We start from the raw sequence: 57,671 nt of genomic DNA, 5'->3' as shown, positions 1-57,671 counted from the left end.
TACTGCTTGGGCGTGACCTACCAATTCTTCGAGTGCATTTAAGGCCTCCTCGGGTTTAACTAACTGCACCAATTCTACTTTTTCAAATTGGTGTTGTCGAATCATGCCGCGTACATCTCGGCCATGGCTACCTGCTTCTGATCTAAAACAGGGTGTGTGTGCCACAAATTTCTGAGGTAATTGATCTTCGCTAAAAATTGCGTCACGCGCCATGTTTGTAACAGGAACTTCCGCCGTAGGGATAAGATAGAAATTCTCAATGCGCGCTTCGCCCGCTTCACCCTCTTCAACGCCACCCATTTTGCGGGGAACTTTAAACAAATCTTCCTCAAATTTTGGCAATTGCCCAGTACCTCGCATACTCTCTGCATTGACAATAAATGGAACATTAATCTCTTCATAGTGATGTTGTTCGGTATGCAAATCCAACATAAATTGTGCCAATGCACGATGCAGTTTTGCAATTCGACCTCTTAAAACAACAAAGCGTGAACCCGTAATTTTGGTGGCAGATTCAAAATCAAGTCCATACAAAGAACCCAAGTCAACATGGTCTTTTACTGGGAAATCGAAGTTTGGCACAGCACCCCAACGTGCCACTTCAAGGTTATTGCTCTCATCTTTTCCAATTGGCACACTCTCATCGGGTAAATTCGGAATACCCATTACAAACTGTTGAATTTGAGTTTGCAATAGCTCTAATTGTTCGGAACTTGTTTTTAAGTCATCATTAATCTGATTAGATTGGGCCAGTTCACTAGAAGCATCTTCGCCTTTACCCTTTTTCATACCAATTGCTTTTGCTAATTGATTGCGTTTGGCTTGCAACTCTTCGGTTGCAGCTTGCAATTGTTTACGCGAATTTTCTAACTGTGAGAATTTTTCAGTATCTAGAACAAATTTACGCCCTGCTAAACGCGAGGCAACAAGTTCTATATCTTTACGAAGTAATTGTGGATCAATCATGTATATTTTTTAAATTAAAAATTGGTAAGAAACTATTTTAAGTTGAGGATTTCTGCATTCGGTGGCACTTTAAAACTAAACTCTTCATTATTCATTGCTTGATTCGTTTTTACTTGAGAGAAGGTCAGCAAGACCGTATTGTCCAAAGCATCTCTTAACTCCATTGCTAAGGGTAAATTATCTTTCATCCCAATCCCAATTTTATTAAATGGTAAATCATCACCACCTTTTTTTTGGCTCTTTGGAATTAATTCAACCCAAAATATGCCATTTTTTTCACCCACACTGATGAGCTCAAAGTATTCTTCTAACTGAGTGTTACCAAACAAAATTGCCACGGGGGTGGCTGCTAAGGCTTTATTTGAAGGACGATAGGTAACTTGATTTAAATCCTTATCCCACATAATTAATTGCTTACCATCAGAAATTAATTTTTGCTCAAACGGTTTCAGAGTAGTCCAAGTGAACTTACCTGGTCGTACAAAACTAAATTGGCCTGAAAATTGTCGCAATATCTTGGGCTTATTATCGGCACCTGCCTGATTCCCAATTTGTTGCTGTAAAAACTCACCGCGTGCAGACTGAACGTTTTTAGTAAATAGCTTGAGCTGATCAACTCCATCTAGCGCATAGGCAGAATTCATGAGTAGCAAAGTACAGAAATAGAAGATTGTAGTTTTAAGGTAATTTTTCATAAAAGTAGATTTTTGCACTTTAGATTTAAAGGTGCTCTGATCTCGGTGCCAAAATTTCTCTAGTACCCGATCCGGACATTTTAGAAACGAGCCCTGATCGCTCCATATCTTCTAGTAACCTTGCGGCGCGGTTATAGCCAATTCTTAAATGTCGTTGAACTAGTGAAATAGAGGCACGTTTATTTTCTAGCACAATCGCAACGGCTTGATCATATAAAGGATCAGATTCTCCACCACTCTCGCCATTGGCACCCTCAACACCTTCTTCACTACTACCATCGATGATCTCATCAATATAGTTAGCGGCACCTCTTTCCTTCAGCCAATTGACAACTCGTTGTACTTCATCATCTGACACAAAAGCACCATGCATACGTTGTGGATGGCCACTACCAGGTGGCATAAACAACATATCACCCATTCCCAACAGAGCTTCTGCACCTTGTTGATCAAGGATAGTTCGGCTATCGATACGACTACTTACTTGAAAAGAGAGTCTAGTTGGCACATTCGCTTTAATTAGACCGGTAATGACATCAACGCTGGGGCGTTGAGTGGCGAGAATTAGGTGGATACCGGCAGCTCTCGCTTTTTGTGCAATCCTAGCAATCTGCTCTTCTAACTTTTTACCAACCACCATCATTAGGTCCGCTAATTCATCAATAATGATGACAATGGTGGGGGCTTTTTGTAAGGGTTCAGGATCGTCCGGCGTTAAGCTAAAAGGATTAAATAAATGAGTACCTGCTGCCTGGGCGTCGGCAATCTTCTTATTAAAACCAGCTAGATTTCTGACACCAAATTTACTCATCAACTTATAACGGCGATCCATTTCTTTAACCGCCCATTGCAAGGCATTAGAAGCCTGCTTCATATCCGTTACCACTGGCGTTAACAGGTGGGGGATATCTTCATACATTGCCATTTCTAGCATTTTTGGGTCAATCAAAATCAGACGCACTTCGTCCGGCTTGGCTTTAAATAGCAAAGAAAGAATCATGGCATTAATGCCTACCGATTTACCAGAGCCGGTGGTACCAGCTACCAGACAATGAGGCATTTTGGCTAAATCAGCGACCATAGGCTGACCCGAAATGTCTTTTCCGAGTGCTAAGGTTAAGAGCGAAGCACTACCGTTATAAACTTGTGAACTGAGGATTTCAGACAAGCTAATCATCTGGCGCTTTGGATTGGGTACTTCAAGTCCCATACAAGTTTTACCCGCAATTGTTTCTACTACGCGCAAGGCTTGAGTACCTAAAGCCCGGTTGAGATCTTTGCTCAGATTCACAATCTGACTACCTTTTACACCTACTGCAGGCTCAATCTCATACCGAGTAATGACTGGACCAGGGTATGCAGCAATCACTTTCACCTCAACCCCAAAGTCTTTTAATTTTCGCTCGATTAAGCGTGAGGTAAATTCCAAGGTATCGGCTGAAATCATTTCCTGCTTACCGGGTGCATCATCTAACAATTCTAGGGGTGGTAACTCAGAATCAGGGAGCTCCTCAAACAGATTTTTTTGCTTTTCCCTTACAACTCGGTCACTGATTTCAATCTTGGTTGTTTGTCGAACAATTTGGATAGGTTCTTCCTCAACATACTTCTCAAGTTCATCCTCTACAAACTCTCCCCTTTCCACTGCTGCAACTTCACCAATTTTTCGATCTTCAACATCTTGACGCTTATTTTTCAGTCCTAAAAAGGAAACTTCCAGAAACCGGCCTACCTTTTCTGAAAAAGATAACCAGGAAAAATGTAAAAATAAAGATAATCCAGAAAAAAAGATCAATAGTAAGAAAAGTGTTGAGCCAGTGAAGCCAAGTAGACTCTGCATTGGATCACCAATCATTTCGCCCAATACCCCACCAGGATGATCATTTGGGAGAGGAATTTTTAAGCTATGCATCCGAATCGACTCTAATGTAACGCTCGAAAGAAGGGTCATTAAAAACCCTAACCATCGCACTACTATCGAATCTTGAAGGTTTTTTTGGTTCTGTGCTTGAGATTTTTCCTGTTCTTCCTGTAACCACTCAGGATTAGCAATCTTAGTCCAACCTTGGGTAACTCTTCGAGCAAACAAAACTACCCACCAATAGGCAGATGCGCCAAAAACAAACAACATCAAGTCGGCAATAAATGCGCCCACTTTGCCACCGATATTTTTAATATCTCCGCCCGAGTTATTAGACCAGCCTGGATCGTGCTGATTATAGGTAACCAAAACTAGTAATAAGGCAATACAGACAGCTAAGGATAGAAACCATTTAATCTCTACCAGCAACTTGGAGAACTTATCTTGACTTTCCGAGGGCGAAGAGTGTGACCCCTCACTCAGAGTGGATTTCTTATTAAAATTTGGTCTTTGAACAGAGTTTTGTCCCATTTTGTCATTGTAAACTGCATCAAGCTCTAAAAGCAGAATTTACCATTGTTCAAAAAAATGGGTATTTTAAATTTGATTAATTAGAATTGAGAAAATTATCAATAATTCTTATAAAATAGATCTATGACAGATAAAACAATGAAACACGTAAAGCTCCTTATATTAGGTTCAGGTCCTGCAGGTTACACTGCAGCTGTTTATGCAGCTAGAGCAAATTTAAATCCCGTCTTAATCACGGGTATGGCTCAGGGTGGTCAACTTATGACCACAACGGATGTCGAAAATTGGCCGGCTGACCCACTGGGTGTGCAAGGGCCAGAACTCATGCAACGCTTTCTAGAACATGCTGAGCGCTTCAATACGGAAATCATTTTTGATCATATTCATACGGCAAAACTGACAGATAAACCTATTCGTTTGGAAGGTGACTCAGGGGTATATACCTGTGACTCGCTCATCATCTCAACTGGCGCTTCCGCCCAGTATTTAGGCCTTCCATCCGAAGAACTATTTATGGGTAGGGGTGTTTCAGCTTGTGCTACTTGCGATGGTTTCTTCTATAAAAATCAAGAAGTTTGTGTCATTGGTGGGGGTAATACTGCCGTCGAAGAAGCGCTATATTTAACCAGTATTGCTAAAAAAGTAACCGTCATTCATCGCCGCGACAAATTCCGTGCCGAACCAATCTTGATTGATCGTTTAATGGCTAAAGTCGCAGAAGGTAAAGCCGAAATTAAATGGCATAGTCAACTTGATGAAGTGCTTGGTGATCAGTCCGGTGTTACTGGTATTAGGATTCTTAAATCAGATGGCTCCAAAGAAGAGATCTCCTTACACGGTATTTTCGTTGCGATTGGTCATAAGCCGAATACAGATATTTTTGCTGGGCAACTTGAGATGGAAAATGGCTATATCAAAACTGTAAGTGGCACTTCTGGCAATGCTACAGCGACTAATATCCCCGGTGTTTTTGCTGCTGGTGATGTCCAAGACCACATTTACCGTCAAGCAATTACTAGTGCAGGTACAGGCTGTATGGCGGCACTTGATGCTCAACGGTATTTAGAGTCGATTGCCTAAGCTGTTTTAGGCCTCTCGCCTTCATCGCCACAACACCAATCAGTTAAAATAAATACCTCAATTATCAACACCTTAGCCATTCGGAGAATTCATGAGTTTAAATTTAGTTGCAGCAGGTAAGAACGTTCCAGAGAAATTTAACGTAATTATCGAAATCAGCATGAACGCTGATCCCATCAAATATGAAGTTGATAAAGAAACTGGTGCTATTTTTGTAGACCGTTTTATGGGTACTGCTATGTTTTACCCTTGCAACTATGGTTATATTCCGCAAACAATTGGCTTAGATGGAGATCCAGTTGATGTGCTCGTCATGTCTCCTTATTCTTTACCTCCAGGAGTTGTGGTTAGCTGTAGAACAATCGGTGTATTGAATATGGAAGATGACGGTGGAGTTGATGCGAAGTTATTAGCTGTACCAGATACAAAATTACTGCCAGTTTATGCTCACATTAACAGTTTGGAAGACGTTAGTCCGCGCACCTTAAATCAAATCAAGCACTTTTTTGAACATTACAAAGATCTTGAAGAAGGCAAGTGGGTTAAAATTCAAGGTTGGGATAACGCCGATGCAGCTAAAAAAGAAATTTTGGCGGGTATTGAGCGTTATCAGTCTTCAATTAAGAGTTAATTATCTAAAAGGGGTATTAGTCATTAGTACCCCTTAGACTAATTAAATCATTTACTATTGCCTTAGCGAATGCCACATCTACCCATAAAAATTGCATTAGCTCAAATGAATTGTGTTGTAGGTGATTTGACTGGCAATGCTTTAAAAATCGTTGAGCAAGCACGAATTGCCCATCAGCAAGGTGCAAAGTTACTGATCACGCCAGAACTATCTATTACTGGCTATCCTCCTGAAGATTTACTATTTCGTGATGCCTTTATAAAAGATGTTGATAAAGCACTCCAAAAGCTGTGTAAAGATCTCGCAGAATTTTCAGATTTATATGTGATTGTCGGGCATCCCTCTAAAGGACACACCAAGAACACCAAAGATTTACTATTTAATCAGGCTAGTGTTTTAAAAAATGGTACCAATATCGCTTCATACCATAAACACATGCTACCTAATAATGAAGTATTTGATGAAGTCAGGTATTTCAACCCTGGCACAGAAGCCTGTGTATTTGATATTGAGGGTCTCAAAGTTGGCATCCTCATTTGCGAAGATGTTTGGCATTCAGGTCCCGCACAAAAAGCAAAACAGGCTGGTGCACAAATATTGGCTATCCCCAATGCATCTCCATTTCACATGGATAAATTAAGTCTCAGAAGTGAAGTGACAAGGCAGCAAGTTTTAGCTACTGGATTACCCGCACTCTATGTTAATTTAGTCGGTGGTCAGGATGAACTGGTGTTTGACGGTGCCTCCTTTGCTCTAAATCGTGATGGTCAAACGGTTTATACCGCTACCCAATTTAAAGAAGAACTTGGCCTCATTGAGATTCGTAATGGTGAACCCCAAAAAGTCCCTTTAGTCAGACCTTACTCCGAAGTTCGACAAGTTTATGAAGCTTTGGTTTTAGGTGTGAAAGATTATTTAGGAAAAAATGGCTTCCCAGGAGCGATTATTGGTTTATCTGGAGGGGTTGATTCCGCATTAGTTTTAGCCATTGCAGTGGATGCCTTAGGTGCCGATAAAGTCCGAACGGTAATGATGCCTTCAAAATATACCGCTGAAATTTCTTGGATTGATGCAAAAGAAATGGCGGATAAATTAGGAGTGCAGTACGACGAAGTGCCCATTGCAAACATGGTGGACAGTTATGAGTTTGCACTAAGTAAAGAATTTGCCGGCCTACCATTAGACGCTACCGAAGAGAATATTCAAGCGCGGATTAGAGGCACTTTGCTGATGGCCTTGTCCAATAAATCAGGGCGCATCGTCCTAACGACTGGCAACAAGAGTGAAATGGCAGTAGGTTATTGCACTCTATACGGTGATATGGCCGGCGGTTTTGCCGTGATTAAAGACGTTTCAAAAACACTCGTTTATCAACTTTGTCGCTATAGAAACACCGTTTCTCAAGTGATACCAGAACGCATTATTACTCGAGCACCGTCTGCTGAACTGCGGCCAGATCAAAAGGATCAGGACAGTTTGCCATCCTATGATATTCTTGACGGTATCGTAGAGCATTACATGGAAAATGACATTCCTATTGAATCTCTACCCGCTTTAGGCTACAACAAAGAAGACGTTGAATTCGTAACACGACTGATTAAAATCAATGAATACAAACGTCGACAGTCCCCAATTGGGGTGCGTATTACTCGCAGAGCGTTTGGCAGAGACTGGCGATATCCAATTACCTCAAAATATCGAGGGTAGTTTGAAAATAATTGATTGGGGTGACCCAACTAAAGCACTATAGTTTTAATTATAAAAAATCCAACATTCGGAGAGTAAAAAATGAAATTAATTACAGCAATCATCAAGCCCTTTAAATTAGACGAAGTACGTGAAGCACTATCTGATATTGGGTCAAGTGGTCTGACAGTTACTGAAGTAAAAGGCTTCGGTCGTCAAAAAGGCCATACTGAGTTGTACCGTGGCGCTGAATACGTCGTTGATTTTTTACCTAAAGTCAAAATCGAGGTAGTGGTTGAAACAAGTCAAGTTGATCAGGTTATTGACGTCATTGTAAAAGCCGCTAAAACAGGCAAGATTGGTGACGGAAAGATTTTCGTTACTGCTGTGGAGCAAGTTGTTCGAATTAGAACGGGCGAGACAAACGAAAACGCAGTTTAGTTGCAAACTTTTTTCAACAAAAAAGCCAAAGTTTAATTCTTTGGCTTTTTTGTTTGATTGAGCGTTTTATTTAAGCAATATTCAATTCTTCACTGTTAATTTATTATTACTCTTTAAAAAAATCATCTAGTGGTTTTTTTAGCTGCAGGGGCTGTTTTCTTCACAGCAGTTGAGGCGGTCTTCGCTACAGTAGCCTTTTTTGCAGCTACTTTCGTTTTTTCAGTGATCTCGTCCAATTGTTTATCTGCTGCTTCTAGTGCATGATCAATAGTGCGCCGACCTTCTTTATAAACCTTATTACTGGCTTCAGAAACCTCCTTCACCATTTTAGAAAATTCAACGCCACCCACTGGAATTTTTTTACCAGCATCGTCAAGCCAATCCTCTAAGGCTGTTTTAGCTTTATCGTAATGTTTTTCAGCTTCATCTGCAGTGTCCTTACCCATTTGTTTGAGTAAAACTTTCACTTTCTTCTGATAACCTTCCATGCGGTCCACAGCTTCTTGGGCTGCTTTTTCTTGGAACTCTTTCAATTTATTTAAATCGTTTTTAGCAGTGAGCTTTGCAAACTCCAAAGCTTGTGTCATATTCGTTTGTAATTCAGCGGCGTGGTGTTCGCTAAGTTGCTTAGCGACATCCATTAATTTGTGAGAAAGTGCAAATAACTCCTGGGCTTTTTCTGCAGACCAAGGCTGGAAATCTTTTTGACTCATAATAACTCCTTCGCTTGATTGAACCATTTTAATAAGTGCTTACTACTCTTATCCTACACCAGTTTTGTACAGTGATGAACACTTGGTTACAATTATTTACTTACCATGTCTACTAACCTACCCTCTCAACGCATCATTGGCATCCTCATTGCCTCCATAGCTACCATCTTTTTTGCGATTTTAGATACCAGTGGCAAATGGCTAGTGCAATCCTTCCCCGTGATCGAGGTAGTTTGGGTGCGATTCGCTGTTCATATGCTTTTAGCGTTTATCTGGCTAATTTTTGCTGAAGGGTTTAAAAAACTACTGATTGAGGATGGTTGGTTACATGCTCTTCGGTCAACCATGTTGTGTGCCATGACGGCGTTAAATTTCTTTGCCTTACAGTATTTACAACTAGCGCAAACGGCTGCCATTCTCTTTTCAGCCCCCATTATCATTGCACTAATTAGCTCATTTTTGCACCATGAAAAACTAACACCAATTAAATGGTTCGCCATTATTACGGGCTTTGTGGGCGTCTTAGTAATCTTAGACCCCTTCGGTTATCACTTCCATCCAGCAATGTTGTTAGTTCTAGCACACGCTACGATTTATGCCCTGTTTAATTTTTTATCTAAACGAATAGCCGCCAAAAGTAGTCCTTTAGTAACCCAGTTTTATTCAGCACTTGGACCTACGGTTGTGCTTCTGCCTTTTCTATTTCAATCATGGCAATCCCCTAGCTTTGCGATTGAATATGGCGTCTTTTTTTGTGCAGGACTATTTGGTTTTCTAAGCCATAACTTCATCAGTATTGCCTACCGCTACGCAAATCCATCTACTATTTCACCATTTTTCTATCAACAAATGATCTGGATGGTTTTATTGGGTTGGTTGATCTTTGATCAAGTACCGACCTGGAATGTTTACGCCGGAACCATACTGGTAATTGGTTCTGGGTTATATTTAGTTTTACACGAATTAAAACAAGGAAAAAAATGAAGATAAACTCTCCTATCGCACTCGTTACTGGCGCTGGTACTGGCATTGGGAAGGCCTGTGCACAAGCCTTAGTTCAGCAGGGTTACCATGTCATTTTTACGGGTCGCCGAATCGATGTGTTAAATCAAGCGATTGAAGAATTAGGCGAGAAGTCGAGTCATGCTACACCCTATGCCCTAGACATTGGCATGGTTGAGCAAGTGCAAGGCTTATTTCAAATGATCACTGAGCGCTTTGGTCGCTTGGATGTACTTTTTAATAACGCGGGTCGTGGCACACCTATTATGGACTTTGATGAAATCCCAAATGCGTTATGGCAAGAAACAGTAGGGACGAATTTAATGGGGGCTATCTATTGCTCTCAAGGCGCTTTTAAGATCATGAAAACTCAAACGCCACAAGGTGGTCGAATCATTAATAATGGTTCTATTTCTGCCCACACCCCGCGCCCTTACTCTGCCCCTTATACCAGTACTAAGCATGCCATTACTGGTCTGACGAAGTCCATCGCTCTGGATGGTCGCAAATACAATATTGCCTGCGGTCAAATTGACATTGGTAATGCTGCTACAGAAATGACGGATCGGATGGCTGCTGGGATCATTCAAGCAGATGGTAGTATCGCAGCTGAGGACCGAATGGACGTCCAGCATGTGGCCCAAGCGGTTGTTCAAATGGCTAATCTTCCTTTGGAGTCTAATATTTTATTTATGACTATTATGGCCACTAAGATGCCCTTTGTCGGCAGAGGTTGACCGTTTAACTTTTTCTTTTAACAAATAATCACAAGACTTACATTAAAATATTGGATAATAGCCTCACACAATTAATTTTCAAGGATTTAACATGAACGAATGGCACAATGAACCTAAAGGCGAAGTTAACAAGAAAATGATTACCCTCATTTCTATGTTGGCAGGCGCAACTTGCTTAGCAATCTTATTTGCAATTACTGCAGCTCATATTGGTTACGTTTTTGGCTGATCCTAAATGCAACAAACAATAAAAAAGCAGCTTCGGCTGCTTTTTTAATGATTCAATTTTAGGACTTTGGCATGTTTTGGCTAAATTATTTCACTTACAAACATGCCCAATCTGTTTAATTTAATAAAAAGGATTATCCTATAAAATTGATACAAACTATTGCTACGGAGTAGCAGTTCTAGCTTTAATTAAAGGAAACTGATTATGCTTTACAAACGTCTCGCAAATGATCGTGGCTATGGTGACCACGGTTGGCTTAAATCTTTTCACAGTTTTTCTTTCGCTGATTATCATGACGCTAACTTTATGGGCTTTGGACCGCTTAGAGTCATTAATGAAGATTGGATTGCCTCTGGTCAGGGTTTTGGTACGCATGGTCACCGCGACATGGAGATTATCACTTATGTTCTAGAGGGCGAGCTGGCTCACAAGGACAATATGGGTAATGGCCGTGCTATTTTGCCACACGAAGTTCAAAGAATGAGTGCTGGTAAGGGCGTAATGCATAGTGAGTTTAATCATGCTGAAGGGCAAACAACCCATATTTTACAAATTTGGATTCAGCCTGATGTGTTGGGTGTACCCCCTAGTTATGAACAAACTTATTTTGCTCCGGCTGAAAAAAGAGGCAAATTACGCTTGGTAGCTTCACCTAATGGCCAAGATGGATCGGTGACCATTCACTCAAACACTAAGTTGTATGCCGGTTTATTTGACGGTACTGAAACCACTACCCATGACTTAGAAAAAGGTCGAATTGCCTACCTGCACTTAGCAAGGGGTAAAGCAAGAATCAATGGAGAGGATTTAGTAGCAGGCGATGCATTGATGTTAGTTGAAGAAACTCAAGTAAATATCTCACATGGTGTCGATTCTGAGGTGTTGTTATTTGACTTACCCGTTGCTGCATTAGCGAAGTAAAAGCGCGTTTGCGGATTCATTGACCACATCATCTAAAGGTAAAAATGCTACCAAGTTGGTTCTATCAACTCCTTATTGACGCACCGCCACTTATTTTGGCAATTACTTTGCACGAAGCTGCGCATGGTTATGCTGCTAAACATTTTGGTGATTACACCGCTTATTCGATGGGGCGGGTGACCTTGAATCCAATCAAACACATTGATCCAATTGGAACTTTTTTAATTCCATTAATTCTCAAACTTTCCGGCGCGCCTTTTTTATTTGGCTATGCCAAGCCAGTTCCAGTCAATTTTGCTGCCTTGAGGAACCCGAAGCAAAATATGATTTGGGTAGCTCTCGCTGGTCCTGCATCAAATTTCATACAAGCTATTTTATGGACATTTGTCTTTAGTTTTATGCAAATGTCTAATGCCTCAGACCTCTTACTGCAAATGGCAAAAGCAGGTATTTACTGGAATATTGTGCTGGCAGCCTTTAATCTATTTCCCTTGCCACCCTTAGATGGGGGCAGAATTATGGTGGGACTATTACCAAGGTCTTACGCCATCAAGTTTGCCAAACTTGAACCCATAGGAATCTTTGTAGTCATTGGACTCGCAATGATTGGTTTACTCAGTCAATTTTGGATGGATCCATTAATTAGCCTTTCTTACTCTATTGTCAAACTATTTGTTTTTTAATCGAAAATCGTTTTTACCATTGTTGGGAGTTTGCTTCTAACCAATATTTACCAAGTCCAGAGAAGTGTCGATCTAAATGCAGATTGGCATCTTGCAACAACAACTCCCCTTCCTCTAATTGAAGTAAAGAATGACTCAAAGGCAGTGCTTTACCGACTTCATTTCTTCTAATAACTGAATCTGCAGTGAGTTCACTGGTGTGTTGATATCCAGCTGCACTTAATAGCTCACTAAGGGCATTCAGGGTGTTTTGGTGATAATGAAACACACGATGGGCTTTATCTTCAGGGTCAAGAGCTTTCTGACGCATTTCATCTTGTGTTGCTACTCCTGTCGGACATAAATCGGTATGACAACTTCTAGCTTGAATACAACCTACGGCAAACATAAAGCCGCGGGCAGAGTTACACCAATCAGCGCCAATCGCGCAGGCCCGAGTAATATCAAATGCTGAGATGATCTTCCCTGAGGCTCCCAATTTAATTTGATAGCGCAAACCGGCACCAATTAAAGTCGTGTGAACTAAACGTAAGCCATCCCGCATTGGTGTGCCAACATGGTCGATGAATTCAACCGGTGCAGCTCCCGTGCCACCCTCACTACCATCAATCACAATAAAATCAGGCGTAATACCTGTTTCAATCATCGCTTTTAACATCGCAAACCATTCGCGAAGTTTGCCGATACATAATTTCATCCCAACGGGTTTGCCATTCGAAAGTTGCCTTAATTCACGAATAAAGTACATCAACTCCAGAGGAGTACTAAATGCAGAGTGGGCAGCTGGGGACACGCAATCCTGCCCCATCGGTATCCCTCTGGTAAGAGAGATTTCTGGGGTAATTTTAGCAGCCGGTAAAACGCCACCATGGCCAGGCTTAGCACCTTGAGATAGCTTAATTTCTATCATTTTAATCTGTGGCTCGTTGGCAACCTTAGCAAACAAATCTGGATCAAAAGAACCATCCGACTTTCTGCAGCCAAAGTATCCAGAACCTAATTCCCAAATCAAATCACCGCCGTACTCACGATGATATTTAGAAACTGAGCCCTCACCAGTATCATGGGCAAAGCCGCCCATCTTTGCACCTTTATTTAAGGCCATAATGGCGTTAGCCGATAATGAGCCAAAGCTCATTGCTGATACATTAAATATGGACATTGAATAGGGTTGAGTGCAGTCTTTACCCCCTACCATCGTCCGTAAAGAATCTGAAGTTATATGCTTTGAGGGATTGGCAGTATGGCTTAACCACTCGGTACCACTTTTGTAAACATCTTCAATCGTTCCTAACGGACGTTTATCAGAGGCCCCCTTTGCGCGTTGATAAACAAGGGCGCGTTGATTTCTTGAAAATGGTAATTTTTCAGTATCAGACTCAAGCAGATATTGTCTTATCTCAGGTCTAAAGGTTTCAAACAAGAATCGAATATGGCCAGAAACGGGGTAATTTCTTAAAATGGCATGGTTTTTTTGGAGGATATCGGATAAACCTAAAAAACTCGCGCCAATAAAAATCAACGCAAAAAACCATGTCAAAAGCGAAGATACGGGCGTCAATTGCGAAATAATAAAGAAAGCACTCAAGATACACAGCATCCATGGCGTATATCTTGAGTAGGTTCGTAATTTAGAGATTGCCATGACTAAATTACCATCATCAAACGATTAACTACCAACAGAATCCTTCACACATTTTTTAATGTGGGCTTCTTTAGCAGCGCCACTCGTTTTTTTACTAATGTCGTCCACTTCACATGCTGCGCGAGCATCTTTTTCACATTTTTTCAAAAAGCTTGTCTTAGCGGCTCCAGCTAATTTTTTTTCGGTTGCCCGAGCATTACAGGTCTCTTCAGCTTGTGCGAGAGAGAATGAGACTAAAAATAAAGTAACAATTAAAAATTTCATGAGAATCTCCTAATTTAGTAATCAATTTAAATATCAAAATAACACAATCAAATGAACAACTTCTACTTTACTACATGTTTTTTATAACAAATTTAGTGCGACTTGTCATTAAGTTACTGTTAATTAAGTAAAAAAAATTTGACCCTGAATTATTGAGAGCCTTTCTTAATTTGCTCTTGATCACTTCCAAACTAAGCTTAGATAGTGCCGGATACCTAAAGTATGCTCATTGGTCAAGATACAATAAGAATTAGCGAAAATTGTCTCCTATTTGATTGATTTAAGTTGTTCAATTTTTCTGTCACGATCAGATAGTTTATAAAAGGACTTTACATTGATTTTTTTTACCAGCCTTACCTTCCGTAATATTTTTCTTGCAGTGTGCTGTGTGGCATTTTCTACTCCCCTTTTGGCAGTAGAAAAAAAAGCCGAGTCAAAAACACCAACTACAAAAAAAGAGGTAACTCAATCAGGGAAAAAATCAAAGAGCACGTCCCCAAAATCAAAAAATCCAAATGCTTCAGTTGCTCAATTAAAGCCTAGAGGAAGTTCTGGTTCCGGTTTTCTAAGGTCGTATGATCGTCTGAGTTACCCCAATATAGTCAGTGTCGACGGCGAGCCATTGCCAACACCGAACATTTTGGAAAATATCCTGCAAATGCCTACCCCTGAAGTGGTAAAGCCTATATCAAAATTTGATTCCGCGTTTAATCTTCGTCAAGGATGTGGCAGTAATACAAATAGTATCAGGGGATTTTTAGCCTCTTTAAATATTGAAGATAGCAATTTTGAAAGTAACTTTAATTACCAGTTACCCAACTTTTTTAAAACCACTTCAGGGAAATGTTTACCGTTTGCCATTTCTTTGGATAACGCAAGAAAAATTCAGTCTCTATCAATCGTCAATAATGATAAGAGAGACTCTAGCTCGACGATGACGACCATTCACCGATCCGAGACTTCTTTTGTGTATTTGGTGGAATCACAAAATTTAAATAGTGGCTTTGAAAACTATTTAGAAGTTGTTTTAGATTTAAACGATTTAATCGTTTACAAATCGAATCAAGCAAATTCCTCAATCCCTCCCGAACTCATTTGGGAAATTAGCTCATTGGTTAAGGAGCTCTATTCAAAGGTCAACAATAACGAACGTTACTTTGCTCGAATTATTTACAATGCTGGTGACAAAAATAACTGGGCGCAAGTTGTTAGCCTAGAAATCTTAGATGCCTCGCAGAAAAATGTCATAGCTGATGCCTTTTGGGTGGAAAGAGACGGCTTACCAGGTGGCTTTTTCACATCCACAGGGGCAGAATTAGAGCAAAACTTTTGGATCAGTCCCCTAAATTACACCAGAATCTCGAGAGGTGTTGGCTATTCCTCGATACGCCTTTCAAAGTCTAAAACCAGCAAGAAAGGAAATACAAAAGCGATAGTGAATCAGACCTATACCTATTCCGCTAGTCATCAAGGGATTGACTTTGCAGCGCCCATTGGGACGCCTATTTATGCTGTAGCAAATGGGAAGTTGATTCATTATGGCCCCTACCCTGCCTATGGTAATTTAGTGATTGTTGAGCATGAAGGCAACTATAAGACCTATTATGCGCATCTTAGTGCCTATAATCCAGAATTAGTCGTAGGTAGTGAAGTTAGACGTGGTTTAGAGATTGGATATGTAGGCTCAACTGGCCGTTCTACTGGACCACATTTACATTTTGAGCTCAGGAAAAATAATGTCTACTTAAATCCTTTAGCTAGTCGATTAGAGTTAGACTTGTGGACGCTTCGGAATGACGATCAGTACCACTTAACCCGAAATATGGTTTTATTTTCAAGCCAAGTTCTGCCAAAATAAATGAATTAACCAAATAAAAAAATGAAAAATTTATTCAAACTAGTACTATTAAGTTACTTATTTGCAAGCCACATGATGGCGGGTGCTCAAAGTAATAACAATGCCTATCCGATTAAGCCCATTAAAATTATTGTTCCATTTGGACCAGGGGGGATTGCAGATTTAACAGCACGTGTGGTTGGCCAAAAATTAAGTCTTAAATTAGGTCAGTCAGTCGTGATTGAAAATCGTCCCAGTGCGGGCGGGATTGTTGCTGGAGAAACGGTCGCTAAAGCGGATCCGGATGGATACACCTTATTACTGATGTCCAACGGTACTGCTGTGAGTTCAGCTCTATTTCAAAAACTACCATTTGATCCACTCAAAGATTTTGAGCCAGTCTCGACTCTGGGATATTTTGATATTGGTTTGTTTGTTAACCAAAACTCCCCATATAAAAACTTACCAGAATTGATTGCTTTTGCAAGGGCCAATCCAGGTAAGCTCAATTTTGCTTCAATCAATATTGGAAGCACCCAACATCTTTCCACAGAGCTCTTCAAAAACTTAGGTAATTTAGATATTCAAGTAGTGCCATTTAATGGCACTCCAGCTGTCATCACAGCCCTTCGGGGTGGTCAAGTAGACGCTGCACTGGAAATTTTAGGACCAATGGTACCGCAGGTGAAATCCAATGCAGTCAAGCTATTAGCCGTCTCTGGCAAAAAGCGTTCAGCCTTTTTCCCAGATATTTCAACGATTGAACAGTCAGGTATTAAAGATTATTCGGCATCCTCGTGGAACGCAATTGCAGCTCCTGCTAAAACTCCAGAAAAAGTGATTGCCTTGCTCAATCAAGCGATTAATGAAGTGGTGAAGGATCCCGAAGTCAAAAACAAACTAGATGAAATTTATGTAGAATCGCAGGGTTCAACGCCAAAAGAACTAAAAAATCTATTAGAAAGTGATATCAAAAGATGGTCAATGGTGATTGAAAAAGCACATATTCCGAAACAATAGTTGACTAAAATTCTAAATACAACATCAAACTCTCTGATAATCATTTTCAAACTTACTTGATAGTTCCGAAAGAAAAAAATTAATGCAAAAATCAATACCTACCCTTTTTATGCGCGGGGGCACTTCGAGAGGCCCTTTTTTCTTAGCCGAGGACTTACCTCAAGACACGGCTAGTCGAGATCAAGTTCTTTTAGCCGTCATGGGATCGCCTGATCGCCGTCAAATTGACGGGATGGGGGGCGCTAATCCTTTGACGAGTAAAGTTGGGATTGTGAGTAAAGGAACTTTACCCGGGGTTGATTTAAACTTTTTATTTGCACAGGTAGTGATTGACAAAGCGCTGGTCGATACCACTCCCAATTGTGGCAATATGTTGGCCGCCGTGGTCCCTTTTGCAATTGAAAGAGGACTCATTCCGGCGCAAGCTGGAACAACGACTGTGCGTGTGCTGACGCTCAACACCGATATGCAATGCGACGTGACGGTGCAAACCCCTAATGGTGTAATTGAATATGAAGGTAATGCCAATATTGACGGCGTTCCTGGCACCTCTGCCCCAATCAAAATCAATTTTCTAGATACCGCTGGATCTGTCTGTAGTAGTCTTTTACCTACGGGCAAAGTATTGGATGTGATTGATGGTTTAGAGATTACTTGCATTGATAACGGTATGCCGATGGTCTTGTTTAAAGCACAGGATGTTGGGCGCACTGGTTCCGAAACTGTCGCCCAAATGAATGCGGATACCGAGTTAAAAGCACGGATTGAAGTGCTTAGGATTAAAGCAGGTCATTTAATGGGTTTAGGGGATGTAACCAATAATACTTTTCCTAAAATGTGTCTCGTAGCCCAACCTAACGCGGGTGGTAGTATCAATACCAGATGTTTTATTCCGCACGTTTGTCATGATGCCATTGGCGTCCTCGCAGCGGTCACAGTTGCTACCGCTTGTGTGATGCCCGGTTCAGTTTGCGAAGGGATTTCTAAGTTGAATGACGGCTTGACCAAAACGGTTTCAGTTGAACATCCGACGGGTGAATTTAGTGTCGAACTCGAATTAGACCCGAGTAACCCCCAAAATGTAACGCAGGCAGCACTGCTTAGAACTGCTCGGTTAATTATGCGTGGCGAGGTGATGGTGCCTTCACACTTAGCTAAACTATTTTAATATTTATCATTCCAATAAAATCTCAGGAAAAAACATGATTATTGATTGTCACGGCCATTACACAACAGCTCCGAAAGCTCTAGAGGACTGGCGTAACCAGCAAATTGCGAACCTTAAAACACCAGAGTTAGGTCCTAAAGTGAGCGATTTAAATATTTCAGATGACGAGTTAATTGAGTCGATTGAAAAAAATCAATTAGCCAAAATGAAAGAGCGTGGTAGTGATCTAACGATTTTTTCACCGCGAGCTAGTTTTATGGCGCACCATATTGGCGACTTCAATACTTCGGCTACTTGGGCTGCTATTTGTAATGAACTGTGCGCTAGGGTTGCTAAGCTTTTTCCAGACAACTTTATTGCGGCGGCCATGCTACCTCAATCGCCTGGAGTTGATCCTAAGACCAGTATTGCCGAATTAGAAAAGTGCGTAAATGAATTTGGTATGGTCGGCATTAACCTTAATCCAGATCCCTCTGGTGGACATTGGCGTGAACCTCCCTTATCAGATAAGCACTGGTATCCGATTTATGAAAAGATGGTGGAATATGAAATTCCTGCCATGATTCATGTCAGTACAAGTTGTAATGCTTGTTTTCATACTACTGGCGCGCATTATTTAAATGCAGATACGACCGCTTTTATGCAATGTCTGACTTCTGATTTATTCAAGGATTTCCCCACTTTGAAATTTCTCATTCCTCATGGTGGTGGAGCAGTTCCTTATCACTGGGGAAGATTTAGAGGTTTAGCTCAAGAGTTAAAGAAGCCCCTCTTAGATGAACATTTATTAAATAATATTTTCTTTGACACCTGTGTTTATCACCAACCAGGGATTGATTTACTCACTAAGGTGATTCCGGTCAAGAACATTTTATTTGCCTCTGAAATGATTGGTGCTGTGCGCGGTATTGATCCAGAGACAGGTCATTATTTTGACGATACGAAACGTTACATTGAGTCGAGTACTATTCTTACTGAACCTGAACGGATTCAAATCTACGAAAAAAATGCGCGTCATGTCTTCCCAAGATTAGACCGAGTTCTCACCAACATAGGTTTGTAAAATACAAAAGATAAGGAATTTACTATGCAAGCATTCGGAATTGTTAACCGTAAAGTCAATCGTGCAGACTCTGTTCAAGTTGAACGCCTGAGCCATTTTGGTGTCGCTACGATTCACGAAGCCATGGGACGAGTTGGTCTCATGCAACCCTATATGCGCCCGATCTATACTGGCGCTCATCTCTGTGGAACTGCGGTAACTGTGTTACTTCACCCAGGTGATAATTGGATGATGCATGTGGTAGCAGAACAAATTCAACCAGGTGACATCGTCGTTGCAGCCTGTACGGCAGATAATACAGACGGTTTTTTTGGTGATTTATTAGCAACCTCTTTCAAAGCAAGAGGCGCTAGAGGGTTAATTATTGATGCTGGTGTGCGCGATGTGAAGGATTTAACGGCGATGCAATTTCCAGTGTTTAGTAAAGCAATTAGCGCCAAGGGAACTGTCAAAGAAACTATCGGCTCTGTTAACGTCCCCGTGGTATGTGCCGGCACAATGGTTAATCCTGGAGATGTCATTATTGCGGATGATGATGGTATCGTCGTTGTTCCTGCGCATTTAGCGCAAGAAGCTGCTGACGCCTCAGCCAAGCGCGAAAGTAATGAGGCTGAAAAGCGTCAACGTTTAGCTAGTGGTGAATTAGGTCTAGATATGTATAACATGCGTGAAAAACTAGCAAAAGCTGGTTTACGCTACGTGGATTAATTTAATGACAACTTTTGAAAAAACCCCAGGCTGGCTTGATTGGTACACGGGCCCTAGCAAACCAAAATTCCAATTACCTGCAGGCAGCGTAGACTCCCATTGCCACGTGTTTGGTCCAGGCCATTTATTTCCCTATGCGCCTGAGAGAAAATACACACCCTGTGATGCGAGCAAAGATCAGCTATTTGCCCTCAGAGATCATTTGGGATTTAGTAAAAATGTGATTGTGCAAGCCACCTGTCATGGTGCTGATAATAGTGCATTGGTTGATGCGTTATTACATAGTGCCGATAAAGCTAGAGGCGTTGCGACAGTAAAACGCAATGTGACAGATGAGCAACTGCAAGCTTTGCACGATGCAGGGGTGAGAGGTGTTCGATTTAATTTTGTGAAGCGCTTAGTGGACTTCACCCCGAAAGAAGAATTACTTGAAATTGCTAATCGGATTAAAGCGCTAGGTTGGCATATTGTGATTTACTTTGAGGCTGTTGATTTACCTGAACTGTGGGATTTTTTTACAGCCTTACCAACGATCGTAGTCGTTGATCACATGGGTAGACCCGATGTGAGTCAACCGGTGGATGGTCCTGAATTTTCTCTATTTATCAAACTCATGACCGAACACAGCAACATTTGGAGTAAGGTAACTTGCCCTGAGCGACTTTCGGTAAAGGGACCAAAAGCATTAAATGGCGAGCCACATCCTTATCAAGATGTCATTCCTTTCGCTAAAAAGATTGTTGAGTTATTTCCAGACCGAGTTTTAACTGGCACGGACTGGCCACATCCTAATTTAAAAGACCATATGCCTGATGACGGCTTACTAGTAGATTGGATTCCGAATATTGCACCAACCCAAGAACTACAGCAAAAATTATTAGTTGATAATCCTAATCGACTGTACTGGGGAATCTGATGGAAAATTATTACGAAGAGTTCAAAAAAATACCTGGCACAGTCATCTTTGATGCTACCCAGTCCAGGATTGGCTACCACCTTAATATGTTTGCGATGTCGCTCATGAAAGATGAGAATCGGCAAAAGTTTAAAGCCGATCAGGATGGGTATCTCAATACATTTCCCATGTCGGCGGTTCAACATCAAGCGGTCTTAGACAGAGATTACAATCAGATGATTGCGCTTGGCGGTAATATTTATTTTCTGGCAAAAATTGGTGCGACAGATGGTCACTCCTTTCAAAAGCTTGCATCACTCATGACCGGTATGCCGGAGGAGGATTATCGAAATATGATGATTCGTGGTGGCCGCAACCCAAGTATGCCTGTTGGCCCAGTGGAGAAATAATATGGCAAAAATTATTGCAGGCGTAGCTACTTCGCATATTCCAGCTGTGGGAGCAGCGCTTGATCTTGGTAAAACCCAGGAGCCCTATTGGCAACCGGTTTTTCAAGGCTACGAAAAAGCCAAAGAATGGTTTAAAGAAACTAAACCTGACGCTATCATTTTGATTTATAACGATCACGCTTCCGCCTTTTCTTTAGAAATGATTCCGACCTTTGCACTTGGTTGTGCAGACCAGTTCGCTCCGGCAGATGAAGGTTGGGGACCAAGACCGGTACCGGTCGTCAAAGGTTATCCAGAGCTAGCTTGGCATATTGCCCAAAGTACAATTTTGGATGAATTTGATATGACCATCATCAATAAGATGGATGTTGACCATGGTTTAACCGTCCCCCTCTCTTTGATGTTTGGTCAACCAACAGAATGGCCTTGTCGGGTGATTCCTTTGGCTGTGAACGTCGTGCAATATCCACCACCAACTGGTAACCGTTGCTATAACTTAGGTAAAGCGATTCGGCGAGCTGTCGAATCTTTTGGGCCAGATGAGAGAATTGTCATCATGGGCACAGGTGGCATGTCCCACCAGTTACAAGGCCCTCGCGCAGGCTTTATCAATTCTGAATTTGATAAGGCTTTTTTAGATGGCTTAACTAAGGATCCCGAAGCCCTCGCAAAAATATCCCACTTAACTTATGTGCAAGAAGCAGGTTCCGAGGGAATTGAGCTAGTTATGTGGTTGATCATGCGCGGCGCTCTGAGTCAAGAATTAAAAGAAGTTCATCGTCACTATCACGTCCCAGCTTCGAATACAGCTGTTGGTCATATTATTTTGGAGGAGCTATGAAAGTTGCATTAGCTGGAGCAGGTGCTTTTGGTAATAAACACTTAGACGCCATGAAGTTAATTGATGGCGTAGAGGTGGTATCTTTGGTAGGTCGCGAACTAGGTAAGACGCAAGAGATTGCTGATAAGTACAAAATTCCTCATGTTACGACCAATTTAGCCGATAGCCTGGCAATCAAAGAAGTGGATGCAGTGATTCTGTGTACCCCTACGCAAATGCACGCTGCCCAGGCAATGGCTTGTCTTAAAGCTGGTAAGCATGTTGAAGTCGAAATACCGATGGCAGACTCTTTAGCTGATGCAAAGGAACTAGTTCGCTTGCAAAAAGAAACAGGGAAGGTAGCGATGGTAGGTCACACGAGGCGTTTCAATCCGAGTCATCAGTATATTCACCGTAAGATCGTCGCCCAAGAATTCAATATCCAACAAATGGATGTGCAGACATTTTTCTTCCGTCGCACCAACATGAATGCTCTTGGACAACCAAGAAGTTGGACGGATCATTTACTCTGGCATCACGCCGCTCACACGATTGATTTATTTGCTTATCAATGTGGTAGTCCCATTGTGAAGGCGAATGCAATCCAAGGTCCGATTCACCCTACTCTGGGTATTGCGATGGATATGTCAATTCAGCTCAAAGCAGCAAACGGCGCCATTTGTACTTTGAGTCTTTCTTTTAATAATGATGGTCCTCTTGGTACCTACTTTAGATATATTGGTGATAACGCCACCTATATTGCACGTTATGATGACCTGTTTGATGGCAAAGAACAAGCAATCGATGTCAGTAAAGTAGATGTGTCGATGAACGGTATTGAGATTCAAGATCGTGAATTCTTTGCGGCCATTCGTGAAGGACGCGAACCCAATGCTAGCGTGGCGCAAGTACTGCCATGCTATGAAGTGATGCACGAACTTGAATTACAACTTAAATAAATTAGAAAGACTATTTTTATGAGCTCACCTCTTTCTCAACGTAAAATTGGCCCCTTTTCTGTCACATCGATCGGACTAGGTTGTATGAATCTGAGTCACGCGTATGGTAAGCCGCCGACTGATGCAGAAGGTACCAAATTACTTTATGAAGCATTTGACCGAGGGATTAATTTTTTTGATACGGCGGCCCTATATGGCTTAGGTCACAATGAAACCCTGATGGGTGGCGATTTTCTTAAAACCCATCGCAATCATATCGTATTAGCCAGTAAAGGCGGCGTTGGTCCTGCAGATGGTAAAAGAGTCATTGATAGTCGTCCTGCGTCCATTCGTAGAGATTGTGAAGGTAGTTTAAAAAGACTCAAAACGGATGTGATTGATTTATATTATTTACACCGTTGGGATAAAAAAGTACCGATTGAGGATGCGGTTGGCACTCTAAGTGACCTAGTCAAAGAAGGTAAAGTACAAAAAATTGGCTTATCAGAGGTGTCAGGACCAACTATCAGAAAGGCCCATGCAGTTCATCCGTTGAGTGCTGTTCAAACCGAATACTCTTTGTGGACGCGTAATCCTGAAATTGCGGTCTTACCCACTTGCCGTGAACTAGATATTGCTTTTATTGCGTTTAGTCCCTTGGGAAGAGGTTATTTCAACACCTCACCGATTGATATTACGAAATTTGTAGAAAAAGATATTCGTCGTGGAATGCCCCGTTTTCATCCAGAAAACTTCTCAAGAAATTTAGTGTTCTTCGAAGCTTTGCAAGAAATCGCCCAGCAGCAAGGTTGTACGATGGCACAACTTGGTTTGGCTTGGTTATTGCAATTAGGACAAGACATTATTCCGATTCCTGGTACCACTCGAATTGATCACTTACAAGAGGATATTGATGCTGATCAGATTCAGTTAAGGCCTGAAGTTCTAGAAAAGATCAACTACGTGCTGAGTTCAGTCCCAATTTACGGCAATCGTTACAACGAAGTAAGCCAAGCCGAGGTGGATACAGAGCAATATTAATTCGAAAGTGCAGTGAGTCTAATGCTCTTTCTATTTCAACCGTATTTTGTTTCCTAGTACTTTCCCTAAAAGCACATTGTTTAGTAGTTTTATCGGTGTGCTTCAAGGATAATGAACTTTTCCTATTTTTATATGACAACTTCAAATTCATTCATACACCAGGTCATAGGTCGACTATGTCAGATTAGTGCCTCGATTGGCGGGCTAGTGCTAGTTGCCCTTGCTCTCATGACACTCGCGAGTGTCATTGGTCGAGCCTTTTTTTCATCCCCTATCCAAGGGGATATCGAACTCGTTCAACTCGGTTGCGCAGTGTGTGTTGCCTGCTTTTTACCTTACACCCAATTTCAACGCGCCAACATTATTGTGGACTTTTTCACCGATAAATGTTCAGACAAGACCAAGCAATTTCTTGATGGCTTTGGCGCCTTATTAATTGGGCTTTGTTTTAGCGTACTAGCTTGGCGTTTAGCTGTCGGTGGTTTAATTAATAAAGAAAATGGCGAAACATCAATGTTAATGAGTATCCCGGTTTGGATTCCTTACCTTTTAATGGTCCCAGGATTCGTACTCACTGCGATTGTTAGTTTTGTTCAGTCGATTGATTTATTATTCAATCGTAGTCAGGAGTCGGCATGAGTAACTTAAATATTGGCATTGGCGTCTTTGTTATGATGCTCGCCCTCATGGCAATTCGTATACCGATTGACTTATCCATGTTTATTCCAGGTGCCCTTGGTTATATGCTGATTGCCAGCGATACGGCATTACTAAACCATTTAAAAGGTGCAGTTTATGCAAGGCTATCGGTATATGACTTATCGGTTATTCCTCTCTTTATGTTGATGGGTGCTTTTGCCATGCACGGTGGACTATCTAAAGCACTCTTCGAATTCTCGAATGCGATCTTAGGAAGATTTAAGGGCGGGATGGCGATGGCAGGTGTTTTAGCCTGTGCCGCTTTTGGCTCGATTTCAGGCTCTTCTGTCGCAACCACGGCAACGATTGCTCAGGTTGCTTATCCTGAAATGCGTAAACTCAATTATTCGGGACGCTTGGCGACTGCTGCACTAGCTACCGGCGGGACGATGGGAATCTTATTACCACCCTCTGTTACGTTGATGATTTATGCCATCATCACGGAACAAAACATCACCAAAATGTTTTTAGCTGCCTACGCCCCCGCACTTTTGGCTGCGATTGGTTACCTTTTGGCAATTGCGATTTATGTTCGACTCTATCCAGAGCATGCACCTGAACCATCAAAGCCAACCCGTCAAGAGTTTTTAAGAGCAGCTAAAAATGTTTGGCCAATTGGTCTTATTTTCACCCTCGTGTTCGGGGGTATCTACGGCGGCATCTTTACTCCGACTGAAGGTGCTTCAATTGGTACTGCGATGACTTTTTTAATTGCCACTTTAAGAGGCAATATGAGTTTGCCGATTTTGCAGAAAAGTCTTTTATCGACAGCGCAAACGAGCGGGATGATTTTCATGATTTTTATTGGCGCAGACATGATGAACGCTTGTCTGGCTTTATCTCAACTACCGAATGAGTTAGCTGGTTCAGTTGCGAGTGCGCAAGTATCACCCGTATTAGTCATGTTTTCTATTATGTTGTTTTACGTGATACTAGGCTGCGTAATGGATGAAATGTCGATGATTTTACTTACCGTTCCAGTGATCTTCCCCGTCATCATTGGCCTAGACTTTTATGGCTTACCCCCATCAGATAAAGCCCTTTGGTTTGGTGTATTAATCTTAATGGTCTGTGAAATTGGTATGATATTTCCACCAGTAGGATTAAATGTCTACATCATGAATGGTTTAGCAAAAGATGTACCAATGTCTGAAACATATAAAGGAGTTATTCCCTTTTTAATCTCAGATGCCATACGTATGGTGTTATTAATAGCTTTTCCTGGTATTACCCTGTGGTTGGTTCACCGATTAACTTAATTGATTTCTTTAGGAGTATTGAATGATAAAACTTAGTATTGTTCTTGCAACACTTTTAGCGGGTTTAAATATCTCAACTGCGAATGCAGTGGTGACTTTAAAAGTACACCATTTCTTACCTGCTGCCTCAAGTTTTAATGTTCGCGTGATTCAACCATGGTGTGAAAAAATCGCAAAAGAATCGAATGGTGAAATGGTCTGTCAAATTTATCCGTCAATGCAACTCGGTGGCACGCCTCCGCAACTGGTAGATCAAGTTAAAGATGGAACAGTGGATATCGTTTGGGTTATCCCAACCTATGCTGCTGGTCGTTTTACAAAATCCGAAGTATTTGAATTACCATTCTTAACTTCAAGTGCAAAACAAGGATCACAAGCTCTTTGGGAATATGTCCAAAAAAATGCTATGGATGAGTACAAGGGTATTAAGCCTTTATTTATGCATACAACAGAGGGCTATGTTCTGCATTCTACCAAACCTGTAAAGACCTTAGAAGATTTGAAAGGTATGAAGATTCGAAGTGCAACCCGGATTAATGCAAAGTTAATCGCTTCTTTGGGTGCTACACCTGTTCAAATGCCGCTACCGAACGTGTCAGATTCTATCTCGAAAGGTGTGATTGATGCTGCAATGGTGCCATGGGAAGGTGTACCTGCTACAAAGATTCATGAAATTGTGAAATACCATTTAGATGCACCGGCAGGTGGCCCACGCTTCTCCAACTCTATTTTCCTGTTTGGTATGAATCAAGCAAAGTATGATAGTTTGACTCCGGCCTTGAAAAAGGTAATCGATAACAATAGTGGTCTAGCGGCTTCTGCATGGGCTGGTGCAACTGGCTTTGACGCTATTGTGGAGCCTTTTAGCAAAATGGCCAAAGATCGTGGCAATACGGTTGCGACTTTAGCTCCGGCAGAATTAGAGCGTTGGAAAAAAGCGAGTGACAACGTGGATGATGACTGGGTCAAAGAAGCCAATGGTAAAGGTGCTGATGGTGCCAAACTACTAGAAGATGCTCGTGCATTACTCAAGAAATACGAAAAATAAGCTATTTTCTTCATTTCTAACAAAGGGAGCGAGAAGCTCCCTTTTTGCTGTAAAGTATCATCATCTTTCACCTGAATTTACTATATTTATGAAAACTCAAGTTGCCATCATTGGCGCAGGCCCTGCTGGATTGTTATTAGGACAATTACTTTATAAAGCTGGGATTGATACCATCATTATCGAGCGACAGTCAAAAGATTACGTACTAGCGAGAATCCGTGCTGGGGTTCTTGAACAAGGAACCGTCAGCTTACTTCATGAAGTGGGAGTAAGTACCAGACTGGAAAAAGAGGGTTTACCGCATCATGGCTTTGATTTAGCTTTTGGGGGGCAGATTCTTAATATTGATTTGCAGGGTTTGATCGGGAGAAGTGTAACCGTTTATGGGCAAACCGAGGTTACCAAAGACCTCACGAATGCACGCTTAGAGGCTGGCCTGATTACAGTTTACGGTGCTGAAAATGTAGTTGTTTCTGGATTTGACACTAATCACCCCAAAGTCGAATACCAACTTGATGGGGTTAATCATACAATTGATTGTGATTTTATTGCCGGTTGTGATGGCTATCATGGCGTGTGTCGAGCAAGTGTCCCGCAAAATGCCATTTCTGAATATGAACGGGTATACCCCTTTGGATGGTTAGGTATTCTTTCGGATACCAAACCCGTCCAAGAAGAATTAATCTATGGTAATCACCCGGATGGGTTTTACTTATGTAGTATGCGCTCACCAACCCGTAGTCGCTATTATTTACAATGTACGCTCGATGACCATGTAAATAATTGGAGTGATGAGAGGTTTTGGCAAGCACTCCATGCCCGTTTACCTGCTCGCTTACAAGAAGTGCTAGAAACTGGTCCATCCATTGAAAAAAGTATTGCGCCCTTGCGCAGTTTCGTAGCTGAGCCCTTAAGGTTTGGTCGACTCTTTTTAGCTGGTGACGCTGGTCATATAGTCCCCCCAACCGGAGCCAAAGGGCTGAACTTAGCGGTATCGGATGTACGTTATTTATCCTGGGCTTTGATGGAGTTTTATCAAGAAAAAAATGACGCAGGGATTAAGAATTACTCTCAAAGAGCATTGGCTAGGATTTGGAAAGCCGAGAGATTTTCTTGGTCTCTCACCAATCTCATGCATCAATTTCCGGAAATGAGCCAATTTGAAAAGAAGATGCAAATTGCCGAGTTTGAATTTCTGGCAAGTTCAGAAAATGCACAAAAAGCCCTTGCAGAAAACTATGTAGGTCTCCCTTTTTAGTTTAGTTGGTAAAAGCCAAACCCATCGGAATACCGTCTGACTCTGCCTTTAAAGCTTTTATCCCATCAACTTTGACACGGTCTATTAAAAGAGGATGATTCTTTGCCATATCTTGTCGAACAACTGTCGCTCTTAAATCCGCTAAATTTTGTAAATCTTCCTCGCTTATTTTGACGCGTTGAATCAATGTTTGATGTAACTCATTAAAATACTTTTCCGTAGCTGGCCCTGCGGCTATTCCGGTACTAATTGGCAAGGGGATTCCCTGTTCTTCAAAGAGCCGTTTGATCGCTTTTTGAATACGGTCATCAGAGAATGGTATTTTTGGTAGTGGTTCATTCGGTGACAGACTAAAACCACCTCTCTTAAAAATTTGCCGGTTAACCGAAGTCGTTGCTAGTTCAAGGGCATCCACTGAAGCATCATAAGTACCATTGATTTTGAGGATCATTTTTGGTTTTTTCTCTAAACCTTTTGCTATCCTCTCTAACTTTAAGGTCTCAGAAGGTCGCAGTTGGTCAGAGCCTGGGCTAAAGTAAATACCGTTTAATGACTCAATACCGAGTAAGCGGCCAATACCGATAAAAGGGGATTTGACTATATTCTCAACAATCGTAAAAAATGCGTCCCATAATAATTTACTAATTTGAAACTCAGGACTATCTACATTACCCCTTACCTTTAAATTCAGATCAATCACACCGTCTTTATCTTCTAGCAAATAAGTAATTAGTTTCATCGGAATAAAAGTCCCCTTGTAATTAGGGTTTCGATCACCCATTTGAATTTGGTTAATCACAAAACGGTTATCGCCGACTAATTTGCCATCTTTTGTTTGATAGGACGAATCATAAGAAAGGATACCGTCCACCACATCATAACCAGCCACACTCGAATAATAGGGATTAATGGTGGCAAGTGGGATTCTTCTAAATGAAAGTTGGACATCATTGTTACGCCGGGGATCCTCAAAGGCAATTTGACCACGTATCTTCACATCACCCTGTGCGCCTACCAAACCATCAAAAGCAGCGGTAGCGTAGCGATTTGGCTTGGTACTTATGCCAACAATCGTGCCTCGCAAACCATTAATTTCTGTTTTAAATATGGGTAATACAGAAAAATCAGTGAAGTTGACGGTACCGTTTTGTAAAGCAATCGATTTAATATTGGCATTAAATTGGCCATCTTTTTGAACCTCAATCGAACCTTTGCTGACTTTATCTTTGGTGGTTTTTAATTGATTTATCTTATCGCTTTGAGTATTACTATCGCCATTAGTCTCTTGCAAAGTAGCAATTTGTCTGGTCAATTCGATTTTCATCGCCTCTTTTGCTGATGGAGGGAACATTCTTATAAAATTATTACTCTTATCAGCATAGATAGTAACTCTGGCTTTGAGACCATCTAACAATACTTCGTCCATCCGTAAACGGCTATCTTTTCCAATCTCGCTGTAATCAAAATGTTTTACGCGTCCAGTTTTCCAAGCTAAAAGTTCGTTTGTTTTGTCTGATTCAAAAATAGCTAAATCCTTAACATTGACTTCCCCACTAACTTGGAATTTGTTTTGAATATCATTTATTAGAAGATGACCATCTGCTATCCCTGATTTACCAATTAATTTAATATTGGCTGGAAGTAACTCTAACAAAGGTGGCAGGTTCAAATCACTAAAGGCGAAATCCCCCTGCAAGCGATCTTCTTTTACATCGGAATGATAGTTCAATTTACCGGTAACAAAACCTGACTTCGCCTCTCTTGAAGACCTGTGAGCTTCCATTTGCAAGAGTGGGACTATAGAAAAACGTTCGAAATTAGTTTCTATTTCAATCTTATCGAATCGATTTGTGAGCTTTATCGTTGATGATGCTTGACCCTTATCGAGAGTTGCCGTTAACAACATTTTTAAATCTTCATTTTTGTCTAACCAAAAATCTCCACCTAAGGAAATTGGACCTGTTTCGAGCGATTTAGCAGATTTTTGTAACTGGAGTTTGAAGTTACTCAAATTGATTTGGTACTTTGACTGCAATACATTAACGGCTTTATTTTGACCATCAAAATTGGCGGCGTTATTCAAATCAAGTTCTTTAATCGCCAAATCATTTTTGTAGTGTTTAGCGTCGTCCTGGAGTTGAATAGTGCCATCTTCTAGATGAAAATGATTGATGCTGTAAATCCAAGCACTGGTTTGATTGACTGTTTTTGGATCGGATGGGTAAACCTTTTCAATGCTTTCAATGAATTTTAAAAAGTTTAGTTCAGGATTTTTATGAAAATGAAGAACCAATTGGCTGGTATTAATGGTGCTAATTTCAATTTTTTGCCTTAAAAGCGGCCAAATTTTGTAACTTACCTCAAATTGACCAATCGAGATAAGTCGCTCCTGATTGGATTTTTGGATAATTTTAAAGTCCGAGAAGCTGATTTTAGGATTCTGTATTGAAAACTTAAAGTCTTTAAAATCAATCAAATAACCGGTTTTATCGCCAATTTCTTGGGCTTTTTGATGTAACCAGGTCGGTAACTGGGTATAAGCATAAAAAAGTCCACCGCCAGCTAGCGTAAAAAAGATGGCGATACTAGTAAAAATTATCTTAAAATGTTTCACGAATGATTTTATGAATTTACAAAGGTTTAATTTTACATATTAAAATCAATTGCTTATAAGTTTTAATAAAAATTAACTTTTTCTCAATAATTTTGTCAACTTTAACTAAATCTAAGCGTTTAATACTCAGGTTAAGCAATAAATAGTTTCTAAAACTTGCTGAACCACCTGATTAAAGACGGAGAAAATTTATGAAAACCAATGATTTACCTAGTTCTACAGTGAATGGATTCAACGGTGCTAATGTTAGCCTCGAATTAGAACAGTTTAATCGTAAAAGAACCTCGAGAGGTTTAATGCCTGTTTCAGTAGAGGAATTTGCTGAGTTGTCCCTGAAGGTAATGGGCTTTGGTAACTGGAATAGTTCTGCGGCAATGGTTCACTAATCACGGACTCAGTATTTTCAAACTAACTGATTTTATTTCGTTAAAAAAGGAGACTAAAGTCTCCTTTTTTCAACTGCTCAACTTCTAAAATGGCTAAATCCGATTTTTCTTTTATCTATCCTTTACGAGTTCGTTGGTCTGAAATCGATCAACAAGCAATTGTTTTTAATAGCCATTATTTAACTTATTGCGATATCGGCTTCACTGAATACTGGAGAAATTCACCCTTACCGAATTTTCTAGAAATGAGTGGTTCAGGGTTAGAGTTTTTTGTAAAAAAGGCGGCCATCGAGTATCACCAGTCTGCAAAATTTGACGATTTATTGGATGTTTGTGTGCGTTGTTCTAGACTAGGCAACTCTTCGATGACAATCACCACGGAAATTTATCTTAAGTATGAATTACTCATCAATGCAGAGTTAACCTACGTATACGCCAATACAGCGACTAAAAAGAGTGCGCCAATTCCAACTGAGTGGAGAAGCTTTTTACTATCTGAGGCAGTCCCCAAGCCTTAAAAAATAAGTCGAAGGAGCCTGACGTGGGTATATCAGCATTGGGCTCAAACTCTTTACCTTTGACGTGTAAATTATTTTTTTTATTCCCGAATCGAAATGCTTTACGCTCGACTGGTGGAGTACCACCAATGAAAGAATTTAATTCCATCCCCATAATTCTTGTATAAAAATCGATGTAAGCATCCTCATGCGCCGTTGTAAGCACAATATGGTCAATATGATGAATCATCTACAGTCTCATCCATGGTTATTTTTTCTATTCATTCAGCGATATTACGCAACTCATCAACATAAGCTGGGATTGGATGAAGATCTAGAGGAAGTCCCGCTTTAATCATCTGCCCTGGTACATCATGGCCTACTATGAATGGTAACTCACGCGCAATCGCTAGCAACCTCAGAAGGTCTATACCCGTATCGAAACCCATGGCTTCCAACATATGGACTGAGTCTTCACTAGAAATATTGCCACTTGCTCCCGGTGCATAAGGACAACCACCAAGACCACCTAAAGAGCCATCAAAACGCTCAATACCGTTGTGTAGAGCAGCCAATATATTTGCGAGCCCCATACCTCTAGTGTTATGAAAATGGAAGGTGAGTTGCAAATCACTAAAGCGTTTTGTTAATGCCTGTGCCATTTGTGCTACTTGAGCTGGGTTAGCCATGCCGGTAGTATCGCAAATAGTTAGTCCCCTCACTCCTAAATCAGCAAATCGCTGAGAAAACTCTTCCACAACCGACTGCAACACAACACCCTCTAAAGGACAACCAAAGCTCGTGGAGAGTGAAACATTAATCGGGACATGACCATCTACAAAACGAATCACATTACTCAAACTGGCCACACTTTTTTCCCTTGTCATCCGCAGATTAGCTAGATTATGCGTTTCTGAAGTGGACATCACTAAATTCAATTCATCCGCTTTGGATTCCAAAGCACGCTCGGCACCCCGCAGATTTGGGACTAGCACCGTATATTCGACTCCTGGAACTCGTTGAATACGACCCATTACCTCCTCAGCGTCCCTGAGCATCGGAATTGCCTTGGGGGAAGTAAAAGAAGTCACCTCGATTTTTGCATAGCCACACTGACTTAAAGCATCAATCAATCTGATTTTTTCATCGGTTGCGATAAAGTTCGGTTCAATTTGAAAGCCGTCTCGGGTCACCACTTCATTAAAGTAAATTTTTTTCATGAGATAAGGATTAATTAGTAAAAGCTACGCCACGCTGTTTAAGCGCTTGAATTTGAATTTGATTCAGACCAATCTCTCGTAAAACCGCATCCGTATCTTGCCCAACATCTGGTGCCAACGTTTTGATGGAGCCAGGAGTTCTAGAAAGTTTTGGTAGAACACCAGGAACATCTAAACTACTACCATCTTTCATCGTAATACTTTGAATATTTTCACGGGCTCTGAAATGAGGGTCATTCGCAATATCTGCGACCGTATAAATGCGACCTGCTGGTACGGACGCTGCGTCTAAAATCTCTAGGGCTTGATCTGTACTCATGGTTTTTGCCCATTGTCCAATGACACTATCTAATTCCTCTACGCGCTCTACTCGACCATCATTATTGGCTAACTGGGGATCAATGGCTAAATCACTCCTACCAATAGAAGTCATTAAACGTTTAAAGATACTATCCCCATTACCCGCAATCAAAACATATCCCCCATCGGCACATAGATAGGCATTACTTGGTGCAATCCCAGGCAATGCGCTACCAGCAGCCTGACGTACTTCACCAAAAGCACTATATTCAGGAAGTAAGCTTTCCATACAATTAAAGACAGCCTCGTACAGTGCCACATCAATCACCTGTCCCTTACCACTTTGATGGCGCTCTTGAAGCGCAAGTAAAATGCCAATCACACCATGTAAGGAAGCTAGGGTATCGCCGATACTGACACCCACACGCACTGGCACCCGACCCGGTTCTGCGGTCAAATGTCGCAGTCCACCCATCGCTTCTGCGACCACCCCAAAGCCTGGTTTGTCTTTGTAGGGTCCTGTCTGACCATAACCACTGATTCTTAAAATAATTAATCTAGGGTTTAACTCTAGTAAATCTTTTGGATCAAGACCCCAAGCTTCTAAGGTACCTGGGCGAAAATTTTCAATCAACACATCAGCATCTTTGACTAGCATGCGCACAATTTCTTGTGCTTCCAATTGCTTGAGATCGAGCGACAGTGAACGCTTATTCCGCGACTGGACTTGCCACCAAACCGAAGTACCATCCTTCAAAAGTCGCCACTTTCGTAAAGCGTCACCAACTCCTGGGGGTTCAATTTTAATGACATCCGCACCGAAATCTGCCAAGGTCTTTGCTGCAAAGGGACCAGCGATGAGTTGCCCCATCTCAATCACTTTAATATTTGCTAATGGTTCCATTATTTACCCTAATCAATTTATTTCTATCAAGTTAACCATTTTTATAATGTTTGTGAATTGCTTTCTTATTAACCAGCCTTCTCAAATTGCGAAGGCTTAGTTAAAATATCTTCATGAACCTAAAAATAAATCCTGCAAAAATTGATTTTGTTACTCTCCGGTTGTTCTGTGCGATTGCTAGAACTGGAAGTATTACCAAAGGTGCTGAAGAATGTAATTTAGCACTTTCAGCAGCGAGTAGACGCATTTCAGAATTTGAAGAAACTGTTGGATCCTCTCTTTTTGATCGATCGACTAAAGGCGTATCACTTACGCAAGCAGGGCATGTAGTGATTCAACATGCGTTAAGGTTATTTCAAGGCTTTGAACAATTAAGCAATGAACTCTCCGAATATTCGAAAGGCATGAAAGGACATGTGCGTCTTTGGGCTAATATGTCTGCCTTGACTGAATTTTTACCCTCTACTTTATATGATTTTTTAAGCCGCCACCCTGAAATTCAAGTAGAAATAGAAGAACAATTGAGTGGAGATATCGTCAGAGCTTTACATGAAGGTTTTGCAGATATTGGAGTTTTTGCTGATGGCACAATCACCACAGGACTTGATACACAAGTGCTCTGTCAAGATGAGTTATATATCGTATGCAGTCAGCAACACCCCGTCGCTCAATTTCAATCTCTGGGCTTTAAAGAATGCCTTGCACATGATTTTGTCGGTCTGAACAGAGGTAGTTCCCTATTGGAACTCACGTTCAGAAATGCAGAAAAATTAGGTCTTCAAATGAAATTGCGGGTTCAAGTCAGAAGCTATAACGCGATGTGTGAAATGATTGCAGCGAACCTTGGGATTGGTATCTTACCAATCCAAGCTTGTAAAACACAAGTCAATGCGATGAATTTACGGACCATTAAACTCAATGAGGTTTGGGCACATCGTAATTTATTGATTGCCACGAAATCGGGAGCCAGTTTATCTCCAGCAGCTTGCCTACTTCAGTCTCATTTGCAAGCTGCTCAGAGTTAAGATTCTAATACCGGAGAATTACCTTAACGCCTGTAAAATTGCTCCAACCATGGACTCCATATTGCCTCGGCCGTTGATATCACCAGTTCGAGAATCTGGATTTGATAGGGCGAGAGTAGTTGCTGCTGACATCGCTTTGGCCATCGATACCGCTTGGGGAATCCCGTGACTATAACCCAGCCAATCAAACAACATTCGAGTAGACTCAATCATTGAATACGGATTAGCAATCCCTTTACCCGCTATATCAGGTGCAGAGCCATGAGTTGCCTGCGCCATCGCAATATTGCCATTGCCAATACATAAACCTGGAGCCATTCCAAGACCACCAACCAAGCCAGCCGCTTCATCTGACAAGATATCGCCGAACATATTAGTCGTGACCACCACATCAAAATTCTGCGGATCACGAATTAGTCGCATAGCAAAAGTATCTACAATCACATCGTCCACCCTGACATCGGGATACTCTAAAGCAAGTTTTTTGCATTCTTCCACGAACATGCCACAACCCAACTTAAAAACAGTATCTTTGTGCACATAGGTTAAATGTTTTTTTCTTTGACGGGCTAACTCAAAAGCTGCTTTTGCCACAAGTCGACTGCCAGTTCTTGTGATAACGCGCATTGATAGGGTTACTTCATCATTGGGACGAAATTCAGAATTACCCATCAACATATTACGATCTGGCTGAAATCCCTCGTTGTTTTCTCGAACAATGACTAGATCAATATCATCCCTTAAACAACCAATATCAGGATAAGATCTGGTAGGTCTGACGTTTGCAAATAAATTGAACTGTTTGCGTAATATCGGATGGGGATTAATTGCGTTCGCTTGCTTAGGGTAAGCACGATGTCCAATCGGCCCTAAGATCCATCCGTCAAGGGTATGCAGGGTTTCTAAGGTTTCTGGTGGTAGTGTATTGCCGTGTGTATCAAGTGCTCGGCGACCTATAGGTAAAGGCACCCAATCAATCTTTACACCGTGAAGATCAGCCGCTTTTTTAGCAACCGCTACGGCTGCAGGGACGATCTCATGTCCAATATCATCACCTTCTAAAATACCTACTCTTAATATTTTTTCCATCGCTCACTCTTCTAATTGAATATTCTTTGCTTTTGCTAAAGCAGTCCACCGACTTATTTCGTTTTTAATAAATTGTCCAAATTGTGCTGACGTCATTGGCATTGGTTCAACCGCCTCGATTGCTAATTTTTCTCGCATCTCAGGCAACTTCAATGTTGCCACTTGGGTTTCATTTAGTCGCTCAACAATCTCTGCTGGCATGCCAGCAGGACCCACAGATCCATACCACTGCATGGCATCAAAGCCTTTAAAACCAATCTCTTCCATCGTTGGTACTTCTTTCAGTGAACTACTACGCCTTGGACCAGTCACCGCCAAGGCGCGCACCTTACCAGATTGAATATATTGTAGAGCTGCGGCCAATCCTGGAAACATGGTTTGTGTTTGGTTACCCAATAAGTCATTAATCGCTGGGGCAATTCCTCGATAAGGAATATGCAGCAAATTAAGACCCGTTTCTTGCTTAAATAGTTCCATCGTCATGTGCGTTAATGAACCCTGACCAGCGGTGCCATAAGAAAGCTTGCCCGTATTTTTTCGAGCATAGTCGATAAACTCTTTCATATTTGTAACTGGTACTTGACTATTTACAACCAAAACATTCGGCGTAGCACCAATCATCCCAATTGGCGTAAAGTCTTTAACTGGATCATAAGGAACCTTGCGCGTCGCTGGGTTAGTTCCGTGTGTCGCCACATATCCCTGCATCAAGGTATAACCATCTGGAGCAGCGCGCATAGTAGTTTGAGAGGCAATGACCCCACCCCCGCCACTTTGATTTTCGACCACAAAGGTTTGACCTAAAAAACGTCCCCATCGCTCTGTGACCACACGTCCAATCATATCGTTACCACCCCCAGCAGCAACTGGCACAATATATCGAATCGGTCTAGTGGGATAGGATTGGGCTCTTCCTATAAGAGGTAAGGAGAAGGCAGCTGTGGCAGCAATAAAATCACGACGGTTCATATCAACATTATTTCCACAATTAAATTAATCGACTTTTACATCGGCTGACTTGACCAGCTTGACCCAAAACTTTTCGTCTTCGATTAAAAACTTAGAAAAATCTGCAGGTGACGCAGATAAGGAAACATCGGTTCCCTCTCTTGCGAGAGCAACTTTCACATTGGGTTGACGCAACGCACTCTGCGTAGCCTCAAATATTTTTTGAATAATGGGAGCGGGCGTGCCGTTAGGGACAAAAAGTCCATACCAAAATTCGATTTCATAATCGGGTAATCCCGCTTCTTTCATACCCGGTAAATTCGGTGCTAATTGGGAACGTTCTTTGCTAGAAATAGCTAATGCTCGTAAGCGACCACTTTGAACCATTGGTAATACTGAAGGGGGTGTACCAAAAGTTAATTGTGTATCTCCTGCCACCACTGATTGAATCGCTAAGGAGCCTCCCCTAAATGGGATATGCGTCATTTTGATATCGGCAATTTGACTAAATAGAGCTCCGGCTAAGTGAGGTGCAGATCCGTTCCCAGAAGTTGCATAGTTCAAACCGCCTGAATCTTGCTTTGCTTTTGCAATCAACTCTTTGACTGAAGAAATTCCAGTATTAGGATTGACGGCAATGACAACAGGTGAACTCGTCACTTTACTAACCGGCAGAAGATCACTCGGGCGATAACCTAACTTTAGATTTAAGGCTGGATTAACCGAAATACTACTTGGACTGGCAATTAAGACGGTGTATCCATCTGGGGGAGACTTTGCAACGGTTTCGGCGGCAATACTCGAGCCTGCGCCAGGCTTATTTTCAATAATAATACTTTGACCCAAGGCCGTACCAAGAGGAACACTAATGTTGCGCGCAACATAGTCCGCCGCTCCTCCAGGCGCAAACCCAACAATCAGTCGAATAGGTTTATTGGGATATACCTGAGCTTGACTAACAGAACAAAAGAGTGGCAATAAAAATAAAGTACTCCATTTGCAGATCGAAAGTTGATGTATTTTCATCCTTTGTACCAATCACTTTGTTGAGGTTTTCTAATTAAGTAGCTTCAATATTATTCCGATCCAGCTAAGATAATTTTCCCTAAATGCTGATTGGAATCCATGAAGGCTTTGGCTGCGAGCAAATCATCAAATGAGAATACTTTACCGATTAAGGGTAGAGCTTGACCTTTTGCGAACAGCGGTAAGATTTCTTGTCTAAATGCGGGTAAGGACTCAGCTCGTTGCTCAGGATTTCGCAGTTTATTAGATACCCCAAATAGTGTTAATCGCTTCGTATGTAAAAGCTGAATATCAATCTCTGCTTTAAGTACATTATCAACATAACCTACCGTAGCTAAACGACCTTGAAAAGCCATCGAGCGAACACACTCTGGAAAGACGGAGCCACCTACCGTATTGATCACTAAATCAACACCTTTACCTTCAGTAACCTGCATCACTTCATCATAAAAATTAGGTGCGCGAGTACAAATACCTAGGTCAAGACCAATATTCTTGAGAACATCTAATTTCGCTTGTGAACCTGAGGTACCAATCACTTTAGCGCCCAGTGTTTTTGCCATTGCGAGGGCAGTGACCCCAACTCCGGAAGTTACACCAGGAATGAAGACCCACTCTCCTGCCTTGAGTCCTCCTTGGACCACTAACATATCAAACACGACTAATGCTGTTAATGGAATGGCTGCTGCTTGATTCCAATCCATTGAATCTGGCATTTTCATCGCTTCACGCTCGGTGATTAAAGCGTACTCTGCAAATGCTCCAGAGCACCTTCCCATCACCCGATCTCCGAGATGAAAGTTTTCTATGCCGGCACCGCAACTCACGACTTCTCCAGCTGCTTCCATACCAATGGGTTTTGCGGCACCAGCTTTATGTAAGCCATGTCCTAAGATAAACTCGCCACGATTAAGACCTGCTGCACGAACACGAATTAATAATTGCCCTGCGCCCGGAACTAATTGATCAATCTCACGCAATTCAATCTGCGCACTTTCTCCATCACTCTGCATCCAATACGATTTCATCGCCAGCCTTATTCATTATTAATATTTATAAAAATTTGTAGAAGTCAAATTACTATACTTGATACCATTAAAAAAAACGAACTGAACGGTACTATTTCAACCATTCAGTTCGCCAATCATCACAGCCTCAGATTTAAGCTCTAGTAACTGACTGCTCCTTTAATGCTAATTTAACAGACTCTGGAGTAAATGGAATTGTTCTCAGGCGAACCCCAGTCGCATCAAATACAGCATTAGCAATTGCGGCTGGAATCGTTGTTGGAGTCTGCTCACCGGCTCCCCAAGAAGGTGTACCCGGTTGATCAATTAATACGGTATGGACCTTAGGTACATCATTGAAACGCACAATTGGATAAGAAGCCCAATCGACACTTTCAATCTCACTACCAGTCCACTTTACCTCTTCCATCAGAACCCGACTGACTGTCTGAATAGCGCCACCTTGGATTTGATTTTGAACGCCATCAGGATTAATGATTTGTCCACAATCATGCGCAACGTGTAGGTTTTTAACTGAAATCTTACCAGTCTCTTTATTGACCTCAATCTCTGCAACAGTAGCTACGTAGGTTATCGAGTTGTTATACCGCACATAAGCAATACCACGACCTGTAACAATTTTTGCATTCTGGTTTGATTTAAAAGCTGGTTCCCTACTTTGCCATCCAGATGACTTCATCGCGGCACGAATAACAGCTATCGCTCTAGGATCATTTAAGTTTTTGATTCTAAACTCTGCAGGATCAGCATTACTAGAAGTGGCTAACTCATCAATAAATGATTCATTACCAAAACTATTTTCAATTCGTCCAGGACTTCTGAGATGCGATGATCTTAAGAAAGTTTGGGCAACATGCTTCGTATTAACCGTAATATTAGGCACTAAATAGGGTGCTCCGGAATTTTGGAATAAAAAGCCAACCCAGTTACCAGGTCTTGGCACCCCAGTATCAGTCGCAGCAAGTAACGGAAAATCAAGTGGTTTCATAAAAGCAACTTGATTTAAAGCAATATAAAAATCACTCTTCCAACCAATAATGTTGCCATTACTATCTAGACTAGCTTCAAAGTCCATCGTTCGTGGCGGACTTTTTGGTGCTAGCGCAGTTTCATCATGGCGCATCCATTGCAGTCTCACTGGCTTACCAATTGCGATAGAAGCAAGTGCGGCATCCGCTGTTGCATCCTCATGTCCGTTACGTCCATAGCAGCCTGATCCGTCTAGATAAATAAGACGAATAGATTCTTTTGGCAACCCCGTGATAACAGACAACTCATGTTGCATGGAGTGAGTTGCTTGCGATGCACTCCATACTGTCAACTTACCATCCTTATAATCTGCCACTGCACAAGATGGGCCGATTGATGCATGAGTTTGGACTGGGAAATTATAGGTAGCTTTAATATTTTTAGCACCCGAATTGAGAACCGAATCAACATTGCCAACTTTTTGTGTAACTTCTTCTTTGGCAATGGGCATTGTTCGCCACTCTTTAAAAATGGTTGCTTTTTTAGGTAGATCAGGACCCTTAGTCCATGAAACCTTAATATCCCTAGCTGCTTTGACAGCGCCCCACTCTGTGGTGGATATTACGACTAAAAAATCACCTTTACGAACTGTTTGAACATAGCCCTTAATCTTTTTGAGCCCTGAATCATCAAAGCTACTTAATTTTGCACCAATCGAATTAGGGCGAACTACACGGGCGTGTAACATACCTGGTAATTTAAAGTCGTGCATGTATACATACTCACCAGTTACTTTTTGGGGAATATCAACCCGCTGAATCGATTTACCAATCACACGGTAGTCATTAGGATTTTTTAAGACTACCTTAGGATTTACTTCTAATTTAAAGCCATCACCAATTAGGCTACCGTAGCTTAATTTTTGTGCAGGATTACTAATGGGGAAAACCATCCCATCTCTCACTAGCAATTCTGAAACTGGAATTTGCAATTTTTGCGAGGCTCTCTCTAAGAGCGCTTGCCTTGCATTAGCCGCAGCTTGGCGCAGCTCAGTGCCCCCTTGAGAAATGGATAAGGCTCCCCCTGTGATCCACTGATCAGGGGTAGTAGCAGTATCCCCCATCACCATTTCAATTGAATTAAATGGGACATACAACTCATCTGCTGCAATTTGTGCAAAAGCAGTTTTGATACCAGTCCCTAAATCTACTTTGCCAGAAAAGATGGTGACCTTACCACTTTGATCAATACTTAACCAAGAATCCAGTACCTCTCTTTTGACTACCTTAGGATCTCTTAAACCTTGGCTAGTGTTTGCATTGGCTATGCTTCCTAAAGAAAAACTAACCATTAGTACACCAGCTCCGCTGGTTTTTAAAAACTCTCGACGTGTAAATGTATTCATTTTGGTAACCGATCTCGGAGAATTAAGTTAGTGAATTGGTTAAGTAGCGTCTGACAGCAGCAACAATCCGTTGATGTGTCCCACACCGACATAAATTACCTGATAAGGCATCAGCAATTTGTTGATCGCTTGGGTTTTTATTTTTAGCTAAAAAGGCGGATGCAGTCATAATCATGCCGTTAATACAATAACCGCATTGGGCTGCTTGCTCATCAATAAAGGCTTGCTGTAATTTCCCTGGCTTTGCACTAGTTCCAAGACCTTCAAGGGTAGTAATCTTTTTGCCGCTAACGCTGGTGGCTGGCGTGATACAGGACCGGATAGCTTGTCCATCAACATGAACGGTACAAGCGCCGCACTGACCTAAGCCACAGCCAAATTTAGGACCTTTCATATTTAAATCATCACGCAGTGCGTATAACAATGGGGTATCGTCATCAATGTTAATGGACTTATTTTTTCCATTCACGAGCAATGTGGTTTGAGTCATGAAGTTAAATTCCTTTAATGAAATTTGAGTAATTGAATAATGAAAAAACCTAATAGAATTAATTAGATAAAGTAGATTTCACTTTTTTTATTTTTAACATTAAAAGTATATTGATTTACGCAGAATCTATAACTAGGAAATACCCTAGAAAAATCGATCCTTGCAAAGATAATTGCGATTAGATGAAGCTTCAGTCAATCTTGCCTTGAATAAAGTTACAATAAAAATTAATGCAAACTAACAGCACCCTATCTGTTTTATAGAAAGAGTTCGCTATGATGTTAAATGCTTTGGAGATTAGTTGTTTTGAAAAATTTAAAAATTACTTTACAAACTCGCTTATCAATAAAGCACCTTCAACGATTTTTCAAATTCTATTTTTTGCTAAATGTAGGAGTTTTTTGCAGTTGGTCTTCTGCGCAAAACAATAATCAAGAAACCTGGCCAAACCGGCCTATTCGAATTATCACTACCGATCCAGGGGGTGCAGCTGACATTGCGGCACGTTTAATTGCTCCATCCTTATCAAAAAGTTTTGGACAACCCGTCTATATCGATAACCGCTCAGGGAGTGGTTCCATTACCGCAATTGAAACGGTTGTGAGTTCTAAACCTGATGGACATACACTTTTACTTTATGGAAGTCCTGTTTGGTTGATGCAGCTGATGAAAAGTAAGTTATCTTGGGATCCTATTCGCGATTTAGCACCGGTATCTCTTGTTATTACCCAACCGAATGTTTTAGCAGTTCACCCCTCCTTGCCTGTCAAAAGTGTTCAAGAGTTAATTGCACTCGCTAAACAAAAACCTGGCGAACTCAATTACAGTTCAGGTTCAGTTGGTGCATCGAACCATTTAGCAGCTGAATTATTTAATTCAATGGCTAAAGTGAAAATTGAAAGGGTTCCTTATAAAGGCGGTGGAGCAGCTTTACTAGGAGTCCTTACTAATCAAACCCAATTAATTTTTGGCACTACAGCTTCAGTAAAACCTCAAATCGAAACAGGAAAGTTGCGAGCGATTGCAGTGACGACCAAGCAGCCGAGCATGTTATTGCCAGGCATCCCAACTATTGCCTCTTCAGGATTGCCGGATTATGAAGCCTTAACTTTGTACGCGTTATTTGCTCCAGCCAAAACTCCTAAACGAATTGTTGACCTCATCAATCAAGAAGTGGTTGACGCTTTAAATAAACCAGAGGTGCGACAAAGCCTAATTAAGAGTGGTAATGAGGCTACCCCTACTAGCCCTGAAGGTCTTGCAAAAATGATTGACGAAGATATCTTACGCTGGGGAAAGATTATTCGTGAAGCGAACATAACGGTAGATTAAATAATGGAAAAAATTCATATTAAGTTTGGTGGATACCAAAATCAGGGCTCTATCCATAATCAGGCAGCAACGTACTTTTTACAAACCCTAGAAGAAAAATTAGGGGACCAAATAAGTACTGAGTTGATTGGTAACGTTTTAAATTTAGGTAAAAAGTCAGGTGATTTACCAGGTATGGTAAGTGACGGTGAATTAACCTGTTGCTATATATCGACTGTCCGTTTTTCTGAATGGATCCCAGAAATCAATATTTTAGATTTACCTTTTTTAATTAAAGATCGCGCCCAAATACAAGCTGCTTTCAGAGGTGCCTTTGGCACTCATTTAAAAAATCAATTTTCAGTCAATACACCGTTTAAATTACTGGGGGTTTGGGATAATGGTTTTAGGCATATAACCAATAAACGTCATCCTATCCGCACGCCAAAAGATTGTGAAGGATTGAGTATTCGAACCCAAATAAGCGATGTACATGTAGAGTCATTAAAAGCAATTGGATTTAATCCGATCCCAGTTGACGTGAAAGTGTTTGTAGATGAAATTGAAGGTCCTCGTTTTGACGCTCAAGATAACCCTCTAACAAATAGTTTTAATTTTGGCGTACATAAGTTTCACCGCTTTTTTACCCTTACGGGACATTTTTTTGGTGGTACTGCCTTGATTTGTAATTCGGCAATTTTTGATACGTGGTCAAAAGAAATTCAACAGGTTTTCTTGGAAGTAGCAGAACTTGCCAACGAGTACCAATGGCAATTAGCCCATCAAGAAGATGATCTGATTTTACAAAAATTAAGCTTTGAAGAGAATGAAATAATCCATTTAACCGACGCGGAACGAAATTTATTTAAGTTGGCAGTGAAGCCAGTATTTGAAAAATACGAAAAAATTATTCCAGCTAGTATTTTTCAAATGTTTCAAGATCAAAAATAGAGAGTTGACATGAAATTAGGTATCGTCGGACTTGGATGGTGGGGACAAAAATTAGTTCATTCTATTTACGGTAAAAATGAACATATTACTTTTACCCATGCTGTAACGAAGGAACCTCAAGGTGTTGAAAAATTTGCACTGGATCATCAATTAAAGATTTCTACCGAAATGAGTGATTTACTGCAAGACCCCGATATCGAGGCGGTCTTATTAGCCACCCCCCACTCATTACACGTTGAACAAATCATTGCTTGTGCAAAAGCCGGAAAGCCTGTTTTTTGTGAAAAACCATTAGCCATGAATGTGGCCGGTGCGAAAGAGGCAATCGATGCTTGTATTCAGGCGAATGTGGTTCTCGCCCTTGGCACGAATAAACGATTTTGGCCATGTATGAGAGAGCTCAACAAAGTCATTAACTCCGGTGTGATTGGTAAATTACTTCATATAGAGGGACACTATAGTAATGAAAATACAGGCAGGCATTTCTCAGAATGGAGAACCCATCATCACGAGGCGCCCGCAGCAGGCTTAACTGGTGCCGGCCTTCATGTGATTGATGCCTTAGTTCATTTTGCTGGGCCAGTTAAAAATGTTCAGGCACAAGTATTATCTTCTCGCCCCCAACCTAATCCACTTGATACTGTTACTGCCATGTTTGAATTTGAGTCCGGTATGAGTGGCACGATGGCTACCATTCGTTCCACTCCCTTTTATTGGAGAATCCATGTTTTTGGTGAGCAGGGATCTGCCGAGGCTTTATCAGAGAATGAACTCGTTCTAAGATTAAAGGGGCAGGCCCCTCTTAAAACCACTTATGACAATGTTGACACACTGCTACTAGAAATTGAAGAGTTTGTTGCTGCGGTTGAAGGGAAAAAACCCTTCCATGTCAGTTATTCAGAAATGCTTGCAACTGTCGATGCGTTTGAGCGCATCGTAAAGTGTGTGGAACAGAATGAGTAAAGGATTTGCTTAGGAATATAATTAATCAAGATGACTAAATGAAGATCATCAATCAATTATAAAAATAAACTGGAGATTAAATGGCACACGATCGCTACTTTACAAAATTTTTCCATTACTTGGGCTTGTACGTTGTTCTTCATGCCCTTTTAATGATTTCTGTTACTAAGGTTTACGCTGCTTATCCTGAAAAAACGATTTCTTTAGTATCCCCTTTTCAGCCAGGAGGGGCCAGTGATGTGTTGGCAAGGGTGATTGTTAAGCCTCTTTCAGATGCACTTGGTCAGACTGTGATTATTGAAAACAAACCTGGAGCTGGAGGCAATATTGGTATTAATTATGTAGGTAGATCAAAGCCTGATGGCTACACCTTACTAATTACAACCAGCGTGTTAGTCATTAATCCTAGTCTATACAAAAATGCTGGATTTGATCCTTTTAAGGACTTTACGCCGATATCAGATTGCGGTGCCTCTCCTAACGTAATTCTTACCAAAGCAAACTCTGGTATTAACTCCTTGGGTGAAATGGTCACCTTAGCCAAAAATCAACCGGATGTTTTAAATTATGCCCATGCGGGAGTTGGAGTTTCACCTCATTTAGGTATGGAGTTATTCAAATCCCGGGCAAAAATTAACATTGCACCCATCCCATACCCAGGCGGTGGTCCTGCAATTCAAGCGGTTCTTGGCGGTTCAACTCAAATCGGATCCATCAATATTTTAGGATTGATGCCACATATTAAATCTGGAGCACTCATTCCATTAGCGCAAACTGGCAGTGAGCGGGCCGCAGAAATGCCAAATGTTCCAACTTTGACTGAACTTGGCTACCCAAACACCGAAGCTGAAACTTTTGTGGCTATTCTGGCTCCTGCAGGCACTCCGCCGGCGATTGTAGAAAGACTATCAAAAGAAATTAATCTGATTTTACAAAATGCCGAAGTGAATGATCGTCTAAAGAAATTTGGTTTTAGAGTTGTTGCAGGTGGACCTGAGGTATTACGAGCCAGAATGCAGCGAGAATTGCCAATGTGGAAAGAGATTATTGAAAAAGCAAAGGTAATGGTTGATTAATGAATTATGCAATTGATTCCTTTGGTTATCCACTTGGTTTTAAAGTAGACGATGGTAGTTCGCCTTCATCTCTAACTCTCAATAAGACAGGTCGAGAGGTTATTAAAGTTGAAGCCTGTCATTTAACAGGACATCAAAGGGAAGCAATACTTACTGAAGGTGGCGGAACAAAGTGGCGGCTAACCTCTGATGAAGGCAAGCACTTAAAAGGAACTGATTTAGCTCCCTTTCCTTTTGGTTACTTTAATGCCGGATTGCAAGCAGATTTACTGAACCGAATTCGACATTACTCCAACGAATTAAACCTGCATTTCTCCGAGTTACATTTGAAATTAGCAAATGAGTATTGGTTGCTAGGTTCATTTGTAAACGGCACTGGCAAAGGTGAGGCCACCCCATCTAAAATTGAAATTCACATCAATAGTGAGTTGACTGATCAACAAATTATTCATTTAATTACTTGTGCGACTAAGGCGTCACCGAGTATCAATTTTTTAGAGCGAGTTTTAAAAAGTACTTTTTCTCTAACTATTAATGGGAAGAGAAAAGTGCTCAATGAATTAGTAGATCCGATGGTAGATATCCCAGAAGATCCATTCATCCGATATCCAAAACCATTGCAACCAATAGTCTCTGATGAGACTGAGCTCAATATGATTCGTAAACTGTCTCTGAGAGAAAAAGGTGAAATTGCTATTGCGCCACCGGGCAGTACTTCTAAAATTATTAGAAATATTGAAGGTCAAAGCAGCTTTGTAGACTCGACTGGAATAACTGAAATTGAATCATGGTTAACTTTACCGGGTATGAGTCATTTTTTATTTAACTCCGATGAGGGGCAAGGATCTAAAGCGCCCTCAGGTCTTGGCCTTCTATCAACGGGTATTGCATTTTGTTTTATTACCCAAATTGCCAGATATATTGAAAATATGAAGTTGAATGTGAGCGGTATTCGGTTAGTTCAATTCAATCCATTTTCGATTAACAAAGATGCAAATGGTCTTTCACAAATTGGTGAGGCAGAGCCAATTGAAACGCATTTGTTTTTAAATGGCTCTTTATCTGAAGAGATGTTTGAGCAACTCTTAAATATGTCCGCTAGAACTTGTTACTTGCATGCTACAGCGCAAAATAGTTTGCCTCCTATGATAAAGATTATTCATAATTCAAAAGAGATTTCTTTTTCCAGCTAGGTTAAATACCAAAACGAGTAACCCAGAAAATAATGTTACTTGAACCAATAGCTTTTAAAACGATTACTCTAGCTTTATATTTGCTGCTTTAATTAAGCTTTCATATTTATTCGCTTCTAATTGCATAAATTCACTGAACTCACGAATAGAATTGGCGGGTACAGCAATACTATCTGCTTCTAACTGACTTTTTGTTTCTGGAACTGCCAACATGGCGTTAATTTCCTGATTTAATTTTTCAACGACTGGAATCGGTGTACCTTTAGGAGCAAATAATCCTCCCCATACAGTAAAACTAAATCCAGGTAAGACTGATTCAGAGACGGTTTCTACATTCGGTAGGACACTAATTCTTTTTGGTGTTGTTACACCAATCACTTTTAATTTCCCAGCCTTGATTAATGGCATCGCCGATGAGGTACTTGAGAAGAATAAATTCAATCTTCCACCTAATAAGTCAGGTAATAAGTTACTCATACCTTTATAAGGGACATGTACCATTATTATATTTGTGCCAAGCTCTAAAGCTGCTCCTGCCAAGTGTCCAGGCGTTCCTTGCCCCAGTGAGCCATAACTCATTTCACCCGGAGATTTTTTAGCCATTTGAATAAATTCAGCTAGCGTATTAAATTTTGAATCAATTGGTGCAACTATAGCTAAGGGTGCATTACCCATTAAGACTACTGGAATCAAGTCTTTCATTGGGTCGTAGCCCAATTCTTTCATTAACAAACGATTTACGACTAACTCGCCCGTTTGACCAACCAGTAAGGTATATCCATCAGATTTTGCATTAACAACATAACGCCCCCCAATTGATCCGTTTCCTCCTGGTTTGTTTTCAACGATTATTGGTTGCTTAAAGTTAGCGTATAGTTTTTCACTAGATAATCGCGCTAAACGATCTCCCATACCTCCAGGACCGTAGGGAACCACCATGGTTATTTGTTTTTGTGGATAGTTTGTCTCTGCAGCTAATAAAGATGCAGGCATTGATAAGAGTAAGATCGTGTTAACCAAAAATTTTACGCAATGCTGAATTTTCTCTATTTTCATATAGTCTCCCAAAGCATAATTAGTATTTATTTTATTCATTGCAATGTTATCGTGTATCCTAAGATGCTGAATTGATACCCTAGATTTTATGAATAAATTGCCTTTATCCAATCTTACCATTTTAGAACTTGGTAGTTCCTTGTCGGGTTCTTATGCCGGTCAAATGATGGCAAAATTTGGCGCAAAGATTTTTATCAATGAGCCTACAATTTTAGGAAGTCCATTGCGTCATTTGGTACCATCTGATTACCAAATGAAATGGTGGAATACAATCAGTAAAAACAAATTCTCAATCTCTCTAGATCCCTACTATTTACAAAACAACTTATCAGTCAGTGATATTTTTAATCATGTTGATGTCATCATTACAGATATCGGTCCCAAAAAATGGGCAATAGATCCTTGGTTAAAGTATTATGAAACCTGCCCAAAAAAACCTTTAGTCATTGATATTTACCCTTCTGGCAAAGATATGTCGCACCTATGGCAAGGATCATCACTAGCTGAATTTACTTCGGCAAATTCCGGAATGTTGCACTTAACTGGTTGGGAGGATGGGCCTCCTGTTGGGGTTGAGGCACCAATTGCTGAATATCTTGCGGGAATAATGGCAGCGTCTGGTGCATTAGCTGAATTAGGGTTTTCAAGAAATCATAAAACGTCTCCAAGACCTATATCCATGGCTATGCATGAAGCTGTTCTTAGAATGATTGAATGGCAATTACCTATTTCTGCACTAGAAGGTAACGCCGTTTTGCGTAATGGCAATAATTTTCCTATGAATGCAGGTATTTCTAATATGCCTCTAACAAAGGATGGCAAATATATCGCTATTTCTGCAGCAAGTCAGGAAGTTGCAATGCGACTATTAAATTTAATCGGTGGTTCTGAACTTGCAAACCATCCTCATTACTCCACACCCAAAGCCCGCGCTGATAATATGAAAGATCTGTATGTAAAACTGAATGCTTGGGTGGCCACAAAAACTCAAGAAGAAATTTTACTCCTCGCTTCCGAAGCTGATATTGTGGTTGGTCCTATTTATAACTCGCTTGACATTCTTCAAGACCCTACGATAAGTGAGAGGGGTAATTTGACAACAATGCAATTAAGTAATGATGAACAAATGGATCAAACCTTTCATATCCCTAAGGTCTCAGGAATAAATCCAATTAAATTAACTAATGCTCCTGAATTAGGCGCTCATACTTTGGATTTTCTTCAACTAATTTCTCAAAAAAACTCTTAACTAATAAGTTTTAATTTATGAATCAAAATACATTGAACCCATGGCCAATTAAATCTCTTTTGTTCGTTCCTGCTAATCGTGAAGATTTTGTATTGAAAGCGATACGTTTTAAACCACAGGCAGTAATTCTTGACTTAGAAGATGCAGTTCCACGGCAAGAGCTTGAGCAAGCACGTCTTCAAGTAAAAAAGTTAATGAAAATTTTGTATGATGACAACATCATTTGCTTTGTAAGAATTAACTCACTGCAAGAAGGTGGAATTGAAGACCTAAACTTTATTGTCTGTGAATACCTCAGTGGCATTATGGTCCCTAAAATCGAGTCAGCCGAGGATACACTCCTACTTGATAAACTTCTTTTGGAGTTAGAAATAAATGCACATTTACCCTCTCACTCTATTGATATCATTGCCCTTCCAGAAACTGCTTTAGGAATTTTTAAAGGTTTTGAAATTGCAAATGCCAGTCCCCGTGTAAAAAGTTTAATGACTGCTGTCAGTGGCCCTACAGGTGGTGATGTAGCAAAAGCGATTGGCTATGAAGCAACGCCTGAAGGCTTAGAGCAACTCTATTTACAAAGTAAGGTAGTCCTAGAAAGTAAGGCTGCCAATGCCCCTTATCCGATTGCTGGTGTAATCGGTATGAATATAAAAGATTTAGATTATGTAAAAATACTTATTCAAAGGGCTAAGAACATTGGTTTTACTGGTGTTGCACTGATTCACCCTAGCCACGTAGAAATTGCCAATCAAGTATTTAGCTTATCTGGTGAAGAAATTAATTATCACAAAGCGCTTGTTCAAACATTTTTAGAAGCTAATCAAAAGGGCTTAGGAGCCACCACATTTCAAGGTTCTATGATTGATCAGGCAATGTATCAAAGATCGTTAGAGATTTTACAAACAATACAAAGTTAATATTGACATAATGTCCACGGAAAAAAGTCATCAATTACCGCTTCAAGGCGTTACCGTCATCGAATTAGGTACGATCATTGCAGGTCCATTTGCAGGCAGTTTATTGGCTGAAATGGGTGCTACCGTGATTAAAATAGAACAGCCAGTTCAAGGTGATGGCCTTCGTCAATCAGGACCCAAAATAAATGGGGTCCCGATATGGTGGGGTGTCGCATCTCGAAATAAGAAATGTATCAGCCTAAATTTAAAAAATCCTTTAGGCATCGAAGTATTTAAAAAGTTGATACTAAAAGCAGATGTACTCATTGAGAATTATCGTCCTGGTGTTTTAGATAAACTAGGAATAGGTAACTCAACATTACACACTCTTGTACCAAAGCTCATTATTTTGAGTATTTCTGGTTATGGAAAGGATGGGAGTTACGCAACCAAGCCTGGTTTTGGGAAAATTGCTGAAGGCTTCAGCGGGATTGTTCCTTTGACTGGTCACCCTGACGAACCACCGTTATATAACGGCTTTTCTTTAGCGGATGCAAGTTCTGGCTTATATGGAAGTTTTATGATTAATATGCTTCTTCTTGATGAAGATAGAAAAAATATCTCTATTGATCTCGCCCTATATGAGCCTCTATTGGAAATGCTTGCTTTTCAGTTTCATTCCCCTAATGCACCGGCTATGCGTCAAGGTACGAATAATCCATATGGTTGGGGCCTCCCAGAAAACACTATTACTTATCCAACACTTCAATCAAGGGATAATCATTGGTTTCAAATTAAATTAGACACTCAAAACTGTTCAGCCTTAAAAAAGCAATTTATTTCAACTCATGAAAAGAATTTCGAAAATGATTTAATAGATTGGTCTAGGTCTAAAACAATGCATGAAATTTTTAGTCAGTTAAGTGATTCAGATATACCCGTGTCAATTGTGCAAAATGGCGAAACCCTTGCCTCTGAGCCCTATTTCAAGTCGCGTGGTGACGTAGTCCAAGCAACTCACCCTAGCTTAGGTGAATTTCCAGTTCCAGGATTTTTCCCGAAATATGAGCGCTCAAATAAGAATACGGCTTTCCGAGCTCCCCAAATCGGTGAGGATAACGAAGTTATTCTTAAAGATTTTTTAAATATTGACCCTGAAACGTATCAACAGTTACTAGATCAAAATGTAATTTAAAAAGATTTCAATTTGTTCCTTGAGACACGCTCTTCCCTTATGGTCTCACTCGCGGGTTTATTATTTCAATCCTATCTTTTCTTTATGCATAAAAGAGGATTAATAAAACCTCCTTCGTGTATGATAATTATTAATAAAAAAAACTACCTGGAGATGTGATGACTTTTAACAATCAATCAGTCAAGGAACGAGTCAGTCCTGAAGAGTGGGATGTCAGAGTTCAGCTTTCAGCATGCTATCGATTTGCCGCTCATTTCCGAATGACTGACTTAATCTACACGCATATTTCTGCGAGAGTCCCCGGTGATGAGAATCATTTTTTATTGAATGCTTTTGGTCTGATGTGGGATGAAGTAAATGCTTCAAACTTGGTAAAAATTACCCTAGATGGAAAAATTGTTGATGATCCTACTGGTTTAGGCTTCAATGAAGCTGGCTTTGTCATTCACAGTGCAATCCATGGGGCGCGACATGATGTGGTCTGTGTGATGCACACCCATACTGCATCTGGGGTGGCTGTCTCTGCTCAGCAACATGGACTCTTACCATTGTCGCAACATGCGATGAGGCTCACTGGTAATGTTGGATATCACGCTTATGAAGGTGTTGCTTTGAACCTAGAGGAACGTGAGCGACTTGTGGCTGATATCGGCGATAAGATGACATTGATTTTACATAATCATGGCTTATTAACCTGCGGTAAAACTGTGCGTGAAGCCTTTGATTTTATGTATTATTTAGAACGCGCTTGTCAGATACAAATCGCTGCTTTAGCAGGGGGTACTCCTGTTATTACCCCATCTGCGGAAGTTGCGCAAAAGGTCGCTGATAGTTTTGCACGGCCAGGTTATCAAGAAAAGAAAGGTGAATGGCGTGCATTAATCCGTATGCTCGATAAAATGGATCCTTCTTATAAGGAATAATTCTCGCTGCATGAAGGCCTGATTCAATTTGCTTCTTTAAGAAGACCTGCTTTAGCCATAATTTCTTTAACGACATCGCGGCGCTGATCCATCATCGTTGTCATTTTCTCTGGCGCAATATATTCGGGCTTTGCATCTCGTTCTAGAGCAAACTTAATAAACTCTGGATCCTTAACAACTTGCTCAATTGCTCCAGTTATTTTAGCAACGATTTCTTTAGGGATATTGGGTGGACCAATCACAACATTGGTAGATTCCCAAACTACGGGATATCCAAGTTCTTTAATTGTCGGAAATTTATCATAAGGTGGCGGCGATCTATTTTCAGCAAGAGAGGCTAAAAATCGAATTTGTCCGCCTTCTAACAGCGCCCTTGCAGAGGCAAGCCCGGCAACTCCCACTTCGGCATGACCGCCAGCAACTAGCAAGGCTACATTGGCGCCAGCTCCTGTAACGGGAATACTCGCCATATTCAGATTTGCGCCGCTTAAAAATGTTTGAGCACCTACCCACCAACTTTGCCCAACACCTGCAGTAGCTAAATTAACTTTACCGGGATTCGCTTTACTATAGGTGATCACTTCTTGAGCCGTATTGAATTTCAAAGTACTTTTATTAGACCCTATTAAAATCGGGAAAAAAGTTGCCACCGCTCCAAATTGCGTAAAGTTGTTGTAGTCAAGATTCGAGACACCTTGAAGTTTGTTCGTAATGATTGTTGCAGATGCAATCCCAAGTGTATAGCCATCGGGCTTAGATAGGTGAATTTCTCGATAACCAATTGCACTCCCCGCTCCCGGCCTATTTAAGATGGTAATTGGTTGACCAAGAATACGTGACACTCGATCCATTGCTGCACGAGCTAAAACGTCACCATCCGCACCTGCTTCAAGGGGAACAATAAAAGAAATTGGTTTTGTTGGAAATTTTTCTTGCGCTGTTACATGAAGCGAGAAAAGTAGACCTAAAATGAAACTGACTAAACCTAGTTTTGAATTAAAGAAAAAACCTTGCATATTTGCCCCCTATTTTTTATTCAATAGTACATCTTTTTAATTGTAACTTTAGAGGATATGATGCTATGTCGAAAAAAATAAAAAAACTATCCCTGTCCTTAAGCACATAGATAGTTTTTATTTCAAATACATAAGGATTCGTTATGGATGAAGTAATAACTTTATTTTATAGATGTAACCAATTTATTTCTTACAATTTGAACACCTGGTACCGCTTTTGTTAACATTACAGCCCGATCAATCTTATCTTGATTTTCTGCAGAGCCAGAAAGAGTTACTACTCCCATTTCTGTCTCGACTGTAATTTTCAAAGATTTAATTGCTGAATCATTTAAGAGTGCCATCTTTACTTTTGCGGTAATTGCGCTATCGTCCATTTCCTGGCTAGCGGAATCAGCTTTTCTCATTACACTCTGATCTGCCTTTTCTACAGAGTTAGAAATGGCTGAGGATACATTTTCTGTCACCTCATCGATTTTTTTCCCAGCTGTCTCCGCAGGACCAGACTTATCACAGGCCACAAGACCGGAGACAATCATCATTGAGGCAAATACTGCTTTAAAACTATGTTCAAGTTCCATAAAATTTCCTTCCTTTTTAAATTGAAATTCTGCCAAGGGCAAGTAGGATGATCAGGATTATTAAAAGAAGACCGAAGCCACTACTAGGTAAATACCCCCAATTTTTACTATGAGACCAAGTGGGAATGGCTCCTATTACCATCAAAATTAAAATTACTAAAATTATTGATCCTAACATTTCAAGTTCCTTTTATTTGTTGAGTAAATTTCAATTTACTTTAAACCATGTCCTTTGACTGTTCGCTATCAAACATACGGTATGGAGAGAGTTTATTTGTACGGTATCGAACAAACTTTTTAGAGTGAAATGATTAAGATTGAAGCAGAAGTAATAAAAATTTTTAATTATTCAATCTTTGCTTGGTAACTTAAAAGAACCATTGTGTCTGTCATTCATTTAGTTATTTTTTTATTGCCCTTTAAATTTAATTTCATTATCATTTTTTTATCCATCTTATTTTAAAAACCCTAATCCTCTCTCTTTGTACTTTTTTTTCTATCCTGCAATGTAATTCTTGTTCCGGAGAAGAATTAGATTTACGAAATACTTTAGCCTCAATAAATAAAAGCGATATTTGGATAAATCCTGGTCTGATTACATACCATTTTGATCAGACTAAAAATTTTAATGCGCTGAATTACGGTCTTGGCATAGAGTACCAATTTTCAAATAAAGGCTCAGTTACTGCTGGGACTTTTAGAAACAGTAACTATGGCTCCTCAAATTACTTTGGTGTATATTGGCAGCCATTTCTTTTAGGACCAGTTAAACTTGGATTCGTTGCTGGTGCATTTAATGGTTACAGCTCAAATAATAATGGCGGTTGATTTCCTGCAATACTTCCAGCTTTAACGCTCGAAAATAATTGGCTTGGATTAAATCTATTAATTATTCCTACCATACCAAATCATGTAGCTGGATCCCTTTCATTTCAAATGAAATTCAAAGTATTTAAATAGATTTGTTAATTAATTAAATTAGTGTAAATTTTTATATTTTCTAGATAACAACTACAAGCTTCAGCTTTTAATGCGGTGCGGTCTAAAACTTTCATTTCTCCTCGGTGGTAATCTATGATTCCTCTTCTTTTAAAATCAGCTGCGGTGGTTGTAATGCCGACCCGCCTAACACCTAACATTAACGAAATGAATTCATGGGTCATTTGAAAGGTCGGTGATTGAGCTCTATCCTCGCTCATTAAAAGCCATTTAGCTAGGCGAGCAGATATTGTATGAAAATGTTCGCAACCCACTGATAAGCCTAGTTGTTGTATTCGTATCACAAGATATTTTTTTACGGCCATTTTTAATTCCATATTTTTTTCAATTGCATTCAAGAAATCCTCTGCGTAAATTCGTAATGCATTACCAGCACCTTGAACTAATCCATTGAAAGGATGTATATTTATTCCAAGAATAAGCTCAGCACCTAGCATTCCTTCTCTACCGATCATTCCAATTTCAATTAAAGATTGCTCCTCAATGTTTTGAGTAATAGATATAAATCCATCGATTGGAAAGTAAATATACTGAATGGGTTGATCTGCTAAACATATATTTTGCGATAAATTTAATTCAATGCTTTGAGCATTTAAAAAGACAGCTTCTTGTGTCTTTTTTGACAATGAATTAATGAAAATATTTTTACTCATTATTAACGTACCTTTGATTTGAATACCTAACTTCTCTTGGGACTTTTTTCAAATGATTACTCATTAATCAATCCACTTTGAAGTATGAATTCTTAGATCTATTGCATCTGTTCGCTAACCAACTAAACTGCCATCTTATTAGGCAACAGTCGATCATACTCAGCCTTAACAACTGCATAACACTCGCAAGTTCGATTTTCTAATCCTTTTCTGTCTAGGATTGTTATGTGTCCTCGCGAGTACTTTATAAAACCTGCCTTTTGGACCTTTAATGCAGCTTCGGTCACACCCTCACGCCTAACTCCGAGCATGTTTGCAATTAACTCTTGTGTCATGATTAATTCATTACTGGTTAATCGGTCTAAGCTTAAAAGTAACCATCGACACAACTGCTGATCTAAGGAATGATGCCGATTGCATACTGCTGTTTGGGACATTTGTGTAATGAGTGCTTGGGTATAACGCAACAGTAAATGCATGACCGGCCCCGCATTATTAAATTCATTTAATATGAGCCTAGACGGAACTCGGTAACCCAATCCGGCGCTTTGAACTACTGCCCTACTTGATGTTGACTCACCACCCATAAAAATGGAGATTCCAACAATTCCTTCGTTGCCAACCACCGCTATCTCAACTGCAGAACCATTTTCTAAAGCATACAAAAGAGAAATAATTGCAGTAGATGGAAAGTAAACATAATTCATTTTTATTCCAGGTTCGTATAGAACCTTTCCTAAAGGTAGGCTCACTTGTTCTATATTTGGAAGAAGTCTTTTCCACTCTTTTTTCGGAATGCAATGAAAGAGGTAATTTCGGTCTTTAAGAACTTTTGTTTCCAATTGAAAACCTAACTATGCGTTATTGAATATTTATATTTAAATTTTATTTGCAGAAGCAACCACTGTATGTTCGTTACAGAACATACAAAGAGAATACATGAAAAACCCTCCACGCCGTGGTGAGTTTTCATTTGCATTTCCTTGCTAATTTCTTAGCTTCAAGTCTATTTCTTACTTGAAGTTACAGGATGAGCCATATTTTTAATAACCATTTCACTTTGGTCATTTGCTTGTAAAGTATGAGCGTGAGCTACTGCTGCATGGTTGCCAGCTTGTTTAGCGTCGCCTGATTCATGTTGTTTAGCTGCTTCCTTATGCGCCTTAGATGCAGCATCACAATGCTCCGCAGCTTTCGTATGCATTTGATGTGATGTTGTAGAACTTGATGCTGGTGATTTTTGTTCGAGAGCCATATATTTCTCTAATAGGTTGGAATAGAAAAATTCTATTCCAATGAGTTACAAATAACTCGTAAATCAATATAAGTTAAATCATCATTTTTCTTTGTCTCTTATAAAACTCTTTATAAGAATATTCCTTATGTCTGATTTCGAACATCTAATTTTCTTTTATTTGTTTAGTCTGATGTTGTACTTAGGGTTTTTTCGACACCTACG

The 57,671-nt window shown here is 40.5% G+C and carries 57 protein-coding genes and 1 pseudogene (1 of these 58 cut by a window edge); 35 read left to right on the top strand and 23 right to left on the bottom strand.

The window, feature by feature from the left end; all coding sequences use genetic code 11:
- The 3 genes in view from serS to AOC35_RS01080 are tightly spaced (at most 32 nt apart) and all read right to left on the bottom strand, a layout consistent with a single transcriptional unit that may run on beyond the window.
- Positions 1-966: the 5' portion of a serine--tRNA ligase gene (serS, locus tag AOC35_RS01090; RefSeq protein WP_108645369.1), read on the bottom strand. It extends 348 nt beyond the left edge of the window; 966 of the gene's 1,314 nt are visible here — the first part of the coding sequence; the start codon lies at positions 964-966; the stop codon falls past the left edge of the window.
- Positions 967-998: 32 nt separating this feature from the next.
- A complete protein-coding gene (gene lolA / locus AOC35_RS01085) occupies positions 999-1,661 on the bottom strand; it encodes an outer membrane lipoprotein periplasmic chaperone LolA (RefSeq protein WP_108645368.1) in 663 nt (220 codons plus the stop codon).
- A 25-nt stretch (positions 1,662-1,686) separates the two neighbouring features.
- Complete coding sequence (locus tag AOC35_RS01080) at positions 1,687-4,053, bottom strand: DNA translocase FtsK (RefSeq protein WP_108645367.1); 2,367 nt, start codon at positions 4,051-4,053, stop codon at positions 1,687-1,689.
- 123 nt (positions 4,054-4,176) lie between these two features.
- Here AOC35_RS01080 and trxB point away from each other — a divergent pair, with 123 nt between their 5' ends.
- The 4 genes from trxB to glnK all read left to right on the top strand — a co-directional run bounded on the left by trxB (position 4,177) and on the right by glnK (position 7,891).
- Complete coding sequence (trxB, locus tag AOC35_RS01075; protein ID WP_108645366.1) at positions 4,177-5,133, top strand: thioredoxin-disulfide reductase; 957 nt, start codon at positions 4,177-4,179, stop codon at positions 5,131-5,133.
- Between the two features lie 91 nt (positions 5,134-5,224).
- On the top strand, positions 5,225-5,764 hold the full coding sequence (gene ppa / locus AOC35_RS01070; protein WP_108645365.1) for an inorganic diphosphatase: 540 nt from the start codon (positions 5,225-5,227) through the stop codon (positions 5,762-5,764).
- A gap of 69 nt (positions 5,765-5,833) precedes the next feature.
- Positions 5,834-7,471, top strand: coding sequence for an NAD+ synthase (locus tag AOC35_RS01065; protein ID WP_108645364.1), 1,638 nt, complete (start codon positions 5,834-5,836; stop codon positions 7,469-7,471).
- 81 nt (positions 7,472-7,552) lie between these two features.
- Complete coding sequence (gene glnK / locus AOC35_RS01060; protein ID WP_108645363.1) at positions 7,553-7,891, top strand: P-II family nitrogen regulator; 339 nt, start codon at positions 7,553-7,555, stop codon at positions 7,889-7,891.
- Between the two features lie 122 nt (positions 7,892-8,013).
- Here glnK and AOC35_RS01055 read toward each other — a convergent pair whose 3' ends face one another.
- The gene (locus AOC35_RS01055) at positions 8,014-8,604 is read right to left on the bottom strand and encodes a hypothetical protein (RefSeq protein ID WP_211307458.1); all 591 of its coding nucleotides are present in this window, start codon (positions 8,602-8,604) and stop codon (positions 8,014-8,016) included.
- A gap of 105 nt (positions 8,605-8,709) precedes the next feature.
- Between AOC35_RS01055 and AOC35_RS01050 the strand changes: the two genes are divergently transcribed.
- The 5 genes from AOC35_RS01050 (at position 8,710) to AOC35_RS01035 (ending at position 12,176) form a co-directional block, all read left to right on the top strand.
- A complete protein-coding gene (locus AOC35_RS01050) occupies positions 8,710-9,588 on the top strand; it encodes a DMT family transporter (protein WP_108645362.1) in 879 nt (292 codons plus the stop codon).
- Positions 9,585-10,343: an SDR family oxidoreductase gene (locus AOC35_RS01045; RefSeq protein WP_108645361.1), complete on the top strand. Its 759-nt coding sequence runs from the start codon at positions 9,585-9,587 to the stop codon at positions 10,341-10,343. Before AOC35_RS01050 ends, AOC35_RS01045 begins: the two co-directional genes overlap by 4 nt.
- Before the next feature lie 91 nt (positions 10,344-10,434).
- A complete protein-coding gene (locus AOC35_RS15595; protein WP_170107029.1) occupies positions 10,435-10,572 on the top strand; it encodes a hypothetical protein in 138 nt (45 codons plus the stop codon).
- A gap of 204 nt (positions 10,573-10,776) precedes the next feature.
- Positions 10,777-11,493 (top strand): pirin family protein, encoded by a 717-nt coding sequence (locus tag AOC35_RS01040; RefSeq protein ID WP_108645360.1) that lies wholly within the window; start codon positions 10,777-10,779, stop codon positions 11,491-11,493.
- A gap of 44 nt (positions 11,494-11,537) precedes the next feature.
- Positions 11,538-12,176, top strand: a complete 639-nt coding sequence (locus tag AOC35_RS01035; RefSeq protein WP_108645359.1) for a site-2 protease family protein — start codon at positions 11,538-11,540, stop codon at positions 12,174-12,176.
- Positions 12,177-12,189: 13 nt separating this feature from the next.
- Here AOC35_RS01035 and AOC35_RS01030 read toward each other — a convergent pair whose 3' ends face one another.
- Together AOC35_RS01030 and AOC35_RS01025 are read right to left on the bottom strand one after the other, a co-directional pair.
- The gene (locus AOC35_RS01030; protein ID WP_108645358.1) at positions 12,190-13,821 is read right to left on the bottom strand and encodes an FMN-binding glutamate synthase family protein; all 1,632 of its coding nucleotides are present in this window, start codon (positions 13,819-13,821) and stop codon (positions 12,190-12,192) included.
- A 24-nt stretch (positions 13,822-13,845) separates the two neighbouring features.
- A complete protein-coding gene (locus tag AOC35_RS01025) occupies positions 13,846-14,085 on the bottom strand; it encodes a PsiF family protein (RefSeq protein ID WP_108645357.1) in 240 nt (79 codons plus the stop codon).
- Between the two features lie 334 nt (positions 14,086-14,419).
- Between AOC35_RS01025 and AOC35_RS01020 the strand changes: the two genes are divergently transcribed.
- From AOC35_RS01020 to pobA, 14 genes are all read left to right on the top strand, one after another.
- Positions 14,420-15,943 carry a M23 family metallopeptidase gene (locus AOC35_RS01020; RefSeq protein ID WP_159077419.1) on the top strand — a complete coding sequence of 508 codons (1,524 nt, stop codon included), beginning with the start codon at positions 14,420-14,422 and terminating at the stop codon, positions 15,941-15,943.
- Between the two features lie 21 nt (positions 15,944-15,964).
- Positions 15,965-16,942, top strand: a complete 978-nt coding sequence (locus tag AOC35_RS01015) for a Bug family tripartite tricarboxylate transporter substrate binding protein (RefSeq protein ID WP_108645355.1) — start codon at positions 15,965-15,967, stop codon at positions 16,940-16,942.
- Between the two features lie 82 nt (positions 16,943-17,024).
- Positions 17,025-18,110: a 4-oxalomesaconate tautomerase gene (locus AOC35_RS01010; protein WP_108645354.1), complete on the top strand. Its 1,086-nt coding sequence runs from the start codon at positions 17,025-17,027 to the stop codon at positions 18,108-18,110.
- 34 nt (positions 18,111-18,144) lie between these two features.
- Positions 18,145-19,173 carry an amidohydrolase family protein gene (locus AOC35_RS01005; protein WP_108645353.1) on the top strand — a complete coding sequence of 343 codons (1,029 nt, stop codon included), beginning with the start codon at positions 18,145-18,147 and terminating at the stop codon, positions 19,171-19,173.
- A 24-nt stretch (positions 19,174-19,197) separates the two neighbouring features.
- Positions 19,198-19,881, top strand: a complete 684-nt coding sequence (gene ligK, locus AOC35_RS01000; protein WP_108645352.1) for a 4-carboxy-4-hydroxy-2-oxoadipate aldolase/oxaloacetate decarboxylase — start codon at positions 19,198-19,200, stop codon at positions 19,879-19,881.
- A gap of 4 nt (positions 19,882-19,885) precedes the next feature.
- Positions 19,886-20,797 (top strand): amidohydrolase family protein, encoded by a 912-nt coding sequence (locus AOC35_RS00995; protein ID WP_108645351.1) that lies wholly within the window; start codon positions 19,886-19,888, stop codon positions 20,795-20,797.
- A complete protein-coding gene (ligA, locus tag AOC35_RS00990) occupies positions 20,797-21,186 on the top strand; it encodes a protocatechuate 4,5-dioxygenase subunit alpha (RefSeq protein WP_108645350.1) in 390 nt (129 codons plus the stop codon). Before AOC35_RS00995 ends, ligA begins: the two co-directional genes overlap by 1 nt.
- 1 nt (position 21,187) lies before the next feature.
- Entirely contained in the window at positions 21,188-22,027 is an 840-nt protein-coding gene (locus tag AOC35_RS00985; RefSeq protein WP_108645349.1) for a class III extradiol dioxygenase subunit beta, read from the top strand.
- Entirely contained in the window at positions 22,024-22,965 is a 942-nt protein-coding gene (locus AOC35_RS00980) for a Gfo/Idh/MocA family oxidoreductase (protein WP_108645348.1), read from the top strand. The genes AOC35_RS00985 and AOC35_RS00980 overlap by 4 nt, the downstream gene beginning before the upstream one ends.
- An 18-nt stretch (positions 22,966-22,983) precedes the next feature.
- Positions 22,984-23,985, top strand: a complete 1,002-nt coding sequence (locus AOC35_RS00975) for an aldo/keto reductase (protein WP_108645347.1) — start codon at positions 22,984-22,986, stop codon at positions 23,983-23,985.
- A 132-nt stretch (positions 23,986-24,117) separates the two neighbouring features.
- Complete coding sequence (locus AOC35_RS00970; protein ID WP_108645346.1) at positions 24,118-24,624, top strand: TRAP transporter small permease; 507 nt, start codon at positions 24,118-24,120, stop codon at positions 24,622-24,624.
- On the top strand, positions 24,621-25,943 hold the full coding sequence (locus AOC35_RS00965) for a TRAP transporter large permease (RefSeq protein WP_108645345.1): 1,323 nt from the start codon (positions 24,621-24,623) through the stop codon (positions 25,941-25,943). The genes AOC35_RS00970 and AOC35_RS00965 overlap by 4 nt, the downstream gene beginning before the upstream one ends.
- Before the next feature lie 22 nt (positions 25,944-25,965).
- Entirely contained in the window at positions 25,966-26,991 is a 1,026-nt protein-coding gene (locus AOC35_RS00960; RefSeq protein WP_108645344.1) for a TRAP transporter substrate-binding protein, read from the top strand.
- Positions 26,992-27,079: 88 nt separating this feature from the next.
- Positions 27,080-28,249: a 4-hydroxybenzoate 3-monooxygenase gene (gene pobA / locus AOC35_RS00955; protein ID WP_108648656.1), complete on the top strand. Its 1,170-nt coding sequence runs from the start codon at positions 27,080-27,082 to the stop codon at positions 28,247-28,249.
- A gap of 1 nt (position 28,250) precedes the next feature.
- On the opposite strand, the gene AOC35_RS00950 is transcribed toward pobA, so the two are convergent.
- Entirely contained in the window at positions 28,251-30,863 is a 2,613-nt protein-coding gene (locus tag AOC35_RS00950; protein WP_108645343.1) for a DUF748 domain-containing protein, read from the bottom strand.
- Positions 30,864-31,054: 191 nt separating this feature from the next.
- Between AOC35_RS00950 and AOC35_RS00945 the strand changes: the two genes are divergently transcribed.
- Positions 31,055-31,249, top strand: coding sequence for a hypothetical protein (locus AOC35_RS00945; RefSeq protein ID WP_108645342.1), 195 nt, complete (start codon positions 31,055-31,057; stop codon positions 31,247-31,249).
- Between the two features lie 89 nt (positions 31,250-31,338).
- On the top strand, positions 31,339-31,767 hold the full coding sequence (locus AOC35_RS00940; RefSeq protein ID WP_108645341.1) for an acyl-CoA thioesterase: 429 nt from the start codon (positions 31,339-31,341) through the stop codon (positions 31,765-31,767).
- On the opposite strand, the pseudogene AOC35_RS15470 reads toward AOC35_RS00940, so the two are convergent.
- The 3 genes and pseudogenes from AOC35_RS15470 to AOC35_RS00930 all read right to left on the bottom strand — a co-directional run.
- A pseudogene (locus AOC35_RS15470) lies at positions 31,760-31,996 on the bottom strand (VOC family protein); the annotation flags it as partial. The gene AOC35_RS00940 and the pseudogene AOC35_RS15470 sit on opposite strands and share 8 nt — an antisense overlap.
- A 31-nt stretch (positions 31,997-32,027) precedes the next feature.
- Positions 32,028-32,966 carry a hydroxymethylglutaryl-CoA lyase gene (locus AOC35_RS00935; protein ID WP_108645340.1) on the bottom strand — a complete coding sequence of 313 codons (939 nt, stop codon included), beginning with the start codon at positions 32,964-32,966 and terminating at the stop codon, positions 32,028-32,030.
- 10 nt (positions 32,967-32,976) lie between these two features.
- Positions 32,977-34,170, bottom strand: coding sequence for a CaiB/BaiF CoA transferase family protein (locus tag AOC35_RS00930; protein ID WP_108645339.1), 1,194 nt, complete (start codon positions 34,168-34,170; stop codon positions 32,977-32,979).
- Positions 34,171-34,283: 113 nt separating this feature from the next.
- Here AOC35_RS00930 and AOC35_RS00925 point away from each other — a divergent pair, with 113 nt between their 5' ends.
- Positions 34,284-35,195, top strand: a complete 912-nt coding sequence (locus tag AOC35_RS00925; RefSeq protein WP_108645338.1) for a LysR family transcriptional regulator — start codon at positions 34,284-34,286, stop codon at positions 35,193-35,195.
- Positions 35,196-35,213: 18 nt separating this feature from the next.
- Here the strand turns inward: AOC35_RS00925 and AOC35_RS00920 are convergent, their stop codons facing one another.
- The 6 genes from AOC35_RS00920 to AOC35_RS00895 all read right to left on the bottom strand — a co-directional run bounded on the left by AOC35_RS00920 (position 35,214) and on the right by AOC35_RS00895 (position 42,150).
- Positions 35,214-36,284: an isocitrate/isopropylmalate dehydrogenase family protein gene (locus tag AOC35_RS00920; RefSeq protein WP_108645337.1), complete on the bottom strand. Its 1,071-nt coding sequence runs from the start codon at positions 36,282-36,284 to the stop codon at positions 35,214-35,216.
- A gap of 3 nt (positions 36,285-36,287) precedes the next feature.
- Positions 36,288-37,253 (bottom strand): Bug family tripartite tricarboxylate transporter substrate binding protein, encoded by a 966-nt coding sequence (locus AOC35_RS00915; protein WP_108645336.1) that lies wholly within the window; start codon positions 37,251-37,253, stop codon positions 36,288-36,290.
- A 24-nt stretch (positions 37,254-37,277) separates the two neighbouring features.
- Positions 37,278-38,258, bottom strand: coding sequence for a Bug family tripartite tricarboxylate transporter substrate binding protein (locus AOC35_RS00910; protein WP_108645335.1), 981 nt, complete (start codon positions 38,256-38,258; stop codon positions 37,278-37,280).
- Between the two features lie 50 nt (positions 38,259-38,308).
- The gene (locus AOC35_RS00905; RefSeq protein WP_108645334.1) at positions 38,309-39,286 is read right to left on the bottom strand and encodes a quinone oxidoreductase family protein; all 978 of its coding nucleotides are present in this window, start codon (positions 39,284-39,286) and stop codon (positions 38,309-38,311) included.
- Positions 39,287-39,419: 133 nt separating this feature from the next.
- Positions 39,420-41,660, bottom strand: a complete 2,241-nt coding sequence (locus AOC35_RS00900; RefSeq protein ID WP_108645333.1) for a xanthine dehydrogenase family protein molybdopterin-binding subunit — start codon at positions 41,658-41,660, stop codon at positions 39,420-39,422.
- Positions 41,661-41,682: 22 nt separating this feature from the next.
- Positions 41,683-42,150 carry a (2Fe-2S)-binding protein gene (locus tag AOC35_RS00895; protein ID WP_108645332.1) on the bottom strand — a complete coding sequence of 156 codons (468 nt, stop codon included), beginning with the start codon at positions 42,148-42,150 and terminating at the stop codon, positions 41,683-41,685.
- Positions 42,151-42,456: 306 nt separating this feature from the next.
- Between AOC35_RS00895 and AOC35_RS00890 the strand changes: the two genes are divergently transcribed.
- The 5 genes from AOC35_RS00890 to AOC35_RS00870 all read left to right on the top strand — a co-directional run bounded on the left by AOC35_RS00890 (position 42,457) and on the right by AOC35_RS00870 (position 47,644).
- The gene (locus tag AOC35_RS00890) at positions 42,457-43,482 is read left to right on the top strand and encodes a Bug family tripartite tricarboxylate transporter substrate binding protein (RefSeq protein WP_159077417.1); all 1,026 of its coding nucleotides are present in this window, start codon (positions 42,457-42,459) and stop codon (positions 43,480-43,482) included.
- Positions 43,483-43,485: 3 nt separating this feature from the next.
- Entirely contained in the window at positions 43,486-44,412 is a 927-nt protein-coding gene (locus AOC35_RS00885; protein WP_108645330.1) for a TRAP transporter substrate-binding protein, read from the top strand.
- Between the two features lie 9 nt (positions 44,413-44,421).
- A complete protein-coding gene (locus AOC35_RS00880) occupies positions 44,422-45,375 on the top strand; it encodes a Gfo/Idh/MocA family protein (protein ID WP_108645329.1) in 954 nt (317 codons plus the stop codon).
- An 80-nt stretch (positions 45,376-45,455) separates the two neighbouring features.
- Positions 45,456-46,451 (top strand): Bug family tripartite tricarboxylate transporter substrate binding protein, encoded by a 996-nt coding sequence (locus AOC35_RS00875; protein ID WP_108645328.1) that lies wholly within the window; start codon positions 45,456-45,458, stop codon positions 46,449-46,451.
- Positions 46,451-47,644, top strand: coding sequence for an OsmC family protein (locus tag AOC35_RS00870; protein WP_108645327.1), 1,194 nt, complete (start codon positions 46,451-46,453; stop codon positions 47,642-47,644). The genes AOC35_RS00875 and AOC35_RS00870 overlap by 1 nt, the downstream gene beginning before the upstream one ends.
- Before the next feature lie 63 nt (positions 47,645-47,707).
- Here the strand turns inward: AOC35_RS00870 and AOC35_RS00865 are convergent, their stop codons facing one another.
- On the bottom strand, positions 47,708-48,700 hold the full coding sequence (locus AOC35_RS00865) for a Bug family tripartite tricarboxylate transporter substrate binding protein (RefSeq protein WP_159077416.1): 993 nt from the start codon (positions 48,698-48,700) through the stop codon (positions 47,708-47,710).
- An 88-nt stretch (positions 48,701-48,788) separates the two neighbouring features.
- Here AOC35_RS00865 and AOC35_RS00860 point away from each other — a divergent pair, with 88 nt between their 5' ends.
- The 4 genes from AOC35_RS00860 (at position 48,789) to AOC35_RS00845 (ending at position 52,963) form a co-directional block, all read left to right on the top strand.
- The gene (locus AOC35_RS00860; protein WP_108645325.1) at positions 48,789-49,949 is read left to right on the top strand and encodes a CoA transferase; all 1,161 of its coding nucleotides are present in this window, start codon (positions 48,789-48,791) and stop codon (positions 49,947-49,949) included.
- Positions 49,950-49,966: 17 nt separating this feature from the next.
- On the top strand, positions 49,967-50,866 hold the full coding sequence (locus tag AOC35_RS00855; protein WP_108645324.1) for an HpcH/HpaI aldolase/citrate lyase family protein: 900 nt from the start codon (positions 49,967-49,969) through the stop codon (positions 50,864-50,866).
- Between the two features lie 10 nt (positions 50,867-50,876).
- On the top strand, positions 50,877-52,040 hold the full coding sequence (locus AOC35_RS00850) for a CaiB/BaiF CoA transferase family protein (RefSeq protein ID WP_108645323.1): 1,164 nt from the start codon (positions 50,877-50,879) through the stop codon (positions 52,038-52,040).
- Between the two features lie 158 nt (positions 52,041-52,198).
- On the top strand, positions 52,199-52,963 hold the full coding sequence (locus AOC35_RS00845; RefSeq protein WP_108645322.1) for a class II aldolase/adducin family protein: 765 nt from the start codon (positions 52,199-52,201) through the stop codon (positions 52,961-52,963).
- Positions 52,964-52,986: 23 nt separating this feature from the next.
- Here the strand turns inward: AOC35_RS00845 and AOC35_RS00840 are convergent, their stop codons facing one another.
- The 6 genes from AOC35_RS00840 to AOC35_RS00815 all read right to left on the bottom strand — a co-directional run bounded on the left by AOC35_RS00840 (position 52,987) and on the right by AOC35_RS00815 (position 57,467).
- Positions 52,987-53,979, bottom strand: a complete 993-nt coding sequence (locus tag AOC35_RS00840; protein WP_108645321.1) for a Bug family tripartite tricarboxylate transporter substrate binding protein — start codon at positions 53,977-53,979, stop codon at positions 52,987-52,989.
- Between the two features lie 161 nt (positions 53,980-54,140).
- Entirely contained in the window at positions 54,141-54,560 is a 420-nt protein-coding gene (locus AOC35_RS00835) for a BON domain-containing protein (protein ID WP_108645320.1), read from the bottom strand.
- Between the two features lie 16 nt (positions 54,561-54,576).
- Complete coding sequence (locus AOC35_RS00830) at positions 54,577-54,738, bottom strand: DUF3309 family protein (RefSeq protein ID WP_108645319.1); 162 nt, start codon at positions 54,736-54,738, stop codon at positions 54,577-54,579.
- Between the two features lie 787 nt (positions 54,739-55,525).
- Positions 55,526-56,212 (bottom strand): Crp/Fnr family transcriptional regulator, encoded by a 687-nt coding sequence (locus AOC35_RS00825; protein WP_108645318.1) that lies wholly within the window; start codon positions 56,210-56,212, stop codon positions 55,526-55,528.
- 122 nt (positions 56,213-56,334) lie between these two features.
- Positions 56,335-57,009, bottom strand: a complete 675-nt coding sequence (locus tag AOC35_RS00820; RefSeq protein WP_108648655.1) for a Crp/Fnr family transcriptional regulator — start codon at positions 57,007-57,009, stop codon at positions 56,335-56,337.
- Positions 57,010-57,218: 209 nt separating this feature from the next.
- Positions 57,219-57,467 (bottom strand): hypothetical protein, encoded by a 249-nt coding sequence (locus AOC35_RS00815; RefSeq protein WP_108645317.1) that lies wholly within the window; start codon positions 57,465-57,467, stop codon positions 57,219-57,221.
- Positions 57,468-57,671 lie beyond the last annotated feature (204 nt).

This window comes from Polynucleobacter rarus (assembly GCF_003072505.1).
Classification (GTDB): Bacteria; Pseudomonadota; Gammaproteobacteria; order Burkholderiales; family Burkholderiaceae; genus Polynucleobacter; species Polynucleobacter rarus.
Note: the sequence above shows the minus strand (reverse complement) of the source record. Positions and strands in the feature narration are given on the sequence as shown.

Excerpts from the sequence above, each read along its gene's own strand:
- lolA (WP_108645368.1), bottom strand. The coding sequence starts at position 1,661 with ATGAAAAATTACCTTAAAACTACAATCTTCTATTTCTGTACTTTGCTA.
- AOC35_RS01080 (WP_108645367.1), bottom strand. The coding sequence starts at position 4,053 with ATGGGACAAAACTCTGTTCAAAGACCAAATTTTAATAAGAAATCCACT.
- trxB (WP_108645366.1), top strand. The coding sequence starts at position 4,177 with ATGACAGATAAAACAATGAAACACGTAAAGCTCCTTATATTAGGTTCA.
- ppa (WP_108645365.1), top strand. The coding sequence starts at position 5,225 with ATGAGTTTAAATTTAGTTGCAGCAGGTAAGAACGTTCCAGAGAAATTT.
- AOC35_RS01065 (WP_108645364.1), top strand. The coding sequence starts at position 5,834 with ATGCCACATCTACCCATAAAAATTGCATTAGCTCAAATGAATTGTGTT.
- glnK (WP_108645363.1), top strand. The coding sequence starts at position 7,553 with ATGAAATTAATTACAGCAATCATCAAGCCCTTTAAATTAGACGAAGTA.
- AOC35_RS01055 (WP_211307458.1), bottom strand. The coding sequence starts at position 8,604 with ATGAGTCAAAAAGATTTCCAGCCTTGGTCTGCAGAAAAAGCCCAGGAG.
- AOC35_RS01050 (WP_108645362.1), top strand. The coding sequence starts at position 8,710 with ATGTCTACTAACCTACCCTCTCAACGCATCATTGGCATCCTCATTGCC.
- AOC35_RS01045 (WP_108645361.1), top strand. The coding sequence starts at position 9,585 with ATGAAGATAAACTCTCCTATCGCACTCGTTACTGGCGCTGGTACTGGC.
- AOC35_RS15595 (WP_170107029.1), top strand. The coding sequence starts at position 10,435 with ATGAACGAATGGCACAATGAACCTAAAGGCGAAGTTAACAAGAAAATG.
- AOC35_RS01040 (WP_108645360.1), top strand. The coding sequence starts at position 10,777 with ATGCTTTACAAACGTCTCGCAAATGATCGTGGCTATGGTGACCACGGT.
- AOC35_RS01035 (WP_108645359.1), top strand. The coding sequence starts at position 11,538 with ATGCTACCAAGTTGGTTCTATCAACTCCTTATTGACGCACCGCCACTT.
- AOC35_RS01030 (WP_108645358.1), bottom strand. The coding sequence starts at position 13,821 with ATGGCAATCTCTAAATTACGAACCTACTCAAGATATACGCCATGGATG.
- AOC35_RS01025 (WP_108645357.1), bottom strand. The coding sequence starts at position 14,085 with ATGAAATTTTTAATTGTTACTTTATTTTTAGTCTCATTCTCTCTCGCA.
- AOC35_RS01015 (WP_108645355.1), top strand. The coding sequence starts at position 15,965 with ATGAAAAATTTATTCAAACTAGTACTATTAAGTTACTTATTTGCAAGC.
- AOC35_RS01010 (WP_108645354.1), top strand. The coding sequence starts at position 17,025 with ATGCAAAAATCAATACCTACCCTTTTTATGCGCGGGGGCACTTCGAGA.
- AOC35_RS01005 (WP_108645353.1), top strand. The coding sequence starts at position 18,145 with ATGATTATTGATTGTCACGGCCATTACACAACAGCTCCGAAAGCTCTA.
- ligK (WP_108645352.1), top strand. The coding sequence starts at position 19,198 with ATGCAAGCATTCGGAATTGTTAACCGTAAAGTCAATCGTGCAGACTCT.
- AOC35_RS00995 (WP_108645351.1), top strand. The coding sequence starts at position 19,886 with ATGACAACTTTTGAAAAAACCCCAGGCTGGCTTGATTGGTACACGGGC.
- ligA (WP_108645350.1), top strand. The coding sequence starts at position 20,797 with ATGGAAAATTATTACGAAGAGTTCAAAAAAATACCTGGCACAGTCATC.
- AOC35_RS00985 (WP_108645349.1), top strand. The coding sequence starts at position 21,188 with ATGGCAAAAATTATTGCAGGCGTAGCTACTTCGCATATTCCAGCTGTG.
- AOC35_RS00980 (WP_108645348.1), top strand. The coding sequence starts at position 22,024 with ATGAAAGTTGCATTAGCTGGAGCAGGTGCTTTTGGTAATAAACACTTA.
- AOC35_RS00975 (WP_108645347.1), top strand. The coding sequence starts at position 22,984 with ATGAGCTCACCTCTTTCTCAACGTAAAATTGGCCCCTTTTCTGTCACA.
- AOC35_RS00970 (WP_108645346.1), top strand. The coding sequence starts at position 24,118 with ATGACAACTTCAAATTCATTCATACACCAGGTCATAGGTCGACTATGT.
- AOC35_RS00965 (WP_108645345.1), top strand. The coding sequence starts at position 24,621 with ATGAGTAACTTAAATATTGGCATTGGCGTCTTTGTTATGATGCTCGCC.
- AOC35_RS00960 (WP_108645344.1), top strand. The coding sequence starts at position 25,966 with ATGATAAAACTTAGTATTGTTCTTGCAACACTTTTAGCGGGTTTAAAT.
- pobA (WP_108648656.1), top strand. The coding sequence starts at position 27,080 with ATGAAAACTCAAGTTGCCATCATTGGCGCAGGCCCTGCTGGATTGTTA.
- AOC35_RS00945 (WP_108645342.1), top strand. The coding sequence starts at position 31,055 with ATGAAAACCAATGATTTACCTAGTTCTACAGTGAATGGATTCAACGGT.
- AOC35_RS00940 (WP_108645341.1), top strand. The coding sequence starts at position 31,339 with ATGGCTAAATCCGATTTTTCTTTTATCTATCCTTTACGAGTTCGTTGG.
- AOC35_RS00935 (WP_108645340.1), bottom strand. The coding sequence starts at position 32,966 with ATGAAAAAAATTTACTTTAATGAAGTGGTGACCCGAGACGGCTTTCAA.
- AOC35_RS00930 (WP_108645339.1), bottom strand. The coding sequence starts at position 34,170 with ATGGAACCATTAGCAAATATTAAAGTGATTGAGATGGGGCAACTCATC.
- AOC35_RS00925 (WP_108645338.1), top strand. The coding sequence starts at position 34,284 with ATGAACCTAAAAATAAATCCTGCAAAAATTGATTTTGTTACTCTCCGG.
- AOC35_RS00920 (WP_108645337.1), bottom strand. The coding sequence starts at position 36,284 with ATGGAAAAAATATTAAGAGTAGGTATTTTAGAAGGTGATGATATTGGA.
- AOC35_RS00915 (WP_108645336.1), bottom strand. The coding sequence starts at position 37,253 with ATGAACCGTCGTGATTTTATTGCTGCCACAGCTGCCTTCTCCTTACCT.
- AOC35_RS00910 (WP_108645335.1), bottom strand. The coding sequence starts at position 38,258 with ATGAAAATACATCAACTTTCGATCTGCAAATGGAGTACTTTATTTTTA.
- AOC35_RS00905 (WP_108645334.1), bottom strand. The coding sequence starts at position 39,286 with ATGAAATCGTATTGGATGCAGAGTGATGGAGAAAGTGCGCAGATTGAA.
- AOC35_RS00900 (WP_108645333.1), bottom strand. The coding sequence starts at position 41,660 with ATGAATACATTTACACGTCGAGAGTTTTTAAAAACCAGCGGAGCTGGT.
- AOC35_RS00895 (WP_108645332.1), bottom strand. The coding sequence starts at position 42,150 with ATGACTCAAACCACATTGCTCGTGAATGGAAAAAATAAGTCCATTAAC.
- AOC35_RS00885 (WP_108645330.1), top strand. The coding sequence starts at position 43,486 with ATGGAAAAAATTCATATTAAGTTTGGTGGATACCAAAATCAGGGCTCT.
- AOC35_RS00880 (WP_108645329.1), top strand. The coding sequence starts at position 44,422 with ATGAAATTAGGTATCGTCGGACTTGGATGGTGGGGACAAAAATTAGTT.
- AOC35_RS00875 (WP_108645328.1), top strand. The coding sequence starts at position 45,456 with ATGGCACACGATCGCTACTTTACAAAATTTTTCCATTACTTGGGCTTG.
- AOC35_RS00870 (WP_108645327.1), top strand. The coding sequence starts at position 46,451 with ATGAATTATGCAATTGATTCCTTTGGTTATCCACTTGGTTTTAAAGTA.
- AOC35_RS00865 (WP_159077416.1), bottom strand. The coding sequence starts at position 48,700 with ATGAAAATAGAGAAAATTCAGCATTGCGTAAAATTTTTGGTTAACACG.
- AOC35_RS00860 (WP_108645325.1), top strand. The coding sequence starts at position 48,789 with ATGAATAAATTGCCTTTATCCAATCTTACCATTTTAGAACTTGGTAGT.
- AOC35_RS00855 (WP_108645324.1), top strand. The coding sequence starts at position 49,967 with ATGAATCAAAATACATTGAACCCATGGCCAATTAAATCTCTTTTGTTC.
- AOC35_RS00850 (WP_108645323.1), top strand. The coding sequence starts at position 50,877 with ATGTCCACGGAAAAAAGTCATCAATTACCGCTTCAAGGCGTTACCGTC.
- AOC35_RS00845 (WP_108645322.1), top strand. The coding sequence starts at position 52,199 with ATGACTTTTAACAATCAATCAGTCAAGGAACGAGTCAGTCCTGAAGAG.
- AOC35_RS00840 (WP_108645321.1), bottom strand. The coding sequence starts at position 53,979 with ATGCAAGGTTTTTTCTTTAATTCAAAACTAGGTTTAGTCAGTTTCATT.
- AOC35_RS00835 (WP_108645320.1), bottom strand. The coding sequence starts at position 54,560 with ATGGAACTTGAACATAGTTTTAAAGCAGTATTTGCCTCAATGATGATT.
- AOC35_RS00830 (WP_108645319.1), bottom strand. The coding sequence starts at position 54,738 with ATGTTAGGATCAATAATTTTAGTAATTTTAATTTTGATGGTAATAGGA.
- AOC35_RS00825 (WP_108645318.1), bottom strand. The coding sequence starts at position 56,212 with ATGAGTAAAAATATTTTCATTAATTCATTGTCAAAAAAGACACAAGAA.
- AOC35_RS00815 (WP_108645317.1), bottom strand. The coding sequence starts at position 57,467 with ATGGCTCTCGAACAAAAATCACCAGCATCAAGTTCTACAACATCACAT.